This window comes from Micromonospora sp. WMMD730, from assembly GCF_049178955.1.
In the GTDB taxonomy this organism is placed as follows: Bacteria; Actinomycetota; Actinomycetes; order Mycobacteriales; family Micromonosporaceae; genus Micromonospora; species Micromonospora wenchangensis.
Window position 1 is genome coordinate 5,496,466 of sequence record NZ_JBMHML010000002.1, and the last position, 57,671, is coordinate 5,554,136.

47 protein-coding genes and 2 pseudogenes (1 of these 49 running past the window's edge) are annotated in these 57,671 nt (G+C 73.7%); 19 read left to right on the forward strand and 30 right to left on the reverse strand.

Annotated elements, in window-relative coordinates; translation table 11 throughout:
• Positions 1–268 precede the first annotated feature (268 nt).
• Complete coding sequence (lexA, locus tag ACN265_RS23250; RefSeq protein ID WP_088646445.1) at positions 269–1,054, forward strand: transcriptional repressor LexA; 786 nt, start codon at positions 269–271, stop codon at positions 1,052–1,054.
• A 385-nt stretch (positions 1,055–1,439) separates the two neighbouring features.
• Here lexA and ACN265_RS23255 read toward each other — a convergent pair.
• Positions 1,440–3,320, reverse strand: a pseudogene (locus ACN265_RS23255) (hypothetical protein); the annotation flags it as partial.
• Between the two features lie 48 nt (positions 3,321–3,368).
• The gene (gene hflX, locus ACN265_RS23260) at positions 3,369–4,847 is read right to left on the reverse strand and encodes a GTPase HflX (RefSeq protein WP_421409489.1); all 1,479 of its coding nucleotides are present in this window, start codon (positions 4,845–4,847) and stop codon (positions 3,369–3,371) included.
• 148 nt (positions 4,848–4,995) lie between these two features.
• Between hflX and ACN265_RS23265 the strand changes: the two genes are divergently transcribed.
• Positions 4,996–6,468, forward strand: coding sequence for an NAD-dependent malic enzyme (locus ACN265_RS23265; RefSeq protein ID WP_204923953.1), 1,473 nt, complete (start codon positions 4,996–4,998; stop codon positions 6,466–6,468).
• Between the two features lie 458 nt (positions 6,469–6,926).
• On the opposite strand, the gene dapF is transcribed toward ACN265_RS23265, so the two are convergent.
• The 4 genes from dapF to ACN265_RS23285 form a co-directional block, all read right to left on the reverse strand.
• Positions 6,927–7,760 carry a diaminopimelate epimerase gene (dapF, locus tag ACN265_RS23270; RefSeq protein ID WP_421409492.1) on the reverse strand — a complete coding sequence of 278 codons (834 nt, stop codon included), beginning with the start codon at positions 7,758–7,760 and terminating at the stop codon, positions 6,927–6,929.
• Between the two features lie 7 nt (positions 7,761–7,767).
• Complete coding sequence (gene miaA / locus ACN265_RS23275; protein ID WP_421409494.1) at positions 7,768–8,679, reverse strand: tRNA (adenosine(37)-N6)-dimethylallyltransferase MiaA; 912 nt, start codon at positions 8,677–8,679, stop codon at positions 7,768–7,770.
• Positions 8,676–9,530 (reverse strand): hypothetical protein, encoded by an 855-nt coding sequence (locus tag ACN265_RS23280; RefSeq protein ID WP_421409496.1) that lies wholly within the window; start codon positions 9,528–9,530, stop codon positions 8,676–8,678. Before ACN265_RS23280 ends, miaA begins: the two co-directional genes overlap by 4 nt.
• Before the next feature lie 132 nt (positions 9,531–9,662).
• Positions 9,663–10,112, reverse strand: coding sequence for a hypothetical protein (locus tag ACN265_RS23285; protein WP_363794873.1), 450 nt, complete (start codon positions 10,110–10,112; stop codon positions 9,663–9,665).
• A 254-nt stretch (positions 10,113–10,366) separates the two neighbouring features.
• Here ACN265_RS23285 and ACN265_RS23290 point away from each other — a divergent pair, with 254 nt between their 5' ends.
• The 3 genes from ACN265_RS23290 (at position 10,367) to ACN265_RS23300 (ending at position 15,390) form a co-directional block, all read left to right on the forward strand.
• Entirely contained in the window at positions 10,367–11,575 is a 1,209-nt protein-coding gene (locus ACN265_RS23290) for a DUF349 domain-containing protein (protein ID WP_421409498.1), read from the forward strand.
• A gap of 483 nt (positions 11,576–12,058) precedes the next feature.
• On the forward strand, positions 12,059–13,726 hold the full coding sequence (locus ACN265_RS23295) for a cellulase family glycosylhydrolase (protein WP_204923949.1): 1,668 nt from the start codon (positions 12,059–12,061) through the stop codon (positions 13,724–13,726).
• Positions 13,727–14,028: 302 nt separating this feature from the next.
• Positions 14,029–15,390 (forward strand): cellulose binding domain-containing protein, encoded by a 1,362-nt coding sequence (locus tag ACN265_RS23300; RefSeq protein ID WP_421409500.1) that lies wholly within the window; start codon positions 14,029–14,031, stop codon positions 15,388–15,390.
• A gap of 46 nt (positions 15,391–15,436) precedes the next feature.
• Here ACN265_RS23300 and miaB read toward each other — a convergent pair whose 3' ends face one another.
• Positions 15,437–16,951, reverse strand: a complete 1,515-nt coding sequence (gene miaB, locus ACN265_RS23305; protein ID WP_421409502.1) for a tRNA (N6-isopentenyl adenosine(37)-C2)-methylthiotransferase MiaB — start codon at positions 16,949–16,951, stop codon at positions 15,437–15,439.
• A gap of 66 nt (positions 16,952–17,017) precedes the next feature.
• On the opposite strand from miaB, the gene ACN265_RS23310 reads away from it, so the two are divergent.
• On the forward strand, positions 17,018–17,242 hold the full coding sequence (locus ACN265_RS23310; RefSeq protein ID WP_420118753.1) for a DUF2277 family protein: 225 nt from the start codon (positions 17,018–17,020) through the stop codon (positions 17,240–17,242).
• 55 nt (positions 17,243–17,297) lie between these two features.
• Here ACN265_RS23310 and ACN265_RS23315 read toward each other — a convergent pair whose 3' ends face one another.
• Positions 17,298–17,777 (reverse strand): hypothetical protein, encoded by a 480-nt coding sequence (locus tag ACN265_RS23315; RefSeq protein WP_420118752.1) that lies wholly within the window; start codon positions 17,775–17,777, stop codon positions 17,298–17,300.
• 259 nt (positions 17,778–18,036) lie between these two features.
• A complete protein-coding gene (selD, locus tag ACN265_RS23320; protein WP_421409506.1) occupies positions 18,037–19,026 on the reverse strand; it encodes a selenide, water dikinase SelD in 990 nt (329 codons plus the stop codon).
• Positions 19,027–19,223: 197 nt separating this feature from the next.
• Between selD and ACN265_RS23325 the strand changes: the two genes are divergently transcribed.
• The 4 genes from ACN265_RS23325 to ACN265_RS23340 are packed head-to-tail and all read left to right on the forward strand — an operon-like array spanning position 19,224 to position 22,627.
• Complete coding sequence (locus ACN265_RS23325; RefSeq protein ID WP_357758863.1) at positions 19,224–19,979, forward strand: amino acid ABC transporter ATP-binding protein; 756 nt, start codon at positions 19,224–19,226, stop codon at positions 19,977–19,979.
• 57 nt (positions 19,980–20,036) lie between these two features.
• Complete coding sequence (locus ACN265_RS23330; RefSeq protein ID WP_421409509.1) at positions 20,037–20,915, forward strand: glutamate ABC transporter substrate-binding protein; 879 nt, start codon at positions 20,037–20,039, stop codon at positions 20,913–20,915.
• Positions 20,916–20,954: 39 nt separating this feature from the next.
• Positions 20,955–21,662 (forward strand): amino acid ABC transporter permease, encoded by a 708-nt coding sequence (locus ACN265_RS23335; protein ID WP_421409511.1) that lies wholly within the window; start codon positions 20,955–20,957, stop codon positions 21,660–21,662.
• Entirely contained in the window at positions 21,659–22,627 is a 969-nt protein-coding gene (locus tag ACN265_RS23340; RefSeq protein WP_420118747.1) for an amino acid ABC transporter permease, read from the forward strand. Before ACN265_RS23335 ends, ACN265_RS23340 begins: the two co-directional genes overlap by 4 nt.
• 64 nt (positions 22,628–22,691) lie before the next feature.
• Here the strand turns inward: ACN265_RS23340 and rny are convergent, their stop codons facing one another.
• The 8 genes from rny to ACN265_RS23380 form a co-directional block, all read right to left on the reverse strand.
• Positions 22,692–24,458 (reverse strand): ribonuclease Y, encoded by a 1,767-nt coding sequence (rny, locus tag ACN265_RS23345; RefSeq protein ID WP_420115826.1) that lies wholly within the window; start codon positions 24,456–24,458, stop codon positions 22,692–22,694.
• Between the two features lie 546 nt (positions 24,459–25,004).
• On the reverse strand, positions 25,005–25,709 hold the full coding sequence (locus ACN265_RS23350; RefSeq protein WP_421409513.1) for a 3-keto-5-aminohexanoate cleavage protein: 705 nt from the start codon (positions 25,707–25,709) through the stop codon (positions 25,005–25,007).
• Between the two features lie 2 nt (positions 25,710–25,711).
• Complete coding sequence (locus ACN265_RS23355) at positions 25,712–26,425, reverse strand: regulatory protein RecX (protein ID WP_420115824.1); 714 nt, start codon at positions 26,423–26,425, stop codon at positions 25,712–25,714.
• Positions 26,426–26,439: 14 nt separating this feature from the next.
• Entirely contained in the window at positions 26,440–27,486 is a 1,047-nt protein-coding gene (gene recA, locus ACN265_RS23360; RefSeq protein WP_088647146.1) for a recombinase RecA, read from the reverse strand.
• Between the two features lie 184 nt (positions 27,487–27,670).
• A complete protein-coding gene (locus tag ACN265_RS23365) occupies positions 27,671–27,871 on the reverse strand; it encodes a DUF3046 domain-containing protein (RefSeq protein ID WP_204923937.1) in 201 nt (66 codons plus the stop codon).
• Positions 27,872–27,875: 4 nt separating this feature from the next.
• Positions 27,876–29,189: an MFS transporter gene (locus ACN265_RS23370; RefSeq protein WP_421409516.1), complete on the reverse strand. Its 1,314-nt coding sequence runs from the start codon at positions 29,187–29,189 to the stop codon at positions 27,876–27,878.
• A gap of 276 nt (positions 29,190–29,465) precedes the next feature.
• Positions 29,466–30,167: a UdgX family uracil-DNA binding protein gene (locus ACN265_RS23375; protein ID WP_420115821.1), complete on the reverse strand. Its 702-nt coding sequence runs from the start codon at positions 30,165–30,167 to the stop codon at positions 29,466–29,468.
• Positions 30,168–30,238: 71 nt separating this feature from the next.
• Entirely contained in the window at positions 30,239–30,442 is a 204-nt protein-coding gene (locus tag ACN265_RS23380) for a helix-turn-helix transcriptional regulator (RefSeq protein WP_420115820.1), read from the reverse strand.
• A 312-nt stretch (positions 30,443–30,754) separates the two neighbouring features.
• Here ACN265_RS23380 and ACN265_RS23385 point away from each other — a divergent pair, with 312 nt between their 5' ends.
• Together ACN265_RS23385 and ACN265_RS23390 are read left to right on the forward strand one after the other, a co-directional pair.
• A complete protein-coding gene (locus ACN265_RS23385) occupies positions 30,755–30,961 on the forward strand; it encodes a hypothetical protein (protein ID WP_421409520.1) in 207 nt (68 codons plus the stop codon).
• Positions 30,958–31,218, forward strand: a complete 261-nt coding sequence (locus tag ACN265_RS23390) for a hypothetical protein (RefSeq protein ID WP_421409522.1) — start codon at positions 30,958–30,960, stop codon at positions 31,216–31,218. Before ACN265_RS23385 ends, ACN265_RS23390 begins: the two co-directional genes overlap by 4 nt.
• On the opposite strand, the gene ACN265_RS23395 is transcribed toward ACN265_RS23390, so the two are convergent.
• Entirely contained in the window at positions 31,208–32,548 is a 1,341-nt protein-coding gene (locus ACN265_RS23395) for an aminotransferase class I/II-fold pyridoxal phosphate-dependent enzyme (protein WP_421409524.1), read from the reverse strand. The two genes, ACN265_RS23390 and ACN265_RS23395, sit on opposite strands and share 11 nt — an antisense overlap.
• Before the next feature lie 38 nt (positions 32,549–32,586).
• On the opposite strand from ACN265_RS23395, the gene ACN265_RS23400 reads away from it, so the two are divergent.
• Positions 32,587–34,008, forward strand: coding sequence for a GNAT family N-acetyltransferase (locus tag ACN265_RS23400; RefSeq protein ID WP_421409526.1), 1,422 nt, complete (start codon positions 32,587–32,589; stop codon positions 34,006–34,008).
• Positions 34,005–34,670, forward strand: a complete 666-nt coding sequence (leuE, locus tag ACN265_RS23405; RefSeq protein WP_420117428.1) for a leucine efflux protein LeuE — start codon at positions 34,005–34,007, stop codon at positions 34,668–34,670. The genes ACN265_RS23400 and leuE overlap by 4 nt, the downstream gene beginning before the upstream one ends.
• 57 nt (positions 34,671–34,727) lie before the next feature.
• Here leuE and ACN265_RS23410 read toward each other — a convergent pair whose 3' ends face one another.
• The 10 genes and pseudogenes from ACN265_RS23410 to ACN265_RS23455 form a co-directional block, all read right to left on the reverse strand.
• Entirely contained in the window at positions 34,728–35,657 is a 930-nt protein-coding gene (locus tag ACN265_RS23410; RefSeq protein ID WP_421409529.1) for a sporulation protein, read from the reverse strand.
• A 178-nt stretch (positions 35,658–35,835) separates the two neighbouring features.
• Positions 35,836–36,900 carry a hemolysin family protein gene (locus tag ACN265_RS23415; RefSeq protein WP_204923927.1) on the reverse strand — a complete coding sequence of 355 codons (1,065 nt, stop codon included), beginning with the start codon at positions 36,898–36,900 and terminating at the stop codon, positions 35,836–35,838.
• Positions 36,901–37,043: 143 nt separating this feature from the next.
• Positions 37,044–38,396, reverse strand: a pseudogene (locus ACN265_RS23420) (hemolysin family protein); the annotation flags it as partial.
• Between the two features lie 160 nt (positions 38,397–38,556).
• Complete coding sequence (mnhG, locus tag ACN265_RS23425) at positions 38,557–38,904, reverse strand: monovalent cation/H(+) antiporter subunit G (RefSeq protein ID WP_420115670.1); 348 nt, start codon at positions 38,902–38,904, stop codon at positions 38,557–38,559.
• A gap of 142 nt (positions 38,905–39,046) precedes the next feature.
• Positions 39,047–39,310 carry a monovalent cation/H+ antiporter complex subunit F gene (locus ACN265_RS23430; protein WP_204923926.1) on the reverse strand — a complete coding sequence of 88 codons (264 nt, stop codon included), beginning with the start codon at positions 39,308–39,310 and terminating at the stop codon, positions 39,047–39,049.
• Positions 39,307–39,891: a Na+/H+ antiporter subunit E gene (locus tag ACN265_RS23435; RefSeq protein ID WP_421409532.1), complete on the reverse strand. Its 585-nt coding sequence runs from the start codon at positions 39,889–39,891 to the stop codon at positions 39,307–39,309. The genes ACN265_RS23430 and ACN265_RS23435 overlap by 4 nt, the downstream gene beginning before the upstream one ends.
• Positions 39,888–41,393: a Na+/H+ antiporter subunit D gene (locus ACN265_RS23440; RefSeq protein WP_420115666.1), complete on the reverse strand. Its 1,506-nt coding sequence runs from the start codon at positions 41,391–41,393 to the stop codon at positions 39,888–39,890. The genes ACN265_RS23435 and ACN265_RS23440 overlap by 4 nt, the downstream gene beginning before the upstream one ends.
• Entirely contained in the window at positions 41,390–41,860 is a 471-nt protein-coding gene (locus ACN265_RS23445) for a Na(+)/H(+) antiporter subunit C (protein WP_204923923.1), read from the reverse strand. The genes ACN265_RS23440 and ACN265_RS23445 overlap by 4 nt, the downstream gene beginning before the upstream one ends.
• Positions 41,857–44,691 carry a Na+/H+ antiporter subunit A gene (locus ACN265_RS23450; RefSeq protein WP_421409535.1) on the reverse strand — a complete coding sequence of 945 codons (2,835 nt, stop codon included), beginning with the start codon at positions 44,689–44,691 and terminating at the stop codon, positions 41,857–41,859. The genes ACN265_RS23445 and ACN265_RS23450 overlap by 4 nt, the downstream gene beginning before the upstream one ends.
• A 107-nt stretch (positions 44,692–44,798) precedes the next feature.
• Positions 44,799–45,176 carry a hypothetical protein gene (locus ACN265_RS23455; protein WP_204923921.1) on the reverse strand — a complete coding sequence of 126 codons (378 nt, stop codon included), beginning with the start codon at positions 45,174–45,176 and terminating at the stop codon, positions 44,799–44,801.
• Between the two features lie 239 nt (positions 45,177–45,415).
• Between ACN265_RS23455 and ACN265_RS23460 the strand changes: the two genes are divergently transcribed.
• Positions 45,416–50,071: an Lhr family helicase gene (locus ACN265_RS23460; RefSeq protein ID WP_421409538.1), complete on the forward strand. Its 4,656-nt coding sequence runs from the start codon at positions 45,416–45,418 to the stop codon at positions 50,069–50,071.
• A 66-nt stretch (positions 50,072–50,137) separates the two neighbouring features.
• Here the strand turns inward: ACN265_RS23460 and ACN265_RS23465 are convergent, their stop codons facing one another.
• On the reverse strand, positions 50,138–50,683 hold the full coding sequence (locus tag ACN265_RS23465) for a hypothetical protein (protein ID WP_204923919.1): 546 nt from the start codon (positions 50,681–50,683) through the stop codon (positions 50,138–50,140).
• 100 nt (positions 50,684–50,783) lie between these two features.
• On the opposite strand from ACN265_RS23465, the gene ACN265_RS23470 reads away from it, so the two are divergent.
• Both ACN265_RS23470 and ACN265_RS23475 read left to right on the forward strand, forming a co-directional pair.
• Positions 50,784–51,578: an SAM hydrolase/SAM-dependent halogenase family protein gene (locus ACN265_RS23470; RefSeq protein ID WP_420115664.1), complete on the forward strand. Its 795-nt coding sequence runs from the start codon at positions 50,784–50,786 to the stop codon at positions 51,576–51,578.
• Positions 51,579–51,641: 63 nt separating this feature from the next.
• Positions 51,642–51,863 (forward strand): CPCC family cysteine-rich protein, encoded by a 222-nt coding sequence (locus ACN265_RS23475; protein ID WP_240762684.1) that lies wholly within the window; start codon positions 51,642–51,644, stop codon positions 51,861–51,863.
• A gap of 51 nt (positions 51,864–51,914) precedes the next feature.
• Here ACN265_RS23475 and ACN265_RS23480 read toward each other — a convergent pair whose 3' ends face one another.
• Positions 51,915–53,159, reverse strand: a complete 1,245-nt coding sequence (locus tag ACN265_RS23480) for a hypothetical protein (RefSeq protein WP_421409542.1) — start codon at positions 53,157–53,159, stop codon at positions 51,915–51,917.
• A gap of 145 nt (positions 53,160–53,304) precedes the next feature.
• On the opposite strand from ACN265_RS23480, the gene ACN265_RS23485 reads away from it, so the two are divergent.
• Positions 53,305–54,135, forward strand: coding sequence for a DNA-formamidopyrimidine glycosylase family protein (locus tag ACN265_RS23485; RefSeq protein WP_421409544.1), 831 nt, complete (start codon positions 53,305–53,307; stop codon positions 54,133–54,135).
• Positions 54,136–54,288: 153 nt separating this feature from the next.
• On the forward strand, positions 54,289–57,671 hold the 5' portion of the coding sequence (locus ACN265_RS23490; RefSeq protein ID WP_421409545.1) for a fibronectin type III domain-containing protein. 223 nt of this gene lie beyond the right edge of the window; only the first 3,383 of its 3,606 coding nucleotides appear in the window; its start codon is at positions 54,289–54,291; its stop codon lies beyond the right edge, outside the window.

Below are 57,671 nucleotides of genomic sequence, written 5' to 3' on the forward strand. Positions count from 1 at the left end.
GGCCCCCCGGACGGAGGACGCGACCCGGCCGACAACCCGCCGGACGCCGACTCGACGGGGACGTACCATCTACCAGAACAGGCGTACGAAAGGCCAGGATTTCCACCCGACACGCCGAGTTGCGTCGTACAGATGTTTGAAAATGACCGATCTCACCTATACGGTCATGAACGACCGGGCACGGCGCACCACGTCGGTCCGGCACCGCGACACCCCCGCATGCACCACGAGCCGCCAAGGCACCCAGCGCCGACCAGGGAGGACGGACGTGACCGAGGACCGGGCCAGCCGGCAGAAGAACCCGCAGCCGATCGCCGAGGCGGGTTCCCCGGCCAGTCGGCGTCCCCGCGCCGCCCGCAGCCGCACCGGGCAACCGGCCGTCCGCCCGGTCACGCCGGTGGTCAGCGGCTTCCCCGACCCGACCGCCGTCGACCTGACCGCCCGGCAGCGCCGCATCCTGGAGTTCATCCGCAGCTGGGTGGAGCGGCACGGCTACCCGCCGAGCGTCCGCGAGATCGGTGAGGCCGTCGGCCTGGTCTCCCCGTCGAGCGTCGCCTACCAGCTCAAGGAGCTGGAGAAGAAGGGCTTCCTGCGGCGCGACCCCAACCGGCCCCGCGCGGTGGACGTGCGCGCCCCCGGCGGGGACGCCGACGACGAGCTGAGCCGCGCCCAGCGCCCCACCCCGGCGTACGTGCCGATGCTGGGCCGGATCGCCGCCGGCGGGCCGATCCTCGCCGAGCAGGCGGTGGAGGACGTCTTCCCGCTCCCCCGCGAGTTGGTGGGTGAGGGCGAGGTCTTCATGCTCCAGGTCAAGGGCGACTCGATGCTCGACGCGGCGATCTGCGACGGCGACTGGGTCGTCGTCCGGCAGCAGCCGATCGCCGAGGCCGGTGACATCGTGGCCGCCATGCTCGACGGCGAGGCGACCGTCAAGACCTACCGGCGGCGCGACGGCCACGTCTGGCTGATGCCGCAGAACCCGGCCTTCGATCCGATCCCGGGTGACGACGCCACCATCATGGGTCGGGTCGTCGCCGTGCTCCGCCGGATCTGACCCGTACCCTGACTGGCCGTCCTTCCCCGGGGAGGGCGGCCGGTCAGGTGTAGGCGGGGGGTCCGCCGCAGCGTCAGTAGCGCTCGCCGCTGCGGCCGGGCGGTGGGCCGTACTGGCCGCCGCGCCGGTCGTCGTGGCCGTCGCGGTGCGGGCCGGAGCGCGGCTCCCGGGGGCCGGCAGCATCCCGGCGCGGCGGCTCTGCCCGCCCACCGCCGTAGACACCGCCACCACGACCGCCAGCGGGCGCGCCACCCCGGCCACCGGCCGGGGCACCACCACGCCCACCCACCGGCTCGGCACCACGGCCACCAGCGGGCGGACCGCCCCGAGCACCGTCACGTCCACCGGCGGGCGGACCGCCACGACCACCGGCCGGGGCAGCGCCACGGCCACCAGCGGGCGGACCACCTCGACCATCGGCCGGGGCACCACCGCGCCCACCGGCCGGGACGCCGCCACGGCCACCGGCCGGGGCAGCGCCGCGTCCATCCGGCGGCGTGCCACCACGACCACCCGGCGGCGTGCCGCGCCCGTCCACCGGGGCACCGCCACGTGCTCCCGGAGGAGCACCACGGCCGCCGGCGGGAGCACCGCCGCGCCCACCGGCCGGGACGCCCCCGCGCCCACCGGCGGGAGCACCGCCGCGCGGGTCCGCGGAGGGCGGGCCGCCCCGGGACGCGCCGCCGGCCGGGGCACCGTGGGGCGCACCGCCGCGCGGACCCGCGCCGTTGCCCGCCGGACCGCCCGCCGGGGCGGCACCGTAGACCCCACCACCGGCGGGACGACCGCCGCCGTACACACCGCCACCCGCCGGACGGCCGCCGGACGATGGCGGACCACCGCCCGGACTGCCGGCGGGAACCGCACCGGCCCCGGCCGGGGGCCGGCCACCGCCGTAGACCGCGCCGCCGGCCGGGCGGGCAGCCGCGCCGCCGGCCGCCGCCGGAGCACCGTAGACACCGCCGCCGCGCGGCCGGTTCGCGACCGGCTCGGCGGCAGGGGGACCATCGCCGGCCGAGGGCCCCTCGGCCCGGGAGACCGCGCCGGAGGTGAACACGTCGTCGTCGGGGTCGTCGGGGTCGTCGCCGGCCGCGGCGGCCCGCCGCCGGGACCGGACGATCCCGACGATGCCGGCCCCGACCAGGAGCGCGCCGATCACGCCGACCGCACCGATCAGATAGGTGATCTGGTCCAGGCTGAGATCGTCGTACCAGGACCTCTCGGCCGCCGGCTTGGCCCCCGCCGCGCCCTCGATCGTCTCGGCGCCCTTGGTCGACGGCGTGTAGCCGAGGATGTCGATCGGGTCCTCCGCGGCGAGTTCCCCGCCGTCGGAGACGGTGACGAACCCGGTGCCGTCGGGGGTGTACGAGATGGCCTCACCGAACGGGTCGGCCAGCGGGGTGACCCGGGGCTTGCCGGTGGTCAGCGCGGCGACGATGTCGTCGCCGCTGACGTCGTACTCGAAGGCGTCGGCGTAGGTGCGCAACACCACCCGGCTGCCGTCGGGCGATCGGGCCGCCCCGGTGATCGCCACCCGGCCGATGATGTTCAGCGGGTTGTCGGTGGTGGTCTTGGGCAGGGTGATCTCGCCGACCTTCTTCATCGGCACCGGCTCGGTGTTGCCGTCGGGGTCGAGCTTGGCCTCCGGGGTGAAGATCTCCGCCTTGCCGCTGGGCACCTTGGTGATGACCAGGGGCAGGCCGTCCGCGCCGATCAGCAGCGCCTCGGCGTCGTGCGGCTTGCGTTCCGGGTACGACAGCCGGTGCAGCACCGGCTGCTTGGACCCGGAGACCGGCATCGTCCAGACCGCGACCCGGGTACGCCGTTCCCTGCTGGTGACGTTGTCGCCGGTGTCGGCGATCCAGAGGGTCTTGCCGTCGGGCGAGAGGGCCAGGTCCTCGGTGTCGAAGGGGCCGTCACCGGAGTACTTCACCGGCTCCTTGGCGATCTTGCACTTGGTGTCCAGGAAGAAGACCCGCTTGCGGCTCTCCTGGAGGGTGCCGTCGTTGATCACGATGTAGCCGGTCTTCGTGGCGACCAGACCGGACAGCTCACGCAGCCGCTCGTCGGTGATCGTGCACTTCTTCTTGCCTGCCGCCGCCGCGAGCGGACCCGCCCCGACGGCCAGCGGCCCCGCGCCGGTGACGGGCGGGGCCACCCCGGCGGGGACGGCGGAGACCGGTGCCGCCCCGGCGGCAGCAGCGGGTGCCACGGCCGCGCCGAACAGGGCGAGGGCAACCGTGACCGAGGAGACAGCGCGGCGCATGGCGTCAGTGTCGCATGCCGCGATGAACCTCAGGTCACACCGGAGCGCTCACCGACTGCCGGCCACCGCCGGGTCACCCGCCGCCACGAACGGCATCAGCTCGGCGGCCAGCGCCTCGCCCACCCGGACGTGCAGGAGCGTGCCCTCGGGCAGGTGGGAGGTGCTGAGCACCTCGCCCTGCCGGTGCAGCCGGGCCACCAGGTCACCCCGGTCGTACGGCAGCACCACGCGGACCTCCACGGCCGGGCGGGGCAGCCGCTGCTCGATCACCTCACGCAGCCCGTCGATGCCACGCCCGTTGTGCGCGGAGACGAAGACCGCGTCCGGCCAGAGCCGCTTGAGCCGCAGCAGGGTCTCCTCGTCGGCGGCGTCGGTCTTGTTGACCACCAGCAGCTCGGGCAGCCGGTCGGCACCGACCTCGGAGAGCACCTCCCGCACGGCGCGGACCTGCTCCTCGGGGTCGGGGTGGGTGCCGTCGACCACGTGCACCACCAGATCGGCCTCGGCGACCTCCTCCAGCGTCGAGCGGAACGCCTCGACGATCTGGTGCGGCAGGTGCCGCACGAAGCCCACCGTGTCGGAGAGCGTGTAGACCCGCCCGTCCGAGGTGGTGGCCCGCCGGGTGGTCGGGTCCAGCGTGGCGAAGAGCGCGTTCTCCACCAGCACGCCCGCACCGGTGAGCCGGTTGAGCAGGCTCGACTTGCCGGCGTTGGTGTAACCGGCGATGGCCACGGCCGGCACCGCGTTGCGGGAACGGCGGGCGCGCTTGGTCTGGCGTACCGTGCGCATGGCCTTGATCTCCCGGCGCAGCCGGGCGATGCGGTGCCGGATGCGCCGCCGGTCGGTCTCCAGCTTGGTCTCACCCGGGCCACGCAGGCCCACGCCGCCGCCGGCGCCGCCACCCCGCCCGGAACCACCGGTCTGCCGGGAGAGCGTCTCGCCCCAACCACGCAGCCGGGGCAGCAGGTATTCGAGCTGGGCCAGCTCGACCTGCGCCTTGCCCTCCTTGCTCTTGGCGTGCTGGGCGAAGATGTCGAGGATCAGCGCGGTGCGGTCGACGACCTTGACCTTGGTGCGCTGTTCCAGGTTGCGCAGCTGGGACGGGGACAGCTCACCGTCGCAGATCACCGTGTCGGCCCCGGTGGAGAGCACCGCCGCGCTGAGGTCGTCGACCTTGCCCCGGCCGACGTAGGTGGCCGGGTCGGGGCGGCTGCGGCGCTGGATGAGCCCTTCGAGCACCTGTGAACCGGCGGTCTCGGCCAGCGCGGCCAGCTCGGTCAGCGAATTGTCGGCGTCGCGCTGGGTGCCCTCGGTCCAGACGCCGACGAGGACGACCCGCTCCAGCCGGAGCTGGCGGTACTCGACCTCGGTGATGTCGGTCAGCTCGGTGGAGAGGCCGGGGACCCGCCGCAACGCCTGCCGCTCCGACAGCTCGTACTCACCGGTCGTGGCGTCGAGGTCGTCGTCCGAGTAGGGGGTGTGGGTCTCCTGGTCTCGCAAGCTGCGACTCCTGTCCGTTCTGTGCATGTACCAAGTAATCCTGACATGGGTCAACGCCGAGCGCGACTGCTATATGCCCGTGGTGGAGGTCGCCGAACGCGGGGGCGGCTGCCGCCGTGGCCCGGTGGGCGAGTAGAAATGCTGACGAGCCGCCAGCGACGACGGAGGTATTTCCGTGGCCATCACCCGACTGCCGAGTGCCGGATTCTCGATCACGATCCGGATCGCGGTCCCCGCGGACGCCTCCTCGATCGGCCGGCTGACCACGTCGGTCGGCGAGGCCGGTGCGATCGTCACCGCGCTGGACGTGGTCGACTCCGACCCGACCAACGTGATCGTGGACCTCACCTGCGACACCGCCGACGCCGGCCACGCCGACCAGGTCGTCGAGGCGCTCACCGCGCTCGACGGGGTGGACGTGCGCAAGGTCTCCGACCGGACGTTCCTGCTGCACCTCGGCGGCAAGATCGAGGTGCACTCCAAGGTCGGGCTGCGGACCCGTGACGAGCTGTCCCGGGCGTACACCCCGGGGGTGGCCCGGGTCTGCCAGGCGATCGCCGACAACCCGGCCGACGCCCGCCGGCTCACCATCAAGCGCAACACGGTCGCCGTGGTCAGCGACGGCTCGGCCGTGCTCGGCCTGGGCAACCTCGGCCCGGCGGCGTCGCTGCCGGTGATGGAGGGCAAGGCGGCGCTGTTCAAGCGGTTCGGCGGGGTGGACGCCTGGCCGGTGGTCCTCGACACCCAGGACACCGACGAGATCGTGGCGATCGTCAAGGCCATCGCCCCCGCGTACGGCGGGATCAACCTGGAGGACATCGCCGCGCCGCGCTGCTTCGAGATCGAGGCCCGGCTGCGCGAGGCCCTCGACATCCCGGTTTTCCACGACGACCAGCACGGCACCGCGATCTGCGTGCTGGCCGCGCTGACCAACGCGCTGCGCGTCGTCGGCAAGCAGCTCGCCGACGTCCGGGTGGTCGTCTCCGGGGCCGGCGCGGCCGGCACCGCGATCATGAAGCTGCTGCTGCGTCAGGGCGTCGGCGACATCATCGCGTACGACCGGCAGGGCGCCCTGCACCGCGACCTGCCCGACCTCAACCCGGCCTGGCAGTGGCTGGCCGAGAACACCAACCGGGACAACTACTCCGGCGACCTGGCCGGCGCGGTCCGGGACGCCGACGTCTTCATCGGGGTGAGCGCCCCCAACCTGCTCACCGGTGACGACATCGCCACCATGGCCAAGGACGCGATCGTCTTCGCGCTGGCCAACCCCGACCCGGAGGTCGACCCCCGGGAGGCCCGCAAGCACGCCGCGATCGTCGCCACCGGTCGCTCGGACCAGCCGAACCAGATCAACAACGTGCTCGCCTTCCCCGGCGTGTTCCGGGGCATGCTCGACGCGCACGCCGAGGAGTTCACCGAGGAGATGGCGATCGCGGCGGCCCGCGCCATCGCCGACGTGGTCGGCGAGGACAAGATCAACCCGACGGTCATCGTGCCGAGCGTCTTCGACTCCCGGGTCGCCCCGGCGGTCGCCGCCGCCGTCCGGGCCGCCGCCCAGAACCCGGCCGTCACCCCGCCGCCGGCCGCCGACCCGGGCCCTGCCGACCTCCCCGAGATCGCCGCCACCGCCAGCGCCACCCCCTGACCCCTCCCCCTCAGAGCCCCGCCTCCCGCCAGCCGACCCAGCCCCGGCCGGGCTCACCCCGGCTTCGGCGGGCCCCGGCCTGGCTAGCCCCGGCCCCGCTGACCCCGGCCTCGCTGGCCCCGGCCCCGCTGGCCCCGGTGATCAAGAAGTTTGCGTCACCCCGATCGGCACCCGATGACGCAAACCTCTTGGTCACCGCGCACCCTCCCGTCCGGCACCAGTGATCAAGAGGTTTGCGTCATCCCGCCAGCCACTTCTGACCCGAACCTCTTGATCACCGCGCGCCACCCCGTCAGGGCCTGGTGATCAAGAGGTTTGCGTCATCCGCCACGCCGGTTCTGACGCAAACCTCTTGATCAACGAGGCGGGGCGGAGCGAGGCGGGGCGACGCAGCGGGGTGCGGCGGGGTGGCGGGGTGAGGCGGGGCGGAGTGTGGGTGGGGCCGGGGGGGGTAGCGGTCAGGGGAGGGTGAGGGTGCCGGTGGCGACGAGGACGGCGGGGCCGGCGAGCCAGCAGGAGTCGGCGGTGACCGTGACCGTGAGCCGGCCACCGGGGACGTCCACCGCCACGACACCGGTGTCCAGGGTGGCGTCGCGCAGCGCCACGGCGGCGACCGCGCAGGCGCCGGTGCCGCAGGACAGGGTCTCGGCCGAGCCGCGCTCGTAGACCCGCATCAGGATGTGGCCGTCGGTGCCGTCGACCGGGTCGGCGGGGGCGGTGAACTCGACGTTCACCCCGTGCGGGAAGACCCGGGGGTCGAATTCGGGTGCCCGGGTCAGGTCCAGGTCGGCCAGCTCGATTCCGGCCGGCAGGGCGCAGACCAGGTGCGGGTTGCCCACGTCCACCGCCGTACCGGGCAGGGTCAGCCCGCCGAGGACGGCGCGGGAGGCGTCGTACAGCCGGGGGCGGCGCATCTCGACGGCGATGGTGTCGCCGTCGACCCGGGCCCGCACCAGGCCGGCGCGGGTCGCCACCGGCAGGGTTCCGCCGGTGGGGGTGGCCAGCCCGGTCGCCAGCAGGTAGCGGACAAAGACCCGGGACCCGTTGCCGCACATCTCGGCGAACGAGCCGTCGGAGTTCCAGTAGTCCATGAACCATTCGGCCTCACCGGCGAGGGCGACCCCGTCGGGGTGTTTCGCCGCGCGGACGACCCGCAGCACGCCGTCGCCGCCGAGGCCGCGCCGCCGGTCGCAGAGCGCGGCGACCAGGCCGGGGGTCAGGTCGAGGGTGCCGTCCGGATCGGGCAGGACGACGAAGTCGTTGCCGGTGCCGTGGCCCTTGGTGAACTCCACGCCCCCATCATCGCCGATGCCCGGCGACCACCCGCAGGGCAGTCTCGACAACCGTCGGTTCGGTCGGGTCCAGCCAGTGGATGCGCTGGTCACGGCGGAACCAGGAGCGTTGCCGTCGGACGAACCGGCGGGTGGCCCGGATCGTCTCCTCCCGTGCCCGCGCCTCGTCGGTCTCCCCGGCCAGGAACCGCAGCACCTGCTGGTAGCCGAGCGCCCGGCTGGCCGTCCGGCCGTCGGCCAGGCCCTGCCCGCGCAGCGCGCGTACCTCGGCGACCAGTCCGTCGGCCCACATCCGGTCGACCCGCACCGCGATCCGCTCGTCGAGCAGCGCGGTGTCGAGGTCGACGCCGAGCTGCACCGCCGGGTAGTACGGGGTCGGGTCGGGCAGCGAGGCGGTGAACGGCGCACCGGTCAGCTCGATCACCTCCAGCGCCCGGACGATGCGTCGGCCGTTGCCGGGCAGGATGCCCGCCGCCGCCACCGGGTCCGCCCCGGCCAGCCGGGCGTACAGCGGGGCCGGGCCGAGCTGCGCCAGTTCCGCCTCCAGCCGTTCGCGTACCGCCGGGTCGGTGCCGGGGAACTCGAACTGTTCGAGCACCGCCCGCACGTACAGGCCGGAGCCGCCGACGAGCAGCGGCACCCGCCCCCGGGCCAGGATGTCGTCGACCGCCGCGCGGGCCAGCCGCTGGTATTCGGCGACGCTGGCCGGCTCGGTGACCGGCCAGATGTCCAGCAGGTGGTGCGGCACCCCGTCGCGCTCGGCGGGGGTGAGCTTGGCGGTGCCGATGTCCATGCCCCGGTAGAGCTGCATCGAGTCGGCGTTGACCACCTCACCGCCGAGGGCGTGTGCCAGGGCGATGCTCAGCGCCGACTTGCCCGCTGCGGTCGGGCCGACCACGGCGACGACCGTGCCGCTCACCGCGTCACACCGCCCGCCGCCGCCGTCCCGGCGTCATCCGCCATTGTCCCGGCATCGCCCGCCGGTGTCCCGTCCGGGCCGGGCGGGTCCGTCCGCGTCCAGGAGGCCACCAGGTAGCCGACACCGTAGGGGACGGCGTGGTGGCGCAGTTCGCCGTGCCAGTCGCCGCCGGCCGCGCGGACCGCCCCGGCCAGCACCTGCCAGGCCGGCCGACCGGCGACCCCTAGCTGCGCCGACAGCCCGCGGTCCAGACCGAGCAGGGCGTCGGCGTCCGCGTCGGCCAGGGCACGGGCGACCCCCTCGTCGTACGCCCCGGCGCGCGGGTCGTCGTAGCCTGGCGCTTTCGGGCCGTGGCAGGCCGACCCGTCACCGAGCACCAGCAGGGCCCACGGCCCGTCCACCCGCAGCCCGGCGCCGAGGGCGGCGCACCGGTCGGCCGGCTCGTCCGACGCGACGCTCACCAGCCGCCAGGCGGTCGGGGTCGGCGGGGCGGTCCGGTCGACCAGCCAGGCCCCGACCAGCAGACTCAACGGCAGCCCCTCGTCGTCGGCCGACGACGACACCGGCTCGACGCCGGCCGGCGGAGGCACCGGCTCGACGCCGGCCGTTACGAGACCGACCGTGAGGGGCAGGCCCCAGGGGGCGAAGCTGCCCCGCTGGGGCAGCGTCAGTTCGGTGGTGCGCTCACCGGCACCGACCAGCACGACGGTGTCCGCCCCGGTCGCGTAGAGGGCGGCGACGGCGGCGGCGCAGGCGTCACGCAGCTCCGCCAGCTCGGGCGCGGCGGCCCCGGCCAGTTCGGGGACGATCAGCGGCGGGTGCGGGCAGACGGCGGCGGCGAGCAGTGGCACCAGGCAACGGTAACGGCCGGGCACCGCCCGCTCCGCCCACCCCGCCGCCCGGCCCCGGGCGCACAGGCCCTGCGGCCCTACTGCCCCGGGGCCATCGGCCATGTGGTCAGCCGGACCGGGTGGCGGGGACGGTCAGCCGGTCTGTCCGCCCCAGCCGCCCTGGACCATGGTCTGGAACCGCCACTGCCCGCCGGTGCGGACCAGCAGGTCGGCGTAGCGCACCCGCTGGCGTTGGCCGTCGAGGGTGAACTCGGCCTCGGTGAGCACCACGGCCAGGCTGCGGGTGAGGAAGTAGGGCGTGCGCCGGCTCTCCATCCGCAGGTCGCCTCCGCCGCCGAGGACGCCGCCCATCATCTCCAGGTAGGCCGCCCGGTCGAGCTGGCGGGCCGAACCCTCGCCGGCCGCGTCGTCGGTGACCGTGTTGAGCGGGAACATCGCCAGGTCGGCGGTGCCGGTCACGTCGCCCGCCTCGGCCAGGGCGTCGTACCGGCGGAACCACTCGTCCAGCTCGGCGAGATCGGCGGCGTCGGGCACGAACCCGGGGTCGGCCGGGGGCGTCATCCGGGTGTGGGACTGCGTCATCCTGCTCCTCCTCGCCCGCCCGGGGCACGGGCGGCAACGTCGGTGTACGGCCTACCGTACACCGTACGGCGGATTGCGACACTCGCCCCACGGAGCCTGTGTGTGGGTGCTAGGACACCGTATGGTCACGGTCAGAGACAGGCGCTCGACGCGGACGGGGGCGGACCTGTGACAATGCCGGGAGCAAGTTGGCTGCGCCGTGGCGGCGATCGCGGGGGGTTTCCCGACGACGCCGGGAGAACGAGGATGGGCACATGAGCGACTGGACTGCCTTCGGACGGGTGGACGCGGACGGCACCGTGTACGTGAAGACCAGCGAGGGCGAGCGGGTGGTCGGATCCTGGCAGGCGGGCGCGCCCGAGGAGGGCCTGGCCCACTTCGCCCGCCGCTTCGCCGACCTGGTCACCGAGGTGGACCTCACCGAGGCCCGGCTCAACTCGGGCGCCGCCGACGCGGGAGGTTCGCTGAGCACCGTACGGCGGATCCGCGCCTCGCTGGCCGAGGCCCACGTCGTGGGGGACATCGACGCCCTCGCCACGCGCCTGGACAAGCTCGCCGTGCTCGCCGAGGAGAAGGCCGGCGAGGCCCGTGCCGCCCGGGAGGCCGCCCGGGGTGAGGCGCTCGCCCGTAAGACCGCCCTGGTCGAGGAGGCCGAGAAGCTGGCCGCCGAGTCGACCGGCTGGAAGACGGCCGGTGACCGGCTCAAGGAGATCCTCGACGAGTGGAAGACCATCCGGGGGGTCGACAAGAAGGCCGACGGTGAGCTGTGGAAGCGGTTCGCCGCCGCCCGGGACGGCTTCACCAGGCGTCGGGGCGCCCACTTCGCCTCCCTCGACCAGCAGCGCAAGCAGGCGCACACGGTCAAGGAGGAGCTGGTCGCCGAGGCCGAGAAGCTCTCCGACTCCACCGACTGGGCGGCCACGGCCAACCAGCTCAAGGAGCTGATGAACCAGTGGAAGGCCGCCCCGCGCGCCTCCAAGGAGTCGGAGCAGAAGCTCTGGGAACGGTTCCGCGCCGCCCAGGACGCCTTCTTCAGCCGGCGCAGTGAGGTCTTCTCGGCCCGGGACAACGAGCAGCGGGCCAACCTGGAGCGCAAGCAGGCGCTGCTGGCCGAGGCCGAGGCGCTCGACGTCGACGGCGACCCGAAGGGCGCCCAGGCGAAGCTGCGCGATATCCAGGCCCAGTGGCACGAGGCGGGCCGGGTGCCCCGGGAGGCCGCCGCCGGCCTGGAGCGGCGACTGCGGGCCATCGACGACAAGGTCCGCGAGGTGATGGACTCGGCCTGGCGGCGGACCACCAAGGAGGACAACCCGCTGCTCGCCCAGATGCGGGCGCAGGTCGCCGAGGCCGAGGAGCGGCTCGCCCGCGCCCAGGCCGCCGGGGACGCCCGCCGGGTCAAGGAGGCCGAGCAGGCGCTCGCCTCCAAGCGGCAGTTCCTCCAGCTCGCCGAACAGGCCGGCTGACCCCGACCGGCCGTCCGCGCCGGTTGGATGGACACGCCGGTTGGACGGACATGCCGGTTGGATGGACATACGTGAGCCCCCGGTCCCGGGTGAAGGGGCCGGGGGCTCACGCGCGTGTCCGCCCTGGTCGCCGAGCGGACCACCCGGCGGGGCCCGTGCGGGGAGCATCCCGGGCACGCCGGTTACCAGCCGGAACGACCCTTCCGGCGGGGCCGCCGCGACCTGCGGTTGACGCATCGAGACCGGCTGATCAGAATGGGCGGCAGAGCCAGGTCGATCCCACCGGCGCGAGGGCACCGACGACGGACACCGTCGTCGGGAGTCGCCGGTGCACCGCAGCGAGTGGCCGTGTCCACGTGACCCGGCACGTCGCGCACTGTCCGCGTATCCCGTAACGAGCGGGACGGACGGCGGCGGCCGGCTTTCCCCCCGGTTTTCCGCCCGCGTCGCCTCGCGACGCCGGGCATCCGAAGTGGAGCCCGCATGTACCGACCCCGCATTCTCGGCGCCGCGCTCACCGCGCTCGCCACCGCTGCGGCAGGCGTGTTCGTCGCCGCCGCCGTCGGCACCACCCCGGCCGCCGCCGCCGTCGGCGGCACCGGCACCGGCTACCTGCACACCAACGGCAACAAGATCGTCGACAGCACCGGCGCGACGGTACGGCTGACCGGCATCAACTGGTTCGGCATGGAGACCGACAACCGCACGTTCCACGGCCTGTGGTCGAACAACCCGTGGCGTGGGCAGCTCGACAAGATGGCCAGCCTGGGCTACAACACGCTGCGCATCCCGTACTCGAACGACTCGGTGAAGCCGGGCGCGACCGCCACCGGGATCAACGACTTCGTCAACCCGGACCTGGTCGGGCTCTCCCCGTTGCAGATCCTCGACAAGGTGATCGACTACGCCGGCAGCAAGGGCATGCGGGTCATCCTGGACCGGCACCGGCCGACGTCGGCCGGTCAGTCGCCGCTCTGGTACACCCCGACGGTCTCCGAGGCGACCTGGCTCGCCGACTGGAAGATGCTGGCCCAGCGGTACGCCGGCAACACCACGGTGATCGGCGCGGACCTGCACAACGAGCCGCACGCCGAGGGCACCAACCCGGCCGCGACCGGCGCCTGCTGGGGCTGCGGCGACACCACCCGGGACTGGCGGCTGGCCGCCGAGCGGGCCGGTAACGCCATCCTCGGGGTGCAGCCGAACTGGCTGATCTTCGTGGAGGGGGTGAGCTGCCCCAGCGGCGGCCTGTCGAACGTCTGGGACAACGACACCAGCAACGACGAGGACTGTGGCTGGTGGGGTGGCAACCTGTCCAAGGCCGGGCAGTTCCCGGTCCGGCTGAACGTGGCCAACCGGCTGGTCTACTCGCCGCACGAGTACGCCACCAGCGTCTACGAGCAGGAGTGGTTCAAGGCGGCCGACTTCCCGGCGAACCTGCCGGCGGTCTGGGACCGCTACTGGGGTTACCTCTACAAGCAGAACATCGCCCCGATCATGATGGGCGAGTTCGGCAGCACCCTGGCCGACCCCCGGGACAAGGTGTGGCTGGAGAAGCTGATGGCCTACACCGGCACCGGCGTGAACGGGATGTCCTTCACCTACTGGTCGTGGAACCCCAACTCGGGTGACACGGGTGGCATCGCGCTGGACGACTGGACCAACATCAACACCGCCAAGCAGGCGATCCTCCAGCCGTACCTGATCCCGCCGGTCGCCGGTGGGGCCGACCCGACCGGCACCCCGACGCCGAAGCCGCCGACCACCACCCCGGTGCCGCCGACCACGACCCCGCCGCCGCCCACCACGACGCCCCCGCCGCCCACCACCACGCCCCCGCCGGCGGGTGGCTGCACCGCCACCTACAAGCAGGTCAACGCCTGGCAGGGTGGCTTCCAGGGTGAGCTGACCGTCAAGAACACCAGTTCGTCGGCGGTGAACCCGTGGTCGGTGACCTGGACCTGGCCGGCCGGGGTGACCCTGGTCAACGGCTGGAACGCCACGGTCACCCAGTCCGGCACGACGGTGACCGCCGCCGGGCCGAACTACGCGCCGTCGCTGGCGGCGGGCGCGTCGATCACCGTGGGCTTCACCGCCAACGGTACGGCCGCCGCCCCGGCCTCGGTGAAGCTCAAGGGCACCGCCTGCTGAGCTGAGCCTGTCCACCCGGCGGGCCGCCGGTCGACGCACGAGTCGACCGGCGGCCCGCCGGCTCGTTCGGCACCGTCGGGTGGTGGCCGGCATGCCGATTTACATCCGTCACTGTCTATGCTTTGCTCGGGAAAGCGCTTGTCCGGGCCGCGGGCGCACCACACGGGAGCCACCTCGTACCGACCTGACCCCCCGGCAGGGGCCGATCGGCGAACGCGGCGAGTCACCGGTGCCCACGGGCGCGGCAGCCACCGGCGGCTCCCCCGTCGACGGCCGCCTGTCCCACCCGAAAGGGACGCAGCATGCGCACACCTCGGCGTCGTACGACGCTGATCGCCGCCACCACCGTCGCCCTGCTCGCCACCGGCACGCTCACCGCCGTCGCCGCCCACGCCGCCCCCGGCTGCGCGGTCACCTACACCGTCGGCGGGCAGTGGCAGAGCGGATTCACCGGCAACATCACCATCACCAACCTCGGCGACCCGCTGTCGGGCTGGAGCCTGCGCTGGTCGTACTCGGCCGGCCAGACGGTCAGTGACGCCTGGAACGCCACCGTGGCCCAGAGCGGCAGCACGGTGACCGCCACCAACGTGGGCTACAACGGGAGCGTGCCGACCGGCGGCAGCGTCTCGTTCGGCTTCAACGGCACCTGGAACAACTCCAGCAACCCGGCACCGACCAGCTTCACCGTCAACGGGGTGACCTGCACCGGAAGCACCGCCCCCACCGGTGCGCCGACCACCCCGCCGTCGGCCACACCCCCGCCTATGACGCCCCCGGCGACCACCCCGCCGCCGAGCGTGCCGCAGACCGGCCTGGTCGGCTGGGCCACCCAGAACGGCGGCACCACCGGCGGCGGCAGCGCCGGCGCGACGACCGTCTCCACCGCCTCGGCGCTGACCAGCGCGTTGAACGCCACGGGTGCGGCGGTGATCCGGGTCTCCGGCACCATCAACTGCTCGGGCATGCTGCGGGTCCGCTCCAACAAGACGGTGCTCGGCAACGCCGGGGCGACGATCGTCGGCTGCGGGTTCACCGTCAACGGCGACCGCAACGTGATCATCCGCAATCTGACGTTCCGCAACTGGAGCGACGACGCGGTCAACGTGGAGAGTTCGGCCACCAATATCTGGATCGACCACAACACGTTCAGCAACGGCTACGACGGCACCGTCGACATCAAGCGCGGCTCCGACTTCGTCACCGTCTCCTGGAACCGGGTCTACAGCCACGACAAGACGATGCTGCTCGGGCACAGCGACGACAACGGCGGCCAGGACATCGGCCACCTGCGGGTGACCTACCACCACAACTGGTACGACGGCAGCAAGCAGCGCAACCCCCGGGTCCGTTTCGGCAACCCGGTGCACGTCTACAACAACTACTACTACAACAACGCCGGCTACGGCGTGGCGTCCACGATGAGCGCCGGGGTGCTCGTCGAGGGCAACTACTTCGAGAACGTCAAGGACACCTACCACCTCGGCGAGGCCGACTCCGGGCCGGGCAGCCTGGTGGCCCGCAACAACCACTTCGTCAACTCGCCCGCCGGGCAGACCGGCGGCAGCGTCGCCGGCATCCCGTACCCGTACACCCTGGACAGCGCGAGCAGCGTGAAGTCCATCGTGACGGCGGGTGCCGGCGCGGGCCGGATCTCGGTCTGACCGGGCACCGGTCGGGGTCCGCCGGTGGCGGGCCCCGGCCGGGGCGTCAGTGCGCGGCGCAGCCGGCCGTCGGTGCGGGCGGCGCGGCCGGCGCACCGACCGTGGGCAACCCGAGCAACACCCCGGGGGTACGCGGGGCGCGGCCCGCCTCGGCGGCGTCCCCGGCCCGGGTGCGGCGGTGTGCCAGCGGCGCGCCGTCGGCGTTGAGGTGGTGCGGGGCGGCGTAGGTGACGGTGGTGTGCACGATGTCGCCCGGCCGGACGGTGCCGGCCGCGCCCGGCTCACCGGGTCCGCCGGTGGCGAAGTGCACCAGGCGGCCGTCGCGGGCCCGGCCGGAGAGCCGGCCGGTGCGGTCGTCCTTGCGGCCCTCGCCGACGGCGACCAGCACCTCGACGGTCTCGCCGACCAGACGCTTGTTCTCCGCCCAGGTGATCTCCTCGACGCAGGCGATCAGCCGCTCGTAGCGTTCCTGCACGACCTGCTTGGGCAGTTGGCCGTCCATGGTCGCGGCCGGGGTGCCGGGGCGCTTGGAGTACTGGAAGGTGAACGCCGACGAGAACCGGGCCGCGCGGACCACGTCGAGGGTGCGCTCGAAGTCCGCCTCGGTCTCGCCGGGGAAGCCGACGATGATGTCGGTGGTGATCGCCGCGTCGGGCATCGCCGCGCGGACCTTCTCGATGATGCCGAGGTAGCGCTCCGACCGGTATGACCGGCGCATCGCCTTCAGCACGTCGTCCGAGCCGGACTGCAACGGCATGTGCAGCGAGTGGCAGACGTTGGGGGTCTCGGCCATCGCGGCGATCACGTCGTCGGTGAAGTCCTTCGGGTGCGGGCTGGTGAACCGGACCCGTTCCAACCCGTCGATCTCGCCTGTCGCGCGCAGCAGCTTGCCGAAGGCGTACCGGTCGCCGAACTCGACGCCGTAGGAGTTGACGTTCTGCCCGAGCAGGGTCACCTCCAGCACGCCCTCGGCGACCAGCGCGCGCACCTCGGCGAGGACGTCACCGGGGCGGCGGTCCTTCTCCCTGCCGCGCAGCGAGGGCACGATGCAGAACGTGCAGGTGTTGTTGCAGCCCACCGAGATCGAAACCCAGCCGGCGTACGTCGACTCGCGCCGGGTCGGCAGGGTGGACGGGAAGACGTCGAGGGATTCGAGGATCTCCACCTCGGCGGCGGTGTTGTGCCGGGCCCGTTCCAGCAGCACCGGCAGCGAGCCGATGTTGTGCGTGCCGAAGACCACGTCCACCCAGGGGGCCTTGCGGACGATGTCGCCGCGGTCCTTCTGGGCCAGGCAACCGCCGACGGCGATCTGCATCCCGGGGTGCCTGTCCTTCACGGGGCGCAGGTGACCGAGGTTGCCGTAGAGCCGGTTGTCGGCGTTCTCCCGGACGGCGCAGGTGTTGAACACCACCACGTCCGGGTTGTCGTCGGCCTCGGCGAGCCGCACGTAACCGGCCTGTTCGAGCAGGCCGGAGATGCGCTCGGAGTCGTGCACGTTCATCTGGCAGCCGTACGTGCGCACCTGGTAGGTGCGCGGGCTGCCCGCGGCTGCGGTAGTCATGACGTGCACAGCGTATCCGGGCCGACCGACCCGGGCCGACCGGGAAGACCCCGACGAGGAGGAACCATGTGCCGGAGCATCAAGACCCTGCGCGAGCCGTACGTCCCGACGGTCACCCCTGCCGACATCGAGGCGGCGGCGTTGCAGTACGTGCGGAAGGTGTCCGGTTTCCGGGCCCCGGCGGCACACAACGCGGCGGCGTTCGACGCGGCGGTGCAGGCGGTGACCGCCGCCACCGCGACCCTGCTGGACCAGTTGCAGGTCCGGGGCGCCCGCCCGACCGCCCCCTGACCCCGGCTCACCGGCCCGGATCGGACCGCGGCGGGGGCCGGGCCGGGCGGGGCGGTCAGGCGGCGGCGAGGGCCGGGTTGACCGAGTCCGGTTCCCAGCGCGACCGGCAGCACCGCGACCAGCCCCGGCAGCCCGGGTGCGCCAGGGTGCAGAGCCGGCGCTCGGAGAGCACCTCGCCGTCGTCGGTCTCGGTGATCTCGAAGTGCACCGGGCGGATCGTGCCGTCCGGGGCGACCAGCAGGTGCCGGCCGGCGTCGAGGGTGTCGTCGGCCAGCAGGCAGTCCCGGTCGAGCAGCCGGGCCAGCGCGGCGACCGCGCTCAACTCGTGCAACGACTCGGGTACGCCGTAGCAGTCGACGATCGTCCCGAACTCCCCCGGGGCCTCCCAGACGTCGCAGATCACCGCGTACGTGGGCAGCCGGGCCGGGTCCGCCACGGCCAGGGGCATCACCACCCGACCGAGGGCCTCGGCCAGCGCCGGGTACACCTCGTCGGGTGCGATCCCGTCGATTCTCCAGTTCCACAGCTCGGTCATGCCGCCTCCTCGCTGCGTTCGTCCCACCGGCCTCCGGATCGGGCCTTAATGACGATGGTGGGGGGCATATGACCTCAGCCGGGGACAAGTTACCGGTCTGTGACCATTCCGGGCAAAATTTCCTGACGCTCCGCTGCGCCGAGTAGCAGGAAAATGACAGTTTATCGGGTACGGTGCCCTGCCGCCGCCGTCATCCGCGCCGCCGGTCCGGGCCACCCGGCCCCCACCCCGGGGCGGGGGCCACCGCGCGGCCGGCACGTCAGCGGACGACGACCATCGACTCCCCCCGGGGCAGCAGCTCGCCGATCACCGTGCCACCGGGCACCTCGCCGGCCAGCAGCAGGCCGCCGGAGGTCTGCGCGTCGGCCAGCAGCAGCCGGTCGGCCTCACCCGTCGACCCGAACCCGGTCCACGGGCTGACCCAGTCCAGGTTGCGTCGGGTGCCGCCGCTGACGTGCCCGTCGCGCGCCGCCTGGCGGGCACCGGGCAGGTAGGGCACCCGGGCCGCGTCGATCGCCACCGTCAGGCCACTGGCGCGGGCCAGCTTCGAGGCGTGCCCGAGCAGCCCGAAACCGGTCACGTCGGTGCCGCAGCGGATGCCGGCCGCGACGGCGGCGCGCGCCGCGTCCCGGTTCAGCGTGGTCATCGACGCCACCGCCTCGGCGGAGACCTCACCGGTGGCCTTGTGCCTGGTGTTCAGCACCCCGACGCCGAGCGGCTTGGTCAGCGACAGCGGCAGCCCGGCCCGCCCGGCGTCCAGGGTGATCAACTCGTCGGGACGGACCAGCCCGGTCACCGCCAGCCCGTACTTCGGGCCGTCGTCGTCGACGCTGTGCCCGCCGGCCAGGTGGCAGCCGGCCTCCCGGGCCACGTCCTGCCCGCCGCGCAGCACCTCCCGGGCCAGCTCCAGCGGGAGGGTGTCCCGGGGCCAGCAGAGCAGGTTGATGGCGACCAGCGGGGTGCCGCCCATGGCGTACACGTCGGACAGGGCGTTCGCGGCGGCGATCCGCCCCCAGTCGTAGGCGTCGTCGACGACCGGGGTGAAGAAGTCGGCGGTGGTGACCACGCCGGTCCGCTCGTCCAGCCGGACCACCGCGGCGTCGTCGCCGTGGTCCAGGCCGACCAGCAGCTCGGCGGTGCCGGTGGCCGGGCCGAGCCCGGCGACCATCGCCTCCAGCTCCCCCGGCGGGATCTTGCAGGCGCAGCCGCCACCACGCGCGTACTCGGTCAGGCGGACCCGGTCGGTCATCCCCCCATGATCTCCGTCACCCCGCCGCACCGCCACCTGACGGCCCGTCGGGGTGACGGAATTCGGACGTCGGCGTACACCCGACACCGGTGTTACCTCTCCGTGACCCGTTGGGTTGCGATCCGCCACGCCGCCCCGCCTACAGTGGCCCAACCGGGGGTCGACCGACCCCGCTTTCCGGTACGACGACAGGGACGGTGGACGACGTGGCGACCGGCGAACCGCTGATCGTGCTGGACAAGGTCAACAAGTGGTTCGGCCCCCTGCACGTGCTCGACGACGTGTCACTCTCGGTGGGCAAGGGCGAGGTCGTGGTGGTGATCGGGCCGTCCGGCTCGGGCAAGTCGACGCTCTGCCGGACGATCAACCGGCTGGAGCCGATCAACGACGGGACGATCACCTTCGACGGCCGGCCGCTGCCGGCCGAGGGGCGGGCGCTGGCGAAGCTGCGCAGCGAGGTCGGCATGGTCTTCCAGTCGTTCAACCTCTTCGCCCACAAGACCATCCTGGAGAACGTCACCCTCGGGCCGGTCAAGGTCCGCAAGGAGAAGCCGGCCGCCGCCCGCGAGCGCGGCCTGGCCCTGCTCGACCGGGTCGGCATCGCCAACCAGGCCGACAAGTACCCGGCCCAGCTCTCCGGCGGCCAGCAGCAGCGGGCGGCGATCGCCCGCGCGCTGGCCATGCAGCCCAAGGCGATGCTCTTCGACGAGCCGACCAGCGCGCTCGACCCGGAGATGGTCGGCGAGGTGCTCGACGTGATGACCTCGCTGGCGAGCGAGGGAATGACGATGGTGGTGGTGACCCACGAGATGGGCTTCGCCCGGCACGCCGCCAACCGGGTGATCTTCATGGCGGACGGGCAGCTCGTCGAGGACGCCCCGCCGACGGAGTTCTTCGCCAACCCGCGCAGCGAGCGGGCCCGGGACTTCCTCTCCAAGATCCTCACGCACTAGGCGTCCGTAGTGGAGCGCGCCGGTCACCGGTGCATTCCGACGAAGAAGGAGTTCAGTATGCGTATGAAGCGCGTGGCGGCAGTCGCCGCGGCGGCTACTCTGGCGCTCGGCATGGCCGCCTGCGGTGGCGACGACGCCGACGAGGGCACCGGCGCCGGCAGCAAGTCCTTCGCCGCCGGCAGCACCATGGAGAAGCTCAACAAGGCGCAGAAGATCAAGGTCGGCACCAAGTTCGACCAGCCCGGCTTCGGCCAGAAGGGCCTGTCGGGCAAGCCGGAGGGCTTCGACGTCGAGATCGCCAAGCTCATCGTCAAGGAGCTGGGCATCCCCGAGGACAAGATCGAGTACGTCGAGACGCCGTCGAAGGTCCGTGAGGACGTCATCGTCAACGGCACCGTCGACCTGGTCGCGGCGACCTACACGATCAACGACAAGCGCAAGGAGCGGATCGCCTTCGCGGGCCCGTACTACGAGGCCGGCCAGAACATCCTGGTCAAGAAGGACGACACCACCATCACCGGGCCGGACTCCTTCAAGGACGGCACCAAGAAGGTCTGCTCGGTGACCGGGTCCACCCCGGCCGAGGAGATCAAGAAGTACGTCAAGGACGTCGCCACCCAGCTGGTGCTCTTCGACACCTACGACAAGTGCCGCGACGCCCTCAAGGGCGGTCAGGTCGACGCCGTCACCACCGACAACGTGATCCTGCTCGGCTACGTCGCCAAGGACGAGGCGTCGTTCAAGCTCGCCGGGGACAACTTCACCAAGGAGCCGTACGGCATCGGGGTGAAGAAGGAGGACAACGACTTCCGCAACTTCGTCAACGACACGCTGGAGAAGGCGTTCAACGACGGCAGCTGGAAGAAGGCGTGGGACGACACCGCCGGCAAGTTCGGCGCGGAGCTGGGCAGCGCGCCCACCGTCAACCGTTACTGATCTGACCTCGATCTGGAGGGTGGGGAGGAACACCGACCCGTGAGTGTGCTCATCGACAAGTTCGACGTCTTCGCGGGTGGTTTCTGGCTCACCCTCCAGATCTGCGTACTCGCCGCGATCGGCGCCCTGATCCTGGGCGCCGTCGTGGCGGTGCTGCGCATCTCGCCGGTGCCGCCGTTGCGCGCCGTCGGCACCGCGTACGTGAACGTCTTCCGGAACATGCCGTTGACGGTGGTGATGTTCTTCGCCGCCTTCGGCCTGCCGGCGCTCGGCTCCAACGCCGACTTCCTGCGCGTCCCGGTGCTGGATTCGCTCTTCACCCGGCTCGGCACCGACCTGCCGTACTTCCGCTTCGCGCTGATCGCCCTGGTGCTCTACACCGCCGCCTTCGTCTGCGAGGCGCTGCGCTCCGGGGTCAACGCGGTGCCGCCGGGCCAGGCCGAGGCCGCCCGGTCGCTCGGCCTGACCTTCGGCCAGAACCTGCGGCACGTGGTGCTGCCGCAGTCCTGGAAGGCGTCGGTGGTGCCGCTCGGCTCGGTGATCATCGCCATGATCAAGAACTCGGCGCTGATCGGCTTCTTCGGCGTGGTCGGCGACCTGTCCCAGACCGCCGACCAGCTCACCTCCGCCGAGGGCTACGCCTTCATCCCGGTCGCCATCGGCATCTCGATCGGTTACCTGATCATGACCGTGCCGCTCGGCGCACTGCTCGACCGGCTGGAGAAGCGACAGGCGGTGGCCCGATGAGTCAGCAGACCAGCGTCCTGTACGACGTCCCCGGCCCGCGCCAACGCCGGATCACCCTGATCAGCAGCATCGTCGCCACCGTGCTGCTGGCCGTCGGGGCGTACTTCCTGATCTACCGTCCGCTGGACGACAAGGGTCAGTTCTCGATGGAGCTGTGGGGACCGCTGGTCGACCCCTCCAACGAGAACTTCTCCCAGGTGTGGGACCGGATCGGCTTCGGGCTGAAGAACACCCTGACCGCCGCCGCGCTGGCCATCGTCGCCTCGCTGGTGGTCGGCACCCTGCTCGCGGTGCTGCGGATCCAGCTCAAGAGCCTCACCCGGCGACGCTTCACCGGGATGGCCACCCCGGTGGCCTACCTGCTGCGCGGGCTGAGCGCCGTGCTCTCGGCGGTCACCCGGGTCTGCGTCGAGGTGTTCCGGGGTCTGCCGGTGGTGCTCACCATCTTCTTCGTGGCCCGGGGCTTCCCCGAGTTCGGCATCTCCTTCGACTCGCTGTGGTACCTGGTCATCGGCCTGACCGTCTACAACTCCGTGGTCATCGCCGAGATCCTGCGCTCCGGCATGGAGGGGCTGCCCGGCGGCCAGGCCGAGGCCGCCGCCGCGATCGGCCTCTCCCCCGCCCAGACCACCCGGATGATCCTGCTGCCCCAGGCGTTCCGGATCATGCTGCCGGCGCTGATCAGCCAGCTCGTCGTGGTGCTCAAGGACACCTCGCTGGGCTTCATCATCAGCTACGAGGAGACCCTCAACATCGGCAAGCAGCTCATCGGCGTGCTGGACAACCCGATCCAGGTCTACGTGGTGATCGCCGCGCTGTTCATCCTGGCCAACTACTCGCTGTCGAAGCTGGCCCAGTTCGTCCAGCGCCGGCTCTCTCGGGGCCGCAAGTCCGTCGGGAAGGCAACCCCGCCGCCCCCGGCCGCCGCGCTCGCCTCCCAGGCGGAGGGCGCGGGCGGCATCTGAACCACCCCGTACGACAGCGAGGGCCGGCCCGGATCTCCGGGCCGGCCCTCGCTGTCGTACGGGGTCAGCGGGCGATCTCGGTGACCCGGGACTCGCGGACCACTGTCACCCGGATCTGACCCGGGTAGGTCAGCTCCTCCTCGATCTGCTTGGCCACGTCCCGGGCGAGGACCGCCGCGCCGATGTCGTCGACGTCGTCCGGCTTGACCATCACCCGGATCTCCCGGCCCGCCTGCATCGCGAAGACCTTCTCCACGCCGATCTTGCCGGCGGCGATCTCCTCGATCCGTTCCAGCCGCTTGACGTACGCCTCCAGGCTCTCCCGCCGGGCCCCCGGCCGCCCGCCCGAGCACGCGTCGGAGGCCTGGGTGAGGACCGCCTCGATGGTCTGCGGCGGCACCTCGTTGTGGTGCGCCTCGATGGCGTGCACCACGTCCTCGCTCTCGCCGTACTTGCGGGCCAGGTCGGCACCGATGATGGCGTGACTGCCCTCCACCTCGTGGGTGAGCGCCTTGCCGATGTCGTGCAGGAACGCCGACCGCTTGATCGTCGGCACGTCCAACCGCAGCTCGGCGGCCATGATCCCGGCGATGTGCGCGGTCTCCACCAGGTGCTTGAGCACGTTCTGCCCGTACGACGTGCGGTAGCGCAGCCGGCCGAGCAGGGTGACCAGCTCGGGGTGGATCTCGGTGATGCCGACCTCGACCAGGGCGTCCTCGGCGGCCCGGTGGCACAGCTCCTCCACCTCTTGGCGGGCCAGGTCGTGCACCTCCTCGATCCGGTGCGGGTGGATGCGCCCGTCGAGGACCAGCTTCTCCAGGGTGAGCCGGCCGACCTCGCGGCGCACCGGGTCGAAGCAGGACAGCAGCACCGCCTCCGGGGTGTCGTCGATGATCAGGTTGACCCCGGTCACCGACTCGAAGGCGCGGATGTTGCGCCCCTCCCGGCCGATGATCCGCCCCTTCATCTCGTCCCCCGGCAGGTGCAGCACACTGACCACGCTCTCCGCGGTCTGCTCGCTGGCCACCCGCTGGATGGCGTCCACCACGATGTGCCGGGCGCGCTGCTCGGCGGTGTTGCGGGCGTCGGACTCGATGTCCCGCACCAGCAGCGCCGCCTCCCGCTTCGCCTGCGTCTCGATCGCCTCGATCAGCTCGGTGCGGGCCGAGTCGGCGGTGAGCCCGGCGACGCGTTCCAGTTCCCGCCGGCGCTGCTCCTCGGCCACCGTCAGGGCGGCCTCCCGGGCGGTGACCGCCGCCTCCCGCTCGGCCAGCGCGGCGCTGGCGGCGGTGAGCTGCCGCTCCCGTTCGGCCAGCCGCTCCACCTCCTCGGTGTGCAGCCGCTCCCGCTCGTCCATCCGGGCGGCCCGGCGTTCCACCTCGGCCGCCTGCTCCCGCGTCGTCGCGGCGAGCACCGCCACCTCACGCTCACCGCTGCGCCGGGCGCTGGCCCGCAACTGCTCGGCGTCCGCCTCGGCCTGCTTGTGCGCCCGCTCCAGGACGGTGTCCGCCTCGGCGCGGGCGTCGTCGAGGACCCGGCGGGCCTCGGCACGGGCCGACTTCGCCTCCGCCTTGGCCCCGGCTGCCTCGGCCCGCGCCGCCGAGGCGGCGGACTTCGCCACGTCGATGGTGCTGTTCACCTCGTCGGCGGCGCTGCGCAGCGCGGCCAGCGACTGTTCCTGCCGGTCCTTCTCCGCGATGAAGGCGGGATCGTCCGGGGCGGGGGCGGTGCCGATCCGGCGCAGCGCCCGTACGCCGACCAGGACGACGCCGACCACGACGAGGGCGAGGAGCCCGACGACGATCAGGAGCACCACGTCGAAGGTGCTCATGCCGGCGTCCCGTCACCCGGGCCGGTGGGCCGCAACACCGTGCCGGCGCGACCGTGCGCGCCACCACCTCCTGGGGACCCCCGGTCCCTGTGCCGACCAGCCATGGTCGCGCCTCCCCAAACGTCTACGCCGCAGGGGAACCGTGCCGACGGGCACGCCACCTCTGCGGCTCCGGACGCCCGACCGAGCGGCTGGCCGTGGGGATAGCTCTCCGTCGGCGATGCCCATGCGGCATCGCCGACAGCCGGGTGCAGTTGTCGGGTCGGCTCCGGACCGGCTGTCCGGAGGGACCGTCAAGGCCGGTGGAGCTGGCCAAAGTGATGCGGTTCTGTTACGCGATCTATGTTGTGCGCTTAGCCTGCGCTTGGTCGGGCAAAGTGAGCCTGTATGGCGAGGCTAGGTCGCGGGAGGCCGTTCGGTCAAGAACTCATGATCAAACCCCCCGAACGGAGAGAGTTGGCAACGTCACCCACTGGTGATCCAAATCCGGACACGGCGCTGCAAAAATCCCAAAAATCCGCAGTGGTGGGGCCGGACCCGGTCGGGTCAGCGGGCACCCAGTGCGCGGGCGCAGCCCGCCAGGGCGGCGTTGTCGGGGGCGGGTGAGCCGTCCGGCAGACGCAGGGTGTCCTCCAGACCGATCCTGGTGTCCAGGCCCCGGCGGAGCGCCTCCAGGAGCACCGGCCAGGTCGCCGGCCCCTCGCCGTGCAGCAGCACCGGAGGATCGCCGGGGGCGAGGAGGGCGAGCATGTCGGCGGCGTCGGCCAGCGCCCGGTCCGGCTCGTCGGCCAGGCACTCGACCAGGACCCGCCCGGCGGGCACCCGCCAGCCCCGCCAGGCGCGGACCGCGTCCACCGTCCAGAGGCCGGCCTCGACCAGCACACCCCGCTCGTGCAGCGCCGCCGCGACCGCCTCGGCACCGTCCTCGTGGGCGTTGACCGAGGCGAAGTCGGGTAGCACCGACCAGGCACGGACAGCGGCGACCCGGTCGGCCGGGTCGGGTGCGATCCACGCGCCGGTGCTCACCCCCACCGGCAGCCCCGGCCGGGCGGCGCGGATCGTGGTCACCGCCTCGGAGATCACCAACGGCGACAGCGACTCGGCACCGTCGGCGTCCCGGGGATGGACGTGCACCGCCGCCACCCCCAGCGCGGCACAGCGGACCGCGTCGGCGGCCAGCTCGGCTGCGGTCAGCGGCACGGCGGGATGCTCGTCGCGCCGTCGTGCACCGTTGAGGGACGCCTTCCACACGGTCAGCCCCGCTCGCCCTCGGCGTCGGCCAGCGCGTCGGCGTCGATCTGCTCGGCGAACTCGGCCGCCTCGGCGCTCTGGGCGGCCAGGGCGTCCTTCACCGCCCGGATCGCCACCCCGGGCGGATAACCCTTGCGGGCGAGCATGCCGACCAGCCGGCGGAACACCGCGTCGGGCTCGCCCCGGGCGGTCCGAAGCTTCCGGTCGACCAGGGCGCGGGCGGTCTGCGCCTCGGTCTCCTCGTCCAACTCGCCGAGCGCCTCGCTGGCCACCTCGCCGTCCACGCCACGCTGGCGCAGCTCGTTGGCCAGGGCCCGGCGGGCCAGCCCGCGACCGTTGTGCCGGCTGGATACCCAGGCGCGGGCGAAGGCCGCGTCGTCGATGATGCCGACCTCGTCGTAGCGGTCGAGCACCTGGGCGGACACCTCGTCGGAGATGCCCTTCTTCGCCAGCGCCCCGGCCAGCTCGGCCCGGGTACGCGGGCGCACCGCGAGCTGCCGCAGGCAGATCTCCCGGGCCAGCTCGCCCTCGTCCCGGGGGGTCGGCTCGACCTGCCCCGGCGCGTCCTCGTCGGCCCGTCCCCGGCGACCCCGACGGGGGCGGGTGCCACCGGCCCGGGTCGGATCGTCGGCATCGGTGCGGGAGGGGTCGTCGGCACCCGCGCGGGGTGGGGAGGCGTCCCACCCCCGCCCCGTGCGGGCGCGTCGTCCTGCCATCGGGGGGCGACCGGTCAGAAGTCGACAGGCGGCAGCTCAGGGCCACCGGCGGCGTCACCCGCGCCGACCCCGACCCCGAGCTTCTCCAGGATCTTCTTCTCGATCTCGGCGGCCACGTCCGGGTTCTCCTTCATGAACTCCCGGGCCTTCTCCTTGCCCTGGCCGAGCTGGTCACCGTCGTAGGTGTACCAGGCGCCGGACTTGCGGATGATCGCCTGCTCCACGCCGACGTCGATCAGCGAGCCCTCGCGGGAGATGCCCTTGCCGTACATGATGTCGAACTCGGCCTGCTTGAACGGCGCGGCGACCTTGTTCTTCACGACCTTGACCCGGGTGCGGTTACCGACCACGTCGGTGCCGTCCTTGAGGCTCTCGATGCGGCGCACGTCGAGCCGGACCGAGGCGTAGAACTTCAGCGCCCTACCACCGGTGGTGGTCTCGGGCGAGCCGAACATGACGCCGATCTTCTCGCGGAGCTGGTTGATGAAGATCGCCGTGGTGCCCGTGTTGTTGAGCACGCCGGTGATCTTCCGCAGCGCCTGGCTCATCAGCCGGGCCTGGAGACCGACGTGGCTGTCGCCCATCTCACCCTCGATCTCGGCGCGCGGCACCAGGGCCGCCACCGAGTCGATCACGATGATGTCGATCGCGCCGGAGCGGACCAGCATGTCGGTGATCTCCAGCGCCTGCTCGCCGGTGTCCGGCTGGGAGACCAGCAGGGCGTCGGTGTCGACGCCGAGCGCCTTGGCGTAGTCGGGGTCGAGCGCGTGCTCGGCGTCGACGAAGGCGGCGATGCCGCCGGCCCGCTGGGCGTTGGCCACCGCGTGCAGGGCGACCGTGGTCTTACCGCTGGACTCGGGGCCGTAGATCTCGACGACCCGGCCCCGGGGCAGGCCACCCACGCCGAGCGCCACGTCGAGCGCGATGGAACCGGTCGGGATGACCGAGGTCTGGACGACTGGGCGCTCGCCCAGCCGCATCACCGACCCCTTGCCGAACTGCTTGTCGATCTGAGCGAGAGCAAGGTCGAGTGCCTTCTCCCGGTCGGGCCCTGCGGCCATGTTTGCCACTCCTGCCTTCGCCGGCGTCTTTCCTGAGCTTCGCGTCACGCGGACACGCTAGGCGCTGGGTCCGACAGAAAACCAGCCGACGGGCCGCGAGCTGTGGACGAGCACCCCGCTGTGGACAATAGCCGAACAGGTGTACGAGTCGGCAAGCGACACGCGGACGGGGTTCGACGGCAGCTCAGCGTAGTCGCGCCGGCACCCGGTCGGGGTACGCGGCGACCACCGCCCGCCACACCACGTGGGTCTGCTCGCCGGCCGCGAGGGCCTGCTCGATGGTCCGCCCGTCGAGTTGGGAGAGCACCTGGTCGCTGGCGATGCTGGTCGCGTAGCCCGACCCGAACGCCTCGTCCAGCCGGGTCCAGAAGTCGGTCAACCGCACGTGATCACTCCTCCTCGTCGGGCACCGCCGGTGGCACCCGACGCAACGCTAGCGCCACCAGCGGCACCACCGCGATCGCCGCCAGCAGGGTCAGGGTCGGATAACCCGCCACCCGCATGACAAACCCGCTGGCCGCCGCCGCGCCCGCCCCGGCCAGCCCCATCGTCAGGTCGGAGAGCCCCTGCACGCTGGGGCGTACCCGGGACGGCACCGCCTCGGACAGCAGCGTCGAGCCGGCCACCATGGTCGCCGACCAGCCCAGCCCGAGCAGGGCCAGGCCGACCGAGAGGCGCGGCGTGTGGTGCCCGGCGGTACCGGCCACCGCGCACGCCGAAAGCAGGGTGCCGACGCCGACGAGGATCACCGCGCGCCGGCCCCACCGGTCGGTGAGCCAACCCACCACCGGCGAGAACGCGTACATGCCGGCGATGTGCACACTCAGCACGATGCCGACGACCCGCAGCACGTCCGCGTCGGAGTGCGACTCGCCGAGGCGTACCGGGGTCATCGCCATCACCGCGACCATCACCAGGTGGCCGACCGCGACGGCGGCGATGCCCAGCCGCGCGGCCGGCCGGCGGCGCACCACCCGCCAGGCCGCCCGCATGCCCTCCGGCCGTGCGCCCGGCGCGGTCGTCGCCGGGGTGGCGGCCCCGGGCGACGCACCCGCCTCGGCCGCCGCGAGCCGCCGCGCGGTGAGCAGCGGGTCGGGCCGCAGCAACAGCAGCAGTACGACCGCAGCCAGGCCGAACGCGACGGCGCTGAACGCGAACGGGCCGGCCAGCGACGGCAGCCCCCAGGACCGGGTGACCCGGTCGGCGAGCGCGGCGAAGTTGGGCGCCGCCACCGAGCCGATGGTGGTGGCCCAGACGACCAGGGAGAGCTGCCGGCCCCGGCGGGCCGGTTCGGCGAGGTCCACCGCCGTGTAGCGGGCCTGGAGGTTGGCCGCCGTGCCGCCGCCGAACAGCAGCATCCCGAGGAAGAGCAGCGGCACCCCGCCGGTGACCGTGGCGAGCACCACCAGCAGCGCCCCGACCGCCCCGGTCAGGTAGGCCACCACCAGCCCCGGCCGCCGGCCGTGCCCGTTCATGATCCGGGTGACGGGTACGGCGAGCAGCGCCGCGCCGACCACCCCGCAGCTCTGCGCCAGCCCCGCCACGGCGGTGCCGGCGACCCGGGCCGCCAGCAGCGCCCCGACGGAGATTCCGATCGCCACCCCGACCCCACCGATGGTCTGGGTGGCGACGAGCAGCCGCAACGTACGCCGCTGGATCGAGGCGACGTCGGGCCGGGCGGGCACGCGCAGGTCGACGGTCATCGCAGCTCCTGGTCCGGGGAGGCAATCCTCGCGCAGTCGACCCCCCGCCCGCACCGGGGTTCCCGGACACGCCGGAGTCGGGCCCGGCCGGGGTTGCCGGAGTCGGGCCCGGCCGGGGTTGCCGGAGTCGGGCCCGGCCGGGGTTGCCGGAGTCGGGCCCGGCCGGGAGTTCCGGGGTCGGGCCCGGCCGGGGTTGCCGGAGTCGGGCCCGGCCGGGAGTTCCGGGGTCGGCCGGGGTCGGGCACGGCCGGAGTTCCCGGGCGCGCGGCCCCGCGGTCAGCCGGTCAGGACGCGGGCGGCGACCGTGAGGTCGTCCACCAGCCCCCGGTAGGCGACGTCCTGGTTGTCGGCGCGCAGCACCGCCGACGGGTGGATGGTGGCGAGCACCCGGGCGGCGGGCGCGTCGGCGACCGTGCCGGCGCGGTCCACCGGGACCCGGGTGAAATCCTCCGGGTGCTCGGCGGCGGCGGGCCAGGGCAGCAGTTCGCCGCGCTGCCGGGTGACCCGGAACGTCGGGCCGAGCAGGGCCTTCGCCGCCGTCGCGCCGAGCACCACCACCAGGTCGGGGCGGAGCCGGGCGAACTCGGCGACCAGCCACGGCCGGCAGGCGACGATGTGCACCCGGTCCGGGGTCTGGTGGATACGACGCCGGCCGCGCAACTCGTGCCGGAAGTGCTTCACCGCGTTGGTGATGTAGAGGTGGGCCGGGTCGAGACCGGCGTCGTCGACCGCCCGGCGCAGCAGCCGGCCGGCCGGACCGACGAAGGGCAGCCCGTGCTGGTCCTCCAGGTCGCCTGGCTGCTCGCCGACGAAGACCACCCGGGCGCTCTCGTCGCCCCGGCCGAAGACGGTCTGGGTGGCGTCCCGGTACAGCTCGCAGCCCCGGCAACCGGCGGCTGCGGCCCGCAGCTCGGCAAGTGTGCCGGCCTGTGGCGGGATGAACTGCTGGGCACCGGGTGCGTCGGTCTGCTCGGCCATGGCGACTGTTCTACCCGGTCGTGTCGGGAGTCCACGAGGGACCCGCCGGGCGTCCCGTCAGCCCGGGATCCTTACGCTTCCTCGTCGCTTTCGAGCAGGTGCGGACGCTTCTCGGCGATCCACGCCTCCACATCGGACTTGAGCCAGACGTTGCCCATCCTGAGGGTCGCCGCCGGAGCCGGGAAGTCCCGTCGGTTGATCAGGATGTAGGCGCGCTGCCGGGAGACGCCCAGGCGTTCCTGGATCTCTGCCGCACCCATCAACGCTACTTCCACCCGTCAGACGCTACGGATACAGCATGCGCACGCTTCCAGAAGCGGAGACTCTATACCCAACTCGCTCTTCGGATGTAAGGTTTACGTCACGTAAACCCCTAGCGTCAGGAGCGTTCGGCATGTCCCGTTGCAAGTGGTTCCGCCGGCCGGCTGAGCCCATTGACGTCGCACAACGGGCCAGGCCCCTGCCCCCGACGGCGCCTGCCGGGCGGCACTCCCCCGCCGGCCGGCGGGCCGCGCCGCGTCGACAGGTCCCCGAGGTGAGGTGGGGCGCGCGCCGTTCCGGCCGGCCCAACCGGGGGTGCTGGCCCGATGCCTGAGCCGCGATCCGGCGAGCCACCGTTCGCCGTGGTGATGGCCGGTTACGTCGTCGACTTCCACCACCGCAACGCCTGCTCCCGGTGCCGGCCGGACGGCTCGTGCACCCGCCTCGCCGACGCGGGCGCGACGCTGCGTGCCTGGCGGGACCGGCGCGTCCAGCGGGAGCTGCGCGCCCGACGGGACCGGGGCGGCCGGTGAGGGCCGGCGACCTGGTGTACGTGACCAGCGCCGCCAGCGTGCAGTTCCTCCGGCCCATCCGGTTGCGGGTCATCCGGGTGCTCGACTGGCCCACGTACGACGGATGGGTCTGGTTGGAGGGCTACCAACTGGACGCGGCCGGCGACGCGGTCTCCCGCCGGAAGGTCTTCGTACGCCCGGCGGGGTTGATCGCGCCGCCGGAGCCGACCCCCGGGCAGCGGAGCGGGAGTGGGCCGACGGTGCGGGTCAGGCGGTGAAACGGACCGGGCCGGCGGGGCGGACCGCCGCCGCCACCGCGTCGGCCAGCGGTACGAGGTCGGCGTCGTCGAGCGCGCTGACCGTGATCCGGACGGCGGGCGGGCTGCCGAGCCGGGAGAGACCACCGGGCGCGACCGACCAGCCGGCGTCGCGTAGCGCGGTGACCGTGGCGGTCTCGTCGGGCACCGGCAACCAGACGTTGATGCCGCTGCGGCCGTGCCCCGCCACGCCCCGGTCGGCGAGCGCGGCGAGCAGCCCCCGGCGGCGACGTTCGTAGGCGTCGGCGGCCCGGTCGACCAGGGCGGTGGTGGCCGGATCGTGCCAGAGCGACAGGACGAGCCGTTGCAGGACGGTGGAGACCCAGCCGGCCCCCACCCGGGCCCGGCCGGCCACCCGGGACACCGTCACCTCGTCACCGGTCAGCACCGCCAGCCGCAGGTCGGGCCCGTAGGGCTTGCTCACCGAGCGGACGAACGCCCAGGTCGGGGTGGCACCGGCCAGCGGGTGCACCGGCAGCCGGGACAGCTCGGCGGCGTGGTCGTCCTCGATCAGCAGCAGGTCGGGGCGGCCGGCGAGCAGGGCCCGCAACTCCCCGGCCCGGCCGGCGGAGACGGCGGCGCCTGTCGGATTCTGCGCCCGGCTGGTCACCACCAGCGCCCGCACCCCGAGGGCGAGGGCGTCGTGCACCCCGGACACGACGGGCCCCTCGTCGTCGACCGGGAAGCCGACCGGCCGCAACCCGAGCGCGGCGACGAGGTCGAGCAGGTTGGCCCAGCCCGGGTCCTCCACGCCCACCGCGTCGCCGGGGCGCAGGTGGGTGGCGAGCAGCCGTTCGATGCCGTCGAGCGCGCCCCCGGTGAGGGTCAACTCGTCGGCGGGCACCCCATCGGCGGCCAGCCGGGAGCGGGCGGCCTCGGCCAGGGCGGGGTGCACACCGGTCGTGGCGTACCCGACGGGCGGGCCGACCGTGTCGGCCAACGCGGCCAGGTGCGGGCCGAGCGGCGGCAGCAGCCGGGGGTCGGGTTGCCCGTGGGACACGTCCCGGGTGCCGGGTGCCGGGGCCGGAGCGTGCGCGGCGCGCCGGGGGGCGACCGGCGGCCGGGGCCGCACCCGGGTGCCGTGCCGGCCGGCGGTGACCACCAGACCCCGCTGGCGCAGCTCCTGGTAGGCGCGGGCGACGGTGGCCGGGCTGACCGACAGCGCGGTGGCGAGGGCGCGGACGGGCGGTAACGCGTCACCGGCGGCGAGCGCGCCGCTGCGGATGCCGGTTTCCACGCTCGCCGAAATCGCGGCGGACGTGGACCCGAGGATCTGATAATGTGCTGCCACAGTTTCAGGATCGTACTAGAACAAAGGCGGGATGTCACATGTACGCGCCGACCGCACGCACCACCGCCAACCGCAGCCGGGACCGGATGAGCTACGACCGGGCCACCACCCACGCGGTGCTGGACGAGGCCTACCACTGCGTGCTGGGGTTCGTGGTCGACGGCGAGCCTCGACTGCTGCCCACCCTGCACGTCCGCGTCGGTGACACCCTCTACCTGCACGGCTCCACCGGCAGCCGGCCGCTGCTCGCCGCCCGGGGCGACGCCGGGCTGCCGGTCTGCGTCACCGTGACCCTGCTCGACGGGCTGGTGTTCGGCCGTTCCCAGTTCCACCACAGCGCCAACTACCGCTCGGTCGTGGCCCACGGCACCGCCCACCTGGTGACCGACGAGGACGACAAGCGCACGGTGCTGACCGCCCTGGTGGAGAAGGCCGCCGCCGGGCGGGCCGCCGACAGCCGCCCACCGAGCCGGCGGGAGCTGGCCGAGACGGCCGTCCTGGCGCTGCCGCTGCACGACGTGTCGGTGCGGACCCGCACCGGCGGGGTCCGCGACGAACCCGCCGACCTCGACCTGCCGTACTGGGCCGGGGTGGTGCCGCTGCGGCAGGTCGCCGGCCCGCCGGAGCCCGACACCGGGGTGGCCGCCCCACTGCCGGCCTACCTGTCCGGCACCGGCACTCCGGTGCGGGAGCCGGCCGGACCGGCACGCCCTGGTCCGGCGCACCTCACCGGCCCGTCCGACGCCGCCGGGCCCGTCGAGGCGGGAGCGCGGGCCACCGCGCCGGGAGCCCGGGCCACCGCGCCGGGAGCCCAGGCCACCGGGCCGTCGGGGGCGGGTGCCACCACCTCGCCGTGGTACGAGCCGGTGCCGCTGCGCGGTGAGCACGTGCTGCTGGAACCGCTCACCGCGGCGCACGCCGACGACCTCTTCACCGCCACCGCCGAGCCGGAGGTCTGGGCCCACCTGAGCCACCCGACGCCCACCGACCCGGCCGCGATGCGAGCCGTCGTCACCACCGCGCTGGACGCCCGGCGACGCGGCGAACGGGTCCCGTGGGTGCAGCGCTGCGCCCGCACCGGCGCGGTCATCGGGTCGACCTCCTACTACGACATCGACCCGGCGAGGCGCTGCGTCACCATCGGATACACCTGGCTCGGCCGCCCCTGGTGGGGTAGCGCGGTCAACACCGAGGCCAAGCTGTTGCTGCTCGGTCGCGCGTTCGACGATCTGGGGGCGGTGCGGGTGGTCTGGCAGACCGACATCCGCAACACCCGGTCGCAGGCCGCGATCGCCCGGCTCGGCGCGACCCGGGAGGGCGTGCTGCGGATGCACCGGCAGCGCCCGGACGGCTCCTGGCGGGACACCGTGCAGTACGCCATGACCGTCGACGAGTGGCCGAACGCACAGGCCAGGCTGCGGGAATGGCTTCGCCGTTCGGCACCGGCGGAGCGAGGATGACGGGCGTGCTGGGCATCACCGACATCTGGACGTACGTGTTGGGCACCGTGGCGATCATTCTGCTTCCGGGGCCGAACTCCCTCTTCGTGCTCTCCACCGCCGCCAAGCGCGGCGTGGCGACCGGCTACCGGGCGGCGGGCGGGGTCTTCCTCGGCGACTCGGTGCTGATGATCCTCTCCGCCGCCGGGGTGGCGTCGCTGCTCAAGGCGTATCCGCCGCTCTTCCTCGTGATCAAGTACGCGGGCGCGGCCTACCTGGGCTACGTCGGGCTGACCATGCTGCGGGGGGCCTGGCGGCGGTGGCGCGACCGCAACAACCCCGCGACACCCCGACTGATCGACGCCGCCGAGCCGGAGGCGCTGCACAGCCCGTTCCGCAAGGCGCTGGTGATCAGCCTGCTCAACCCGAAGGCGATCCTCTTCTTCATCTCGTTCTTCATCCAGTTCGTCGACCCCGGCTACGCCTGGCCGGCGTTGTCGTTCCTGCTGCTGGGGCTGATCGCCCAGGTGACCAGCGCGCTCTACCTGACCGCGCTGATCTTCGCGGGCACCTTCCTGGCCGCCCAGTTCCGGCAGCGTCGCCGGTTGGCCGCCGGCGCCACCACCGGCGTCGGCATGCTCTTCCTGGGCTTCGGCATCAAGCTCGCCACGGCCTCGGTCTGACCCGCCCCACCCCGCACACGACACACGGCACCTGACCCGCCCGCCGCGGCCGGTGGGTCAGGTGCCGTCACCACCCCCGCCCCCGCTGCCGATCCCCCCACTCCCGGCGGTGCCACCCAACCCGAAGCCCGGCCGCACCGGTTCGTCGGGCTGTCGGCTGACGTGGGCCGACTCGGTGATCCGGGCCGACCAGTGCGCGTCCGAGGCCGCCGCCGCGTGCCGGTCGATCGCCGCACGCAACCAACCGTCCACCACCGTGACCCAGTCCTGCTGGTCGGCACCGGTGTGCCAGACCCGGAACCGGCTGATGCTCTGGTGACTGATCCCGGTCAACGACAGCCGCCGGTCCATCCAGAGCAGCACCTCCAGGCCGGCGGAATTGGTCACGAAGATCAGCTCCAGCTCGGTGATCGGGCCGGCGTAGAGCGGGGCGACCCAGTAACCGAGCCGCTGGTGCACCGGCAGGGTCTGCGCGACCCCCGGCAGCCGGCTCGACACCAGACCCGCCTGCCGCAGGACGAAACCCAACGTGTCCAGCGCGGCGAGCACATGCTGCTGGGTGGGCAGCGGATGGACGAAGACCGGCACCATCGCGCCCTGCTCCAGTTCCGGGTCCACCGACACCTCGGTACGCAGCCCGGTGCGCAGGCTCATCAACGGCACCCCGCCGAAGATCGTCACCGGGGTCTCCCACGGCAGCGGCACGGCGAAGTCGATGGCCCGCCGCCGCCCGGCCGGTACGACGAACCGTCCCCCCACCGGCACCTGGTGGTACTGGACGAGGCGACGGGGCGACCGGGGGTCCTCCGGTTCGGCGGTCGCCACCAGACCCAGCCGTACGTGCCGGATCGGCACGTCCTGCGACCCGGCGCTGAGGGTCACCCGCCCCGGTAGCCGCAGCCCGGGGCGGGTGCTCGGATTGGTGAGGGTGGTACTCACCGACAACCCGGTCACACCGGATTCCCGGGACACCCCAGTCAACCGCATGACCGTGCGGTTTCCCGCTCACCGACCCGGCACTCCTCCACCCGGACACCGACCGGGCGGGGGCGGAGCGGCCTTGTTGTTCGACGCGATGGGGCGATGTAGCGGTGTCAACTCCTCTCCGACACCACCACATCGCCCCCGTTGGGTCGATCCTGTAGAACGACGGGCGGGACGACCGTCACCGCATCCGGCGGCCCCGCGGGATCGGGTCGGTCTCGTCGTCGAACTCGCCGATGACCTCTTCGAGGAGGTCCTCCAGTGCCACGAAACCGATCGGCCGGGTCGGTCCGCCACCGTTGCGGACCAGCGCCAACTGGGCCTGGTCGGCGCGCATCGCGGCGACCGCCTCGGTGACCGAGGAGGTGGCCGGCAGGGTGAACGACCGGGTCATCAGCTCGGCGGCGGTGGCCGCCCGGCTGGTGGTGACGGCCCGGACCGCCTCCCGTACGTGCACCAGGCCGCACACCTCACCGCCGTCGTCGAGGACGGCGAGCCGGGACCGGCCGCTGTCCCGGCTGACCTGCTCGATCCGCTCGGCGGTGTCGTTGCGGTGGACCGTGACGATCTGGTCGAAGGGTTCCATCACCTGCGCGACGGTGGTGCCCTGCAACTCCAGCATGCTGGTCAGCATCTGGTGCTGTTCGGCACCGAGCAGCCCGTGCTCGCGGGACTGTTCGAGCAGGATGCGCAGCTCGTCCGGGCCGTGGACCTGGGCGAGCTGGTCCTGCTGCTGCACCCCGACCAGCCGCAGCATCGCGTTGGCCAGGGCGTTGAGCACGGACAGCACCGGGCGGGCGACCCGGGCGAAGGCCCGGAACGGCAGCGCCAGCAGCGTCGCCGAGCGCTCGGCGTCGGTGATGGCCCACGACTTCGGGGCCATCTCGCCGACCACCAGGTGCAGGAACGTCACCAGCCCCAGCGCGAAGATCAACGCGACGACGTGGCTGGCCGCCTCCGGCAGGCCGACGGTGTGCAGCAGCGGGCTGATCAGGTGTTCAATCGCCGGTTCGGCGAGCGCACCCAGGCCCAGGGTGCACAGGGTGATGCCGAGTTGCGCGCCGGCCAGCATCAGGGACAGCTCGCGTACCCCGTCCAGGGCGGCGCGGGCGGCCCGGCTGCCGGTGGCGGCGGTCTGTTCCAACCGGTAGCGCTTGGCCGCCACCAGGGCGAACTCGGCGGCCACGAAGAAACCGTTGAGGGCGAGCAGCAGCACCGACACCAGCAGTGCGACGGTGGGGCTCATGACCGCTCCTCCCGACCCGGGGTGACGCGAACCTCGGCACCGCCGGTGGCACGGGCGTTCCCGCCGCCGCGTCGGTCGCCCCTGGTGCCGGTGGCGCGGACGTTCGTGGCGCGGCGTTGGTCGCCCGCGCCGGTGGTGGCCCGGGGCTCCCCGTCGGCACCCTGGTCACCGGCGAGGGTGAGCCGGACGGAGTCGGCCACGTGCCGGTCCACGGCGAGCACCTCGACCAGGGCCGTCGGCCGTTCCGCCGGCTCGTCGTGGTCGACCGGCAGGCTGATCTCCAGCCGGTCCCCCACCTCGGGCACCCGGCCCAGCTCCCGCATGACCAGCCCGGAGAGGGTGTCGTACTCGGGAGCCTCGGGCAGGGCGATGCCGGTGCTGTCGGCGACCTCGTCGATCCGCCATCGGGCCGGCACCACCCAGGAGCCGTCCTCCTGCCGGATCGGGGCCGGCTCGGGCGGGTCGTCCTCGTCGCGGATCGGTCCGACCAGCTCCTCGGCGATGTCCTCCAGCGTGATCACACCGGCGAAGCCGCCGTACTCGTCGACCACGCAGGCGAGCTGCCGGTGCCCCGAGCGCAGCCGGTCCAGCACCGTGGGCAGCGGCAACGTCTCCGGCACCAGCAGCGGCGGTACGGCCACCGCGCTGACCGGGGTGGTGGCGCGCTCGGCCGGCGGCACCCCGAGCACGTCGGCGATGCCGACCACGCCGACGAGGTCGTCGACGCCGTCGACGCCGCGTACCGGAAACCGGGAGTGACCGGTGTCGAGCAGCTCGACCACCCGGCTGACCGGTTCGTGCGACCGGATGGTGTGCACGTCGACCCGGGGCACCATGGCCTCCCCGGCGGTCAGCTCCCGGAAGTCGAGACCCCGGTCGAGCAGGTCGGACATCTCGGCGTCGAGGTGCCCCTCCTCCCGGGACTCGGCGATGATCTGCTCCAGGTCGGCCGGGGTGGCGCCGCTGGGCAGTTCCTCGATCGGCTCGATGCCGACCCGGCGCAGCAGCCGGACGGAGGCCCGGTCGAAGAGCGTGATCAGCGGCCCGGCGATCTTCAGGTAGATCAGGGTTGACCGGCTCAGCGCCCGCGCCAACGTCTCGGGCCGGGCGATGGCCAGGTTCTTGGGGGCGAGCTCTCCGAGGACCATCTGCACGACGGTGGCGATGACCAGCGCCAACGCCACCGACAGCGGCAGGCTGACGCCGGTTGCGACGCCGGCGCCGCCGAGCAGTTCGGCCAGCCCGGCACCGAGGTAGGGTTCGGCGGCGTAACCGACCAGCAGGGCGGTCACGGTGATGCCGAGCTGCGCACCGGAGAGCATGAACGACAGCCGCCCGGTGACCTCCAGGGCGCGGGCGGCCTTGGCGTCGCCGTCGTCGGCGAGCTGCTTGAGCTTGCCCCGGTCCACGGCGACGTAGCCGAACTCCTGGGCTACGAAGTAGCCGGTGGCGGCCGTGAGAACGATGATGAGTGCGAGGCCGACGACGATCAACACGGGTCGCTCAGGGCTCCCGTGGACGTCGGGGCGGGGGATTGCCGGGCACGACCCGGCTGGCTACTGCTGCCCTCCTGGGCAGAAGAGTCGATCATGCCGCAATTCTATCGGCGGTTGCTGGGGGCCCGCTGAGGGTGGGGACAAAGTTCCTGCTCGTCCCCTATTCACCGGTCCGGGGCGGGTCCCCGGCCAGTTCGTCCACGTCGAGCAGGCTGCGGTCGACCCGGCCGGACCGGTAGGCGGCCCGGCCGATCATCTGGGCGGCCACCGGGGCGGTGGCCAGCTGGAAGACCCCGACCAGCAGGATCATGCCCAGGTCCGCGGCGGTACGCAGCCGCAGCACCAGCCCCAGCAGCAACAGCAGCACCCCGAGCACCTGCGGTTTCGTGGCGGCGTGCATCCGGTCCAGCACGTCCGGGAAGCGCAGCACGCCGATCCCGGCGGCGAGGCTGAGCAGCGCCCCGGAGACCAGGGCGACGGCGCCCAGCCAGTCGATCACCGTACCCACGCTCACGGCCGCCCTCCCCCGGCCGGAACCGGCGCGATCCGGCCGGAACCCGGCAGCCGGCCTCGACCCGGCGTGCGGTGGCGGACCGGCGACCGGTCGTGGACGGGCCCGGGGTGACGGCCCGACCCCGGGGCGGGCCGGGTCACGGCTCCTCCCGGGCGGCGAAGCGGACCAGGGCGACCGAGCCGACGAAGCCGAGCAGGGAGAGCACCACCAGCACCGGCAGCGTGGTGGCGTGCCGGTTCACCGCCGCCTCCGCCCCGACCGCGCCGAGCATGGTGGCGAGCAGCAGGTCGGCGGCGATGACCCGGTCCAGCAGCGACGGGCCCCGGTAGATCCGGGCCAACGCCAGCAGCGCGGTGGTCGACAGCAGCACGGTCAGAACGACGGCGAGGACGACGGTCACGGGGCCTCCGTGGGTTCGGTGGTGAGCTGCCGCAGCTCGGCGGCGGAGCCGATGGCCCGCACGATCCGTTCCTCGACGGCGAGGATGCGGTCCCGGCTGCCGGTCAGGTCGGCCGGGGACCGCACGTCGAGCACGTGCACGTAGAGGACGCCGGCATCCCGGTCGACCTCGACGATCAGGGTGCCCGGCACGAGGGAGAGCAGCTCGGCGGTGAGCGCCAGGTTCAGGTCGGTGCGGACTCGCAGCCGCACCCCGATGATCGCGCCGCGCGGGCGGAAGCCGGGGCGTACGGCGATGGCGGCGACGTGGATGCTGGCGCTGACCAGCTCGACGACGAACACCCCGGCGAGCCGGAGCAGCGCCCGGGGCCGCAGCCGACCGCCGAAGGAGACCGGCGGGAGCGGGAAGAACACCAGCACCGCCCCGCCGACCAGCAGGCCGGCGAGCAGGTTGGCCGGGGAGAAGCTCCCCCAGAGCAGGTTCCAGACCACGACCAGCCAGCCGAGGGCGATGAGCTGGTCCCGGCGGCGTCCGGTACGCGGCGGCGGCGTACCGGCCCGGCGGCGCGTCCGGCCGGTCACGACGGGCCGCCGGGCAGGACGGCCCGCACGTACGGGGTACGCAGCCGCAGGTCGTCGGCGGCGTCGGCGGTGACCTGGAACAGCGGGCCGGCGGCGACGGTGAGCGCCAGCCCCAGCACCACCAGGGCGGCGGTCGCCCCGATCATCAGCGCGGGCAGCCGGGGAACCGGGTCGGCGGTGGCGAGCTGCGGGGCCCGCCAGAACGCGATGTTCCACACCCGGGAGGCGGCGTAGAGGGTGAGCAGGCTGGTCAGCGTGCCGGCGACGACCAGCACCCAGGGCAGCACGCCGCCGTGCGCCACCCCGGCCTCGAGCAGGCCGACCTTGCCGAGGAAGCCGGAGAACGGGGGGATGCCGGCCAGGTTCATCGCGGGGACGAAGTAGAGCACCGCCAGCAGCGGGGCGATCCGGGCCAGCCCGCCGAGCCGGCGCAGGTCGGTGCTGCCGGCCCGCTCCTCGACCAGGCCGGCGACCAGGAACAGGGTGGTCTGGATGGTGATGTGGTGCACCACGTAGAAGATCGCGCCGGAGAGGGCGGCGGTGGTGCCCAGCGCCACCCCGAAGATCATGTAGCCGATGTGGCTGACCAGGGTGAACGAGAAGAGCCGCTTCATGTCCGACTGGGCGACCGCGCCGAGCACGCCGACCACCATGGTCAGTCCGGCCGCCACCATCAGCAGGGTGGACGCCGCGCCACCGGGGAAGAGCAACGTCTCGGTCCGGATGATCGCGTAGACGCCGACCTTGGTGAGCAGGCCGGCGAAGACGGCGGTGACCGGCGCCGGGGCGGTCGGGTAGCTGTCCGGCAGCCAGGCGGACAGCGGGAAGAGCGCCGCCTTGATGCCGAAGGCGAGCAGCAGCATCAACTGCAACGCCAGCCGTACGCCATCGGGCAGGGCGTCGAGCCGGCCGGCGAGCTGCGCCATGTTGAGGGTGCCGGTGGCCGCGTACACCAGTCCCACGGCGGTCAGGAAGACCATCGAGGACAGGATGCTGACCACCACGTACGTCGAACCGGTGCGGATGCGGGCCTCGGTGCCGCCCAGGGTGATCAGCACGAAGCTCGCCGCGAGCAGGATCTCGAACCCGACGAAGAGGTTGAACAGGTCACCGGCGAGGAACGCGTTGGTGATCCCGGCGGTCAGCACCAGGTAGGTGGGGTGGTAGATGCTCACCGGCGCGGACTCGCTGGTCTCGGCGCGGCCCTGGCCGATGGAGTACAACAGCACGCAGAGCGTGACCGCCGACGAGACCACCAGCATCAACGCGGCGAGCTGGTCGGCGACCAGCACGATGCCGACCGGCGCGGGCCAGCCGCCCACCTCGGTCACCACCGGCCCGTCCCGGTGGGCCCGCACCAGCAGCAGCACCGCGACCACCAGGTTGGTGGCGAGGGCGACCACGCTGACGGTGCGCTGCAACCGGGGCCGGCTGACCAGGATCAGGGTGAGGGCGGCCCCGAGCAGCGGCACCACCACCGGCAGCGGCACGAGGCGGTTCACCGGATGCCGCCCGGTCGGCGCGGCGGTTCCGGGTCCACCTGTTCGGGGTCGTCGCCGGGCCCCTCGCCGCCGAGGTCGGCGTTGGGCACCTCGTTGCGGGCGGCGAGCGCGACGATCTGCTGGTCCTCCACGTCGTCCTGGACCTCGTCGTCGCCGCCGAGATACCAGCTCCGGTACGCCACGGCGGCCAGGAAGGCGGTCAGCCCGAAGGTGATCACGATGGCGGTGAGCACCATCGCCTGCGGCAGCGCGTCGCTCATCGCGTCGTCCGGGCCGGCGCCCACCACCGGCGCACCGCCGGAGCGGCCACCGACCAGGATGAGCAGGTTCACCCCGTTGCCGAGCAGGATGACGCCGAGCAGGATGCGGGTGAGGCTGCGCTCCAGCAGCAGGGTCACCCCGGTGGCGGTGAGCACGCCCACGGCGATCACCAGCACCAGCGTCGGGCCCGCCCCGCCGTCCCTCACCGCCGGTCCCCCTCGTGGTCGACGACGAGCCCCCGGTCGGACTTGCCGGCCGCCTCGATGTGCCTGTCGATCTCGGCGCCGAGACTGCGCAGGATGTCCAGCATCAGCCCCACCACGATCAGGTAGACGCCGATGTCGAAGAAGAGCGAGGTGACCAGGTACGGCCCGCCGAGGCCGGGCAGCGGCAGGTCGACCCGGGTGCTCGCGAGCACGGTGCCGGTGGTCAGCAGGGAGACCACGCCCCCGCCGACGGCGATCGCCAGGCCCGCGCCGAGCACCGTGCCCGCCCCCACCGGGGCCGCCTCGGCCAGTTCGTACCGGCCACCGGCGAGGTAGCGCACGGCCAGCGCCAGGCTCGCCACGAGGCCACCGGAGAAGCCGCCGCCCGGCGCGTTGTGGCCGGAGAAGAGCAGGAACAGCGAGAAGAGCACGATCGTGTGGAACAGCAGCCGGGTCACCACCTCGAAGACGATGGACCGCCGGCGCTCGTGCAGGGTGGTTCCGCCGCGCAGCCACACCGCCCGGTCGCCGTGGCCGGCGGTGGCGGGTTCCACCCGACGCGGTCGCGGCCCGGTGCGGGACCGCTCGAAGATCAGGCTGGCCACCCCGGTCGCGGCCACCACCAGCACCGCGATCTCGCCCATGGTGTCCCAGGCCCGGATGTCCACCAGGGTCACGTTGACCACGTTGCGGCCGTGCCCCTCGGCGACGGCGAGCGCCGGGAAGGCGGTGGAGACGGACACGGCGGTCCGGGCACCGGACGCGACCAGCGCCAGTCCGGCCAGCACCACGCCCACGGCGACGCCGAGCACCCGGCGGGCCCACCGGCTGCGGCGCAGCGGGCGGGCCGAGAACCGTTCCGGCAACCGGCGCAGCACCAGCACGAACACGGCGATGGTGGCGGTCTCCACCAGGAACTGGGTCAGCGCCAGGTCGGGTGCCCCGTGGAGCACGAACAGCATGGCGGTGCCGTAGCCGGTCACCCCGACCAGCAGCATCGCGGTCAGCCGCCGTCGGGCGTTGACCGCGAAGAGCGCCGCGACCCCGATGACCAGCCCCACCACCAGTTGCAGCGGGCTGTCCCAGACCGCGATCCGGGTTCGCCACGGGCTGGTGCTGAGCAGGGCCGCGCCCGGCACAAGCACCAGGGCCAGCAGGACGGTGCCCAGGTACAGCGGCAGCGAGCCGCGCTGGGTGGCCCCGGTGACCTCGATGGCGAGCCGGTCGAACCGGTGGGTGGCCCACTCGTACCCCTGGTTGCCGGTGAACGGCAGCTTCCACCGGGCCAGCGCCGGGGCGAGCGGGCCGCGTACCGCGTGCAGCACGGCCCCGCCGGCCAGGGCCAGCACGGACAGGCCGAGGGCGGGGGTCAGGCCGTGCCAGAGGGCGAGCGTGTCGTGCGGCGGGCCGAAGAGTTCCGCGTACGGGTCGAGCAGGCCGTTCAGCGCGGCGGCGGCCGGGCCGGCGACCAGCCCGGCGATCGCGAGCAGGACGGGTGGGGCGAGCATCGGCAGCGGGACCGGCTCCGGGGCGGCCTCGGGGGTGCCGGGGCGGGTGGCGAAGGCGCCCCAGAGGAAGCGGATGCTGTAGGCGACGGTGAGCACGGTGCCCAGGACCAGACCGACGAGCACCACCGGACGGGTGGCCAGGGCGGTGAAGACCGCCTCCTTGGCGACGAAGCCGAGCAGCGGCGGCACGCCCGCCATCGAGGCGGCGGCGAGCGTGGCGACCACCGCCAGCGCCGGGGCCCGGCGGCCGAGGCCGGAGAGTTCCCGCAGGTCGCGGGTGCCGACGTCGTGGTCGATGATGCCGACGACGAGGAACAGGGCGGCCTTGAACAGGGCATGGGCGAGCAGCATCGCGACCCCGGCGAGCGCGGCGTCGGCGCTGCCGGTGCCGATCGTCACGGTCAGCAGGCCGAGTTGGCTGACCGTGCCGTAGGCCAGCAGCAGCTTCAGGTCGCACTGGCGCAGCGCCGCCCAGCCGCCGGCGAGCATGGTGACCAGGCCGAGGGTGAGCAGCACCGGCCGCCACGGGCCGGTGTCCGCGAGCACCGAGGCGAGCAGGCCGATCAGGTAGACGCCGGCCTTGACCATCGCCGCCGCGTGCAGGTAGGCGCTGACCGGGGTGGGTGCGGCCATCGCCACCGGCAGCCAGCCGTTGAACGGCACGATCGCCGATTTGGCCAGCGCGCCGGTCAGGATCAGCAGCACCGCGGCGACCAGCGTCCCGCCGCCGGGCAGTGGCGCGGCGGCGATCTCCGACCAGCGGTAGCTGCCGGCGTGCCCGCCGAGGATCAGGAAACCGAGCAGCATGGCCAGGCCGCCGAGGGTGGTGACGGTGAGCGCCTGGGCCGCCGCCCAGCGGCTGGAGCGGCGCTCCGTGCTGTGCCCGATGAGCAGGTAGGAGAAGACGGTGGTGAGTTCCCAGAAGACGTAGAGCAGCAGCAGGTCGTCGGAGAGGACCAGGCCGAGCATGGCCCCGGCGAAGGCGACCAGCACCGCGACGAACCGGGGCAGGCCCACCGCGCCGGGCGCGAAGTACCGGCCGCAGTAGACCAGGACGAGCGCACCGACCCCACCGACCAGCAGGGTCATCAGCCAGGACAGCGTCGTCATCCGCAGCGCCACGTCGAGGTCGAGCTGGCCGATCCAGTGGTACGTCTCGACGACCGCGCCGCCGTCGCGGACCGCCGGGGTGCGGGTCAGGGCCCAGCCGAGGGCGGCGGCGGGCACCAGTGCCAGCGGGTAGCAGGCGCGCGGGCCCCACCAGCGGACCAGCAGCGGCGCGACGAGCGCCGCCACCAGGTGGAGGAGCAGCAGTACGAGCACGCGTCCTCCCCGTCGAACTGGCGGCGCGCGCCGGGCGAGTTGTCCGGCCAGCACCGATCACACGCCAGTTTCGCCCACTATGGGGCGTTTTCGGGGAAATCGTCCGGTCAACCGGCGGCTGCGTCACCACCGGGAAGCGCGGGCGTCAGGGCACGCCGGGGCTCGACGAGCAGGTCGGGGCGGCCGAGCTGGAGGGCGACCTTGTCGACCACCCGCTGGGCCACGGCGAGCGAACGCACCGGCAGCATCGCGCCGCGACTCTCCCGGCGGAGCACGAAGTAGTGCACGGCGACCCGCACCTGCCCGCGGTCGGCGGCACTGGACTGGGCGGTGGAGACGACCAACTCCCGCAGGCTGTCGGCGAGACGCTCGGCGAGCGCCAGCTCGGGGCCGCGCAGACTGGTCCGCAGGGCGGTGAGGTGACCTTCGACCTTGCGGATGAGCACGTCGGTGCCGGGCGTCGGGCCACGCTCCTCGACGAACATCCGATTCCTTTCACCTGGTGCGGCGTTCGGGGAGAAGTTACTTTATGTTGTGGGTCACAAGCAAGCAGTTAAGTAAGACTTAAAGCGCAAAACGTACAATCGGCGTGCAATTTTCTCTTAGTTGGGCATAACGACAGCGGTTCCGGTGGAATGTCACCCCGCCGGGGCAGGATGGGGGTGTGACGGGGCGACAGGGCAGGGCGGCATGACGGGCGGGGCGGCGTGACAGGCGGGACAGCGTGACGGGCGGGACAGCGGTTCCCGCCGGGTTCGGTCCGGCCACCCGGGAGTGGTTCACCGCCGCCTTCGCCGCTCCCACCGCCGCCCAGACCGGCGCCTGGCGCTCGATCGCCGCCGGCCGCAACGCCCTGGTCGTCGCGCCCACCGGCTCGGGCAAGACCCTCGCGGCGTTCCTCTGGTCGCTCGACCGGCTGGCCGACGCGCCACCCCCGGACGACGCCCGGCACCGCTGCCGGGTGCTCTATGTCAGCCCGCTCAAGGCGCTCGCGGTCGACGTCGAACGCAACCTCCGCGCCCCGCTCGCCGGCATCCGGCAGGCCGCCACCCGGCTCGGCGTGACACCGCCTGACATCGCCGTCGGGATGCGTACCGGCGACACCCCCGCCGACGAGCGGCGGGCCTTCGCCCGCACCCCGCCGGACATCCTCATCACCACTCCCGAATCGTTGTTCCTGCTGCTCACCTCCGCCGCCCGGGAATCGCTGCGCGGTGTCGAGACGGTCATCCTCGACGAGGTGCACGCCGTCGCCGGCACCAAGCGCGGCGCCCACCTGGCGCTCTCCCTGGAACGCCTCGACGGGCTGCTGGCCCGGCCCGCCCAGCGGATCGGCCTGTCCGCCACCGTCCGGCCGATCGACGCGTGCGCCCGTTTCCTCGGCGGCGCCCACCCGGTCGACGTGGTCCAGCCGGCCACCCCCAAGACGATCGAGGTCAGCGTCCAGGTCCCGGTGGAGGACATGACCCGGCTCGACGAGACCGAGCAGCCACCGGACGACGCCCTCGGCGGCCCCGGCCCCCGCCGGGCGTCCATCTGGCCGGCCGTCGAGGAACGGGTCTTCGCGCTGATCCGGGCGCACCGCTCGACCATCGTGTTCACCAACTCGCGGCGCAGCGCCGAGCGGCTCTGCGCCCGGCTCAACGAGCTGGCCACCGAGGAACGGGAAGCCGCCGCAGCCGCCCCGCCCGCCGGGGCGGGCGACGGGCCGGGCGGGGCGGACAACGGGCCGGGCGAAGCAGACGGGCCCGGTGGGGCGCAGCGGTGGGGCGGCCCGGTGGGACCGCTACGGACACCCCGCCCACCGGCCGACGCAATGGCCCAGTCGGGCACGGCCGCCGGCGCGGAGGCGGTGATCGCCCGCGCCCACCACGGCAGCGTCTCCCGGGAGGAACGCAAGCAGATCGAGGAGGCGCTCAAATCCGGCCGGCTGCCCGCCGTGGTCGCCACCTCCAGCCTTGAGCTGGGCATCGACATGGGCGCGGTCGACCTGGTGGTGCAGATCGAGGCCCCACCGAGCGTCGCGGCCGGCCTGCAACGGGTCGGCCGCGCCGGGCACCAGGTGGGCGCGGTGTCCCGGGGCGTGGTCTTCCCCAAGCACCGGGGCGACCTGCTCTCCTGCACGGTGGTCGCCGAGCGGATGACGGCCGGCGCGATCGAGGAGCTGCACTACCCGCGCAACCCGCTCGACGTGCTCGCCCAGCAGATCGTCGCCATGGTCGCCCTCGAACCCTGGTCGCTCGGCGACCTGGCGGTGCTGGTCCGCCGGGCCGCGCCCTTCGCCGAACTGCCCGACTCGGCGTTGCACGCGGTGCTCGACATGCTCTCCGGCCGCTACCCGTCGACCGCCTTCGCCGAGCTGCGGCCCCGGCTGCTCTGGGACCGGGCCACCGACGTGCTCACCGGCCGGCCGGGAGCCCAGCGCCTCGCCGTCACCAGCGGCGGCACCATTCCCGACCGGGGCCTGTTCGGGGTCTTCCTGGCTGGGGCGGAACGCGCCGCCCGGGTCGGCGAGCTGGACGAGGAGATGGTCTACGAGTCCCGGGTCGGCGACGTCTTCCTGCTCGGCTCGTCGTCCTGGCGGATCGAGGAGATCACCCCCGACCGGGTGCTGGTCTCCCCCGCGCCCGGCCAGGCCGCCCGGATGCCCTTCTGGAAGGGCGACCAGTTGGGCCGGCCGGTCGAGCTGGGCCGGGCCATCGGCAGCCGGGTCCGGGCGTTGCTGCGCCAGGACGACACCACCGCCCGCGACGCGCTGCGCGCTGGCGGCCTGGACGACTGGGCGGCCGACAACCTGCTGGCCTACCTGCGGGAACAGCAGGCCGCCACCCGCTGCCTGCCCGACGACCGCACGGTGCTGGTGGAGCGGTTCCGCGACGAGCTGGGCGACTGGCGGCTCGCCGTGCACAGCGTGCTCGGCGCCCGGGTCAACGGCCCCTGGGCGTTGGCGATCGGCCGCCGGCTGGCCGAACGTTACGGGGTCGACGCCCAGGTCATGCCCTCCGACGACGGGATCGTGGTGCGGCTGCCGGACACCGCTGACGAGCCGCCCGGCGCCGACGTGGTGGTGTTCGCCCCCGACGAGATCGCCCAGCTGGTCGAGGATTCGGTGGGCACCTCCGCGCTGTTCGCCGCCCGGTTCCGCGAGTGCGCCGCCCGGTCGCTGCTGCTGCCCCGGCGTGACCCGCGCCGCCGGCAGCCGCTGTGGCAGCAACGCCAACGCGCCGCCCAGCTTCTCGACGTGGCCCGCGAGTACGCCGACTTCCCGGTCACCCTGGAGGCCGCCCGGGAGTGCCTGCAGGACGTCTTCGACCAGCCCGCCCTGGCCGAGCTGATGCGCGACCTGGCCAGCCGGAAGGTCCGCCTGGTCGAGGTCGAGAGCGAACGCCCCTCGCCGTTCGCCAGGTCGCTGCTCTTCGGCTACGTCGGCGCGTTCCTCTACGAGGGGGACGCCCCGCTGGCCGAACGCCGGGCCGCCGCGCTGGCGCTGGACTCGGCGCTGCTCGGCGAGCTGCTCGGCCGGGTCGACCTGCGCGAGCTGCTCGACCCGGCGGTGCTCGCCGAGACCGAACGGCAGGTGCGCTGGCGCACCGAGCAGCGTCGCCCCCGCGACGCCGAGGACGTGGTCGAGCTGCTGCGGGTCGTCGGTGACCTGACCGGAGCGGAACTGGCCGAGCGGGGCGTACCGGAGGGCTGGCTGACCGAACTGGCGGCGGCCCGCCGGGTGCTGCGGGTCCGCATCGCCGGCGCGGACCGCTGGGTGGGCATCGAGGACGCGGCCCGGCTGCGCGACGCGCTCGGGGTGGCGCTGCCGGTGGGGGTGGCCGAGGCGTACCTGACGCCGGTGGCCGACCCGCTCGGCGACCTGGTCGCCCGGTACGCCCGCACCCACGGGCCGTTCGCCGCCGCCACCTGCGCCGCCCGGTTCGGGCTCGGGGTGTTCGTGGTGGAGCAGGCGTTGCGTCGGCTCGCCGCGACCGGGCGGGTGGTCTCCGGCGAGTTCGCCCCGGACAGCGTCGGCACCCAGTGGTGCGACGCCGAGGTGCTGCGGCTGCTGCGCCGCCGGTCGCTCGCCGCGTTGCGCCGGGAGATCGAGCCGGTGCCGCCCCGGGTGCTGGCCGGTTTCCTGCCCCGCTGGCAGCAGATCGGCTCGTCGGCGCGCGGGGTGGAGGCGGTGGCCGCCGCCGTCGAGCAGTTGCAGGGCACGGCGGTACCGGCGTCGGCGTGGGAACGGCTGGTGCTGCCCGCCCGGGTCGCCGACTACTCCCCCGCCCAGCTCGACGAGCTGTGTGCCGGTGGGGAGGTGGTCTGGGCCGGCTCGGGGGCGATCTCCGGCGGCGACGGGTGGATCACCCTGGCGTACGCGGACGTCGCACCGCTGCTGCTCCCCCCGCCGGACGACGGCTTCGCCGGCACCCCGCTGCACGACGCCGTGCTGGACGCGCTCGCCGACGGTCAGGCGCTGTTCTTCCGTTCGCTCGCCGACCGGGTCGGCTCCACCGACGACGCCGCCCTCAGCGCGGCGATCTGGGATCTGGTCTGGGCGGGGCGGCTCACCAACGACACCCTGGCCCCGCTGCGGGCGGCGCTCGGCGCGGGCGGGGCGCACCGGTCCCGTCCGGCGGCCCCCCGGACCCGGTACCGCCGCCCGGGTCGGGTGGCGCTGCCCAGCCGGGGCGGTCCGCCCACGGTGGCCGGACGCTGGTCGCGGCTGCCGGAGCGGGACACCGACCCGACCCGGCGGGCCGCCGCCCTGGCCGACCTGCTGCTCGACCGGCACGGGGTGGTGACCCGGGGCGCGGTGGTGGCCGAGCAGGTGGTGGGCGGGTTCGCCGCCGTCTACCCGGTGCTCGCCGCGCTGGAGGAACGGGGCGCGGCCCGGCGCGGCTACTTCGTGGAGGGGCTGGGCGCGGCGCAGTTCGCGGTGCCCGGGGCGGTGGACCGGTTGCGGGCGCTGGCCGAGCCGGCCGACCGGGGGCGCGGCGACGGGCCGACCACGGTGCTCGCCGCCACCGACCCGGCCAACCCGTACGGTGCGGCGCTGCCCTGGCCGGAGCGGGCCGTCGACTCCGGTGACGGCGCCGCCCCGGGCAGCGGGCACCGGGCCGGGCGCAAGGCCGGGGCGGTGGTGGTGCTGGTCGGCGGCGGGCTGGCCCTCTACGTCGAGCGGGGCGGCCGGACGATCCTCTCCTTCACCGACGACGCCGACGCGCTGGCCGCCGCCGGCAAGGCGCTCGCCGACGCGGTGCACTCCGGCGCGTTGGGGGCGATGTCGGTGGAGCGCGCCGACGGCGGGGCGGTGCACTCCTCGCCGCTGCACGACGCGCTCACCGCCGCCGGTTTCCGGGCCACCCCCCGGGGCCTGCGGCTGCGCGGCTGACCGGGCGGGCCACCCCGCGCCGCCGGCCGGGTCACCCCGACCGGCGGCGGCCGGAGCCGGGCGGGGTCAGCCGAGCTTCGCCAGGACGTCGTTGTAGCGCTTCTGCTCGGCGGCGCTGGTCCGGGTGCCCAGGTAGTTGAGCACCACCGCACCGGCCCGGTACGCCTTGGTCCCCCACACGTCGGTCTGGTTGGTGGCGCTCGCCTCGTCGGGGAAGACGTACACCGAGACGGCGTCGGTGACCATCAGTTGGGCGCAGCCGACGCCCGTACCGTTGGGGCCGCAGTCCTTGGAACGGTCACGCGGGTCGGGCACCTTGAGGCCGGCGGCCTTGAACGCGTCGACCACCTTGCGGGCGGCGGGGGCGCTGGTCTTCTTGGTCGGCAGCACGAACGGCGGGGTGGACGGGCTCTCCCGGGGGGTGCTGCCCGACTTCTCGGCCTTCGGTGGGCCCTCGGCCGGAGCCGCCTCGCTGGTGGCCGGGGCCTTCGACCGGCCGTCGGCCCACGCCCCGCCGTCCCGTTCGTCGCCGGGATCGTCGCCGCAGCCGGCGAGGGCCAGCGCGAGCAGGACAGTGGTGGTCACGGGCAGGAGGCGGAGGCGTTTGGTCACCCCGGCAGTCTGCCGAACCGGGTGCGCGCCCGGCACCGGCCGGTCGGTCGGTCGGGGTGTCCGGTCAGTGATAGGGCGGTCACCGCACTAGCCTGCCGGCATGACCCCGACCCCCTGGATCTCGCTGACCACCGACTACGGGCTCACCGACGGGTTCGTCGCCGTCTGCCACGGGGTGATCGGCCGGATCGCCCCGGCCGCCCGGGTGATCGACGTGACCCACCTGGTGCCGGCGGGGGACGTCCGGCGCGGTGCGGCGGTGCTCGCCCAGGCGGTGCCGTACCTGCCGTACGGGGTGCATGTGGCGGTGGTGGACCCGGGGGTGGGCACCGCCCGGCGCGGGGTGGCGCTGGTGACACCGGGCGGGCTGCTGGTCGGGCCGGACAACGGGCTGCTGCCGGCGGCGGCGCAGGCGTTGGGCGGGGTCACCGCGGCGGTCGAGTTGACCTCGCCGGGGTGGGTGGCGGCGGAGGTGTCGGGCACCTTCCACGGCCGGGACGTGTTCGCCCCGGTGGCGGCCCGGCTGGCGCTCGGCGACCCGCCGGCCGACGCGGGCCCGCCTGTCGATCCGGCCAGCCTGGTGACCCTGCCCGCGCCGGTGCTGCGTCGGGAGGCCGACGGGTTCACCGCCGAGGTGCTCACCGTGGACCACTTCGGCAACGTGCAGCTCGCCGCAGGGGCCGACCTGCTGGCGGCGTTGCCGGGAACGGTCCGGGTCGACGGCCACCCGGCGGTGCGGGGCGCGACGTTCGGGGACGCGCCGGCCGGGGACCTGGTCGTGCTCGTCGACTCCGCCGGCCTGGTGGCGGTGGCCCGCAACGGCGGTCGGGCGGTGGACCTGCTCGGGGTCGCCCCCGGTGCGACGGTGACGGTGCGGGGACGCCCCGGAGGGTGAGCTGCGCTCCCTGTCGGGCGTCCGGTATGGAATGCTGCTGCGGTGGGTGAAGTGTGGGTTCCGGTGGGCTGTCCCTGTTGTGCGTCCCGGACGGGTGGGGGCACCTGTCCGGTCTGTTTCTGGACCGACGACGGCCAGGGCGACGCCGATGCCGACGTGGTGCGGGGCGGTCCCAACGGTGACCTGAGCCTCACCCATGCCCGGCTGAACTTCGCCGTGTACGGCGCCAGCCACCCCCGCTACCAGGACATGGTCCGCCCGCCCCGCCCGGACGAGCGGCCCTGAGCCACGCCCGCCCCCGACCCGGCCGGTCGGGGGCGGGGGCGGCGTACCGGATCAGCAGCGGGACACGGTGCCGCCGTACACCGTGGACACGTACGCGTGGCTGACGTACTGGCCACCGGCCAGCCGGTTCCACCGATTGGTGGTCCGGTAGGTCCCGGCGACCGTCTGCCCGGTGACGTAGCACTGGATGGGCACGTTGGCGTGGGTGGCGGCGAGCCCCCGCACCGGGTACGAGGTGCCGGGGCCGGTGCGGATGTTGAGCGGCCCGGAGCCGATGACGCCGCGCGGTCCGCTGCCCGTCCACAGGTACGTCACGTCGACCCAGGCGTTGTCGGTGAGCAGCAGGCCGTCCCAGAAGGTGCCGTCGGCGAGGTCGATGCCGGCAGGGTTCAGCACGGTACGCCCGAACTGGTCCTTGCCGCCGTTGTAGCCGTACTGGTAGGCGGCCTGGGCCTCGGGTCGCCCCTGCGGCAGGTCCTTCCAGTTCTCCCGGACGGCGGCGGGGTTCCAGTAGTCGTCACGGGTGTTCCACGGGCCGACGTCCCAGACGGGTGCGTACTCGCAGCGGCTGCCGCTGGTGGTGCAGACCCGCACGGTGTAGTCGCCGGTGCCGATCGGGGACAGGCCACGCCGGGACGGCAGCGCGACGAAGTGGTCCCGGGCTCCGATGGTGTGCCCGTTGGCGGTGACCCCGCCGACCTCGCCCTCCCGGGTGGCGAAGACCCGGTAGCTGCGTACGGCGGTGGGGGCCGGGGCGGCGGTGGTGGCGGTGTCGGCGGTGAGCCGCACCGCGCGTACCGATGCGGCGGCGCGCGGGTCGCGGGTGGTGAGCAGCACCCGGGCCTGGACGCGGGTGACCGGGTGGTCGAAGACGGCCGGCCCGGTGCCGGCCTCCCGCCACTCGGTCCAGCCGGTGGCCCGCCAGCCGCGCACCTGGACGCCGACGGTGGCGCCGGTGGCCGCCTCGGCGGTGAGGTCGACGCGGACCCGGTTGGCCGGGCCGGTGAGGGTGCGCGCGGGGGCGAGCAGCACCCCCTCGGCGACCGGCGCGCCCAGGGCGGCGGGCCGGGTGCGCCGGGTCGGGTGCGGGTCGGCGAGGCGCAGCAGGCCGGCGCCGAAGCGGACGTTGACGTCGTCGCCGCCGGCCACGGCGAGGTCGACGGTCCAGTGCTCCCCGGCGGTGGGTGCGGCCGGGGCGGTGGCGTGGCCGGTGCTCTGGCCGGGGGTGCGGGGTGCGGCGGTGGCGGTGGTCGGGACGAGACCACCGGCCAGGGTCAGGGTCAGCAGACCGACCAACAGGGACGATCGGGTACGACAAGGGCCAAAGGCCATAATATTCTCCTCAAGACCCCCTCATAGTGCATTTTTTCGTAGATCGACAGGAAGCACGCTACAAATAGCGATACATGCGAATTCTGTTCGGACGAGGGAGAATGCTGGGGTGCCCGAGGGAGACACCGTCTGGAACACCGCCCGCGTCCTGCACCGCGCCCTCGCCGGCGCCCGGCTCACCGGCAGCGACTTCCGGGTGCCCGCACTGGCCACCACCGACCTGACCGGCTGGACGGTGACCGAGTCGGCCAGCCGGGGCAAGCACCTGCTGCTGCGGCTGACCGCACCGGCCCCGGTGACGTCGACCACCGCCTGGACGCTCCACTCCCACCTGCGGATGGACGGCGTCTGGCGGGCGCACGCCCCGGGGGAACGCTGGACGGCCCGGCCGGCCCACCTGATCCGGGCGGTGCTGCGCAGCGCGCAGGCGGTGGCGGTCGGCTACCACCTGCACGAACTGGCCCTGCTGCCCACCGCCGAGGAGGAGCGCCTGCTCGGGCACCTCGGCCCCGACCTGCTCGGCGCGGACTGGGACCCGGCCGAGGCGGTCCGCCGGCTGGCCGCCGTACCCGGGGTGACCATCGGCGAGGCGCTGCTCGACCAGCGCAACCTGGCCGGGGTGGGCAACCTCTACAAGTGCGAGCTGCTGTTCCTGCGCGGAATCTCCCCGTGGACGCCGGTCGGCGCGGTGCCCGACCTGCCCGGCACGGTGGCCCTGGCCCAGCGGCTGCTCGCCGCCAACCGGGGCCGGTGGACCCAGAGCACCACCGGTTCGCTGCGCCGGGGCCAGACCAGCTACGTCTACGGGCGGCGGGCCCAGCCGTGCCGCCGCTGCGGCACCGCCATCGCCAAGGAGGACCTGGGCGACCGGGTCACCTACTGGTGCCCGACCTGCCAGCCGACGCCACCGCCGGCCGACCCGGGAACCCCTCCCGTCTGACGGGACAACCCGCAGACACGGACGAATGGGTAATTCCTATCCGGCCGCCGACGTCGCATGCTGCGGTGGAGTGCTCACCGTTCGTCACCATCGGACGCGACCGCCCACCACGCCGGGGTGGGGGGCGGCGGGTCCCCGTGCCCGGGGAGAGCCATGACCCTGTTCCGCAGACTGCGACCGCACTGGACGACCCGGGTCGTCCGCCTCCACCGGCCCGACCGGCCGACCGTGCCGGCCGCCCGCACCGGCGAACCCGATCCCGCCCCGGCGACCCTCGACCCGGCCGCCGTGCCGCACTGCTTCGGCCCGGTGCCCAACTTCGCCGGCAGCCCGCTGCCCGTACGCGACCCGCAGGGCCGGGTGGTCACCGGCACCGGCCTGCGCAAGTTCGTCGACGCGCTGCCGCTGCCCGGCCCGGCGGGCCGCACCGAACTGGGCGGACACCTGCCGTTCGCCACCCCGGACACGGTGAGCTGGCCGGGCTGCGACTACTACGAGATCGGGCTGGTCGAGTACACCCAGCGGCTGCACCGGGACCTGCCCACCACCCGGCTGCGCGGCTACCGCCAGCTCAACCTGGGCACCGACCCGGACGGCCACAACACCGTCGCCCCGCCCGAGCGGCCCTACCACCTCGGACCGCTGATCATGGCGCGGCGGGGCCGGCCGGTCCGGATCAAGTTCATCAACCAGCTCCCCACCGGCCCGGCCGGGGACCTCTTCCTGCCTGTCGACACCAGCCTCCCGGGGGCCGGGGCGGGGCCGCTGGAGGGGCCGGCGCCCTACCCGCAGAACCGGGCCGTGCCGCACCTGTCCGGCGCGCACACCGGGTGGATCAGCGCCGGCAACCCGTGGCAGTGGGTGACCCCGGCCGGCGAGATCACCCCGTACCCGACCGGGCCGGGCCTGACCCACGTGCCGGACATGCCGCCGCCCGGGGCGGGTGCCACCACGCTCTACTACCCGAACGCGCAGAGCGGCCGGCTGATGTGCCTGCACGACAACACCCTCGGCCTGTCCCGGCTGACCGTCCTGTCCGGTCAGTTCGCCCTCTACCTGCTCACCGACCCGGTCGAGGAGGAGTTGACCGCCGACGGGGTGCTCCCCGCCGACCAGGTCCCGCTGGTGATCCAGGACCGGACCTTCGTCCCCGACGACGCCCAGCTCGCCGCCGAGGACCCCACCTGGGACCGGGACCGCTGGGGCACCCGGGGCAACCTGTGGCACCCGCACGTCTACCAACCCCGGCAGGACCCGTACCGGGAGCACGGGCGCAACCCCACCGGCCGCTGGGACTACGGCCCGTGGCTGCCCGGCACCGACGGTGGGGACGGACCCCGGGTCGGCCCGGTGGACAACCCGCACCACGACCCGGTGGCCGCCCCGCAGGAGCCGCCACAGGCCCCCGGGGTGCCGCACCCCAGCGCCGTGCCCGAGGCGTACGGGGACACCATGCTGGTCAACGGGGTCGCCTACCCGTACCTACGGGTGCGGCCGACGGCGTACCGGTTCCGGATCGTCAACGGCTGCGCCGACCGGTCGCTCAACCTGCAGCTCTACCGGGCCCGCTCCGACGGGCCGATGTGGCGGCCCGACGGGAGCCTCGCCGACGCCGACGCCGGTGAGGTGCCGATGGTGGACGCGGTCCGCGCCCCCGGCCGGCCGACCGACTGGCCCACCGACGGGCGCGACGGCGGGGTGCCCGATCCGGCCGCCGCCGGCCCATCCATGATCCAGATCGGCAACGAGTGCGGGCTGCTCCCCGCCCCGGTGGTGCTGCCCAACCGGCCGGTCGGCTACCGCTACGACCGGCGCGACCCGACCGTGCTCAACGTCGACTCGGCCGCGCTGCTGCTCGCCCCCGGCGAACGGGCCGACGTGATCGTCGACTTCTCCACCATGCCGCCCGGCGCGACGGTGCTGCTCTACAACGACTGTCCGGCCCCGCTGCCCGGCTTCGACCCCCGCTACGACCGGCACACCGCCGCCGGGGACCACCGCGCCGAGGGCGGCGGCCCCGGCACCCTGCCCGGGTACGGCCCGAACACCCGTACCGTGCTCCAGTTCCGGGTGGCCGGCGTCCCCGGCCGCCGGTACGACCTGGACCGGCTGGCCGAGCGACTGCCCGCCGCGTACGCCGCCAGCCAGCGACCGCCGGTGGTGCCGCACCCGGTGTACGACCCGGCGTTCGGCACCACCACCGGGCGGGCGACGGTCGCCTCGGCACAGGCCACCTCGCTCACCTTCACCCCGCCGGGCGGCACCGCGCCGGTCACCCTGCCGGTACAGGTCAAGACCGTGGGAACCGTCTTCGAGCCGGAGTACGGGCGGTGGGCCGGCCGGCTCGGCGTACCCCATCCGGGTGCCGGCCCGCTGGGTCCGGTGACCCTGCCGCTCGGCCCGACCGACCCGGCGACCGAGATCCTCGTCGCCGCCGACCCGACGGTCGGGCCGGCCGACCCGGCCGACGGCATCCAGGTGTGGCGGATCAGCGGGACCGGCCGGCAGACCCACCCGGTCCGCTTCGACGGCTGCGACGTGCAGGTGGTCAACCGGATCGGCGGGGACGGCACGGTCCGCGCCCCCGACGGCGGGGAACGGGGCTGGAAGCAGACCGTCCGGGTCAACCCGGCCGAGGACGTGGTGGTGGCGCTGCGTCCCGAGGTGCCGCCGCTGCCGTTCAAGGTCGCCGACAGCCTGCGGTTGCTCGACCCGACCCGACCCGCCGGGGTACGCCTCGACGCCACCCCGGTCAGCCCCTGCGACGGCCGGCCGGCGACCGTGGTCAACCAACAGGTCAACCTGGGCTGGGAGTTCCGCTGGGTAAGCGGCGCGGCGGGGCTGCGGGACCTGGGGATGAGCCGGCCGCTGGTGCTGCGGGTGTCGCCCCGCGCGCCGACCGGGCTGACCGCGACCCCGGTGCCCGGCTCGGCGACCGCGCTGCCGGCGATCGCGTTGGCCTGGACGGGCAACGGCAGCCGACCGGCGGCCACCGGCCACCTGCTCCAGCGGGCCACCGACGCCGGTTTCACCGCCGGCCTGACCACCATCACCGTGGCGGCGACCGCGACCCGGTACACCGACGCCAGCATCACCCCCGGCCTGACCTACCACTACCGCATCCGGGCCGAGAACGCGGCCGGCTGCTCGGCCTGGTCGAACAGCAGCCCGGCGTCGGTACGCCTGCCCGCGCCGGGCGGGCTGGCCGCGACGGTGCCACCGGCGGCCCCGCTGCGGGTGGCGCTGCGCTGGGTGAACCGTTCCTTCGCCACCGGGCTCGACGTACAGCGGGCCACCAACCCGACCTTCACCAGCGGTCCGGGCACCACCGCCGTGCCGGTGGCCGACCACCACCTCGATCCGGCGGTCGCCCCGGACACCACGTACTACTACCGGGTCCGGACCACCTACCTCGGCGCGGCGTCCCCGTGGTCGACGGTGGCGACGGTGACCACCCCACCGGTGCCGGAGCTGCCGACGAGGGTCGCCGCGACGGTGGGCGTCCCCGCGCCGGACACGGCGACGGTGTCGGTGAG

Bases quoted from the DNA above. Each gene is read 5' to 3' on its own strand.
- hflX (WP_421409489.1), bottom strand. From the start codon at position 4,847: ATGCACAGAACGGACAGGAGTCGCAGCTTGCGAGACCAGGAGACCCAC.
- ACN265_RS23285 (WP_363794873.1), bottom strand. From the start codon at position 10,112: ATGACGCAGTCCCACACCCGGATGACGCCCCCGGCCGACCCCGGGTTC.
- ACN265_RS23290 (WP_421409498.1), top strand. From the start codon at position 10,367: ATGAGCGACTGGACTGCCTTCGGACGGGTGGACGCGGACGGCACCGTG.
- ACN265_RS23295 (WP_204923949.1), top strand. From the start codon at position 12,059: ATGTACCGACCCCGCATTCTCGGCGCCGCGCTCACCGCGCTCGCCACC.
- ACN265_RS23300 (WP_421409500.1), top strand. From the start codon at position 14,029: ATGCGCACACCTCGGCGTCGTACGACGCTGATCGCCGCCACCACCGTC.
- miaB (WP_421409502.1), bottom strand. From the start codon at position 16,951: ATGACTACCGCAGCCGCGGGCAGCCCGCGCACCTACCAGGTGCGCACG.
- ACN265_RS23310 (WP_420118753.1), top strand. From the start codon at position 17,018: ATGTGCCGGAGCATCAAGACCCTGCGCGAGCCGTACGTCCCGACGGTC.
- ACN265_RS23315 (WP_420118752.1), bottom strand. From the start codon at position 17,777: ATGACCGAGCTGTGGAACTGGAGAATCGACGGGATCGCACCCGACGAG.
- selD (WP_421409506.1), bottom strand. From the start codon at position 19,026: ATGACCGACCGGGTCCGCCTGACCGAGTACGCGCGTGGTGGCGGCTGC.
- ACN265_RS23330 (WP_421409509.1), top strand. From the start codon at position 20,037: ATGCGTATGAAGCGCGTGGCGGCAGTCGCCGCGGCGGCTACTCTGGCG.
- ACN265_RS23340 (WP_420118747.1), top strand. From the start codon at position 21,659: ATGAGTCAGCAGACCAGCGTCCTGTACGACGTCCCCGGCCCGCGCCAA.
- rny (WP_420115826.1), bottom strand. From the start codon at position 24,458: ATGAGCACCTTCGACGTGGTGCTCCTGATCGTCGTCGGGCTCCTCGCC.
- ACN265_RS23355 (WP_420115824.1), bottom strand. From the start codon at position 26,425: ATGGCAGGACGACGCGCCCGCACGGGGCGGGGGTGGGACGCCTCCCCA.
- recA (WP_088647146.1), bottom strand. From the start codon at position 27,486: ATGGCCGCAGGGCCCGACCGGGAGAAGGCACTCGACCTTGCTCTCGCT.
- ACN265_RS23370 (WP_421409516.1), bottom strand. From the start codon at position 29,189: ATGACCGTCGACCTGCGCGTGCCCGCCCGGCCCGACGTCGCCTCGATC.
- ACN265_RS23375 (WP_420115821.1), bottom strand. From the start codon at position 30,167: ATGGCCGAGCAGACCGACGCACCCGGTGCCCAGCAGTTCATCCCGCCA.
- ACN265_RS23385 (WP_421409520.1), top strand. From the start codon at position 30,755: ATGCCTGAGCCGCGATCCGGCGAGCCACCGTTCGCCGTGGTGATGGCC.
- ACN265_RS23400 (WP_421409526.1), top strand. From the start codon at position 32,587: ATGTACGCGCCGACCGCACGCACCACCGCCAACCGCAGCCGGGACCGG.
- leuE (WP_420117428.1), top strand. From the start codon at position 34,005: ATGACGGGCGTGCTGGGCATCACCGACATCTGGACGTACGTGTTGGGC.
- ACN265_RS23410 (WP_421409529.1), bottom strand. From the start codon at position 35,657: ATGCGGTTGACTGGGGTGTCCCGGGAATCCGGTGTGACCGGGTTGTCG.
- ACN265_RS23415 (WP_204923927.1), bottom strand. From the start codon at position 36,900: ATGAGCCCCACCGTCGCACTGCTGGTGTCGGTGCTGCTGCTCGCCCTC.
- ACN265_RS23455 (WP_204923921.1), bottom strand. From the start codon at position 45,176: ATGTTCGTCGAGGAGCGTGGCCCGACGCCCGGCACCGACGTGCTCATC.
- ACN265_RS23470 (WP_420115664.1), top strand. From the start codon at position 50,784: ATGACCCCGACCCCCTGGATCTCGCTGACCACCGACTACGGGCTCACC.